The organism is Paraburkholderia sp. GAS348, from assembly GCF_050434205.1.
Classification (GTDB): domain Bacteria; phylum Pseudomonadota; class Gammaproteobacteria; order Burkholderiales; family Burkholderiaceae; genus Paraburkholderia.
Genome location: NZ_JBNPVT010000001.1, coordinates 1 through 57671 on the forward strand (window position 1 = coordinate 1; position 57671 = coordinate 57671).

Consider the following 57671-nt stretch of genomic DNA (forward strand, 5'->3'; position numbering starts at 1 on the left):
GTCGCGAAGAAGCTCTCGAAGGAAGCGGGCAACCTGAAGCTGTTCAACATCGCCGAACGACTTGAAACAGTGATGGCAGATGTGAAAAAGATGTTTCCAAATCTCGACTGGTTTAGCGCGGTCTCGTATCACATGATGGGCGTGCCGACGGCGATGTTCACCCCGCTGTTCGTGATCGCCCGCACTGCAGGCTGGAGCGCGCACATCATCGAGCAGCGGATCGACAACAAGATCATCCGTCCGAGCGCAAATTACACCGGTCCCGAGAATTTGAGGTACGTGCCGCTAAATAGGAGAAAATAGCGGTCGCTGTGCGCTTTCATAGCGCGTGCAGTTCAACCCTCGCGGTCGCCAGGACCGGCAGCCCGCGTACTGTTCAACTGAAATTAGATAGAAAGGTTCTCCACCATGAAAAAGCTGATGATCGCCGCTGTGATTGGCGCCCTGTCCACGACGATGCTGACCGTCGCGACTGACGCCGCTGCGCAGACGGCGACCACCGCCACCACGACCACGAAGCCGGCTGCCAAGGCTGTGGCGAAGCGCCCGCAACCGAAGCGCCTGATCAAGCGCAAGTCGAATCCGGCCAAGGAAGCGAAGGTCGATCCGGTGCCGGAAGGCTCGGAAAAGTGGTCATGCGACGAAGGTCTCGCATTCGACCTGAAGGGCGACATGAAGCGTGACCAGATCGTCACGGTTCACTGGGCGAACAAAAACTACAATCTGCCGCGCGAAACGACCACCACGGGCGCAGACCGTTTCCACGACGCCGCATCGGGCATGGACCTGGTCGTGATCCCGACGAAGGCGATGTTGTTCTCGGATAAGGACAGCTCGCGTCTGGCCGACGAGTGCAAGACGGCAGCCATGGGGCAAGGCGCACCGGCTCCGACGCAATCGAACGCGGTCAACAAGACCAACTAATCCGTTACATCAGGAAGGCACCCCGATGTCCGCTCCGATTTCCAACGTGCGACCCGACCCGGACCCAGTCCTGGTCGATATCGTCGACTACGCGCTGGACTATCAGATCGACAGCACGCTCGCGCTGGACACCGCGCGTAACTGCCTGATCGATACGCTCGGTTGCGGACTCGAGGCGCTCACCTACCCGGCCTGCACCAAGCTGTTGGGACCGATCGTGCCCGGCACGATCGTCCCCAACGGCGCGAAGGTACCGGGCACGTCGTTCCAGCTGGATCCGGTTCAGGCCGCCTTCAACATCGGCGCGATGATCCGCTGGCTGGACTTCAACGACACATGGCTGGCTGCCGAATGGGGCCACCCGTCGGATAACCTCGGCGGAATTCTGGCGACGGCCGACTGGCTCTCGCGCAGTGCCATCGCGGCGGGCAAACAGCCGCTGACGATGAAAGACGTGTTGATCGGCATGATCAAGGCGCACGAAATTCAAGGCTGTATCGCGCTCGAGAACTCGTTCAACAAGGTCGGGCTCGATCATGTGCTGCTGGTAAAGCTGGCGTCGACCGCGGTGGTCGGCCAGTTGATCGGCTTGACGCGCGACGAACTGATTAACGCGGTATCGCAGGCGTTTGTCGATGGGCACGCGTTGCGCACGTACCGCCACGCGCCGAATACCGGCTCGCGCAAGTCATGGGCCGCTGGCGATGCAACGTCGCGCGCCGTGCGGCTCGCGCTGATTTCGAAGACCGGCGAGATGGGCTATCCGTCGGTGCTGACCGCGAAGACGTGGGGCTTCTACGACGTGCTATTCAACGGCAACGCGTTCTGGTTCCAGCGTCCATACGGCTCGTACGTGATGGAAAACGTGCTGTTCAAGATCTCGTTCCCGGCTGAATTCCATGCGCAGACGGCGGTGGAAGCGGCGATGACTTTGCACGCGCAACTCGCCGCAGCAGGCAAACGCGTGGAAGACATCAAGAAGATCACGATCCGCACGCACGAAGCCGCGATCCGCATCATCGACAAGAAAGGCCCCCTGAACAACCCGGCCGACCGCGATCATTGCATTCAGTACATGATCGCCGTGCCGTTGATCCATGGCCGTCTGACGGCCATGGATTATGAAGATTCGATCGCGCAGGACGCGCGTATCGATGTGCTGCGCGCCAGGATGGAATGTGTCGAAGACGCGCAGTTCACGAAGGATTACCACGATCCTGAGAAGCGTTCGATCGCCAATGCACTGACGATCGAATTCAACGACGGGTCGACGTTCGACGAAGTTGTAGTCGAATACCCGATCGGTCATAAGCGTCGTCGCGAAGACGGGATTCCGTTGCTGGTCGAGAAGTTCAAGACCAACCTCGCGCGCCGCTTTCCGGTCAAGCAACAACTGGCGATTCTCGACGTGTCGCTGGATCAGGCACGGCTCGAAGCCATGCCGGTCAATGAATACGTCGATCTGTACGTCATCTAGTTCAAGTTAAGTACTGTAGTTCCGCGATCAAACCAAGGAAAACACCATGGCCCACAACCTCCACAAAACGCTCAAGGAATTCGACAGCGGTTCCGGCAAAGGCAAGTTCTACTCCCTGCCGCAACTCGGCAAGGCACTGAACATCAAGATCGACCGCCTGCCGGTTTCGATCCGTATCGTGCTGGAATCGGTGCTGCGTAACTACGACGGCAAGAAGATCGCCGAAGAACACATCGAGCAGCTCGCGAACTGGAAGCCGACCGCTGCGCGCGTCGACGAAATCCCGTTCGTCGTGTCGCGCGTCGTGCTGCAAGACTTTACCGGCGTGCCGCTGCTCGCCGACATCGCGGCAATGCGCGGTGTCGCGAAACACATGGGCAAGGATCCGAAGTCAATCGAACCGCTGGTCCCGGTCGATCTGGTGGTCGACCACTCGGTGCAGATCGATCACTTCCGCGAAAAGAACGCGCTCGACCTGAACATGAAACTGGAATTCCAGCGCAACAACGAGCGCTACCAGTTCATGAAGTGGGGCATGCAGGCATTCGACACGTTCAAGGTCGTGCCGCCGGGCGTCGGTATCGTTCACCAGGTGAACCTGGAATACCTCGCACGCGGTGTGCACAAGAAGGCCGAAGGCACGGACACCGTGTACTACCCGGATTCACTGGTCGGCACCGACAGCCACACCACCATGATCAACGGTATCGGCGTGGTGGGCTGGGGCGTGGGCGGTATCGAAGCTGAAGCCGGCATGCTCGGCCAGCCGGTGTACTTCCTGACGCCGGACGTGGTGGGCGTCGAACTGAAGGGCAAACTGCGCGAAGGCCTGACGGCGACCGACCTGGTCCTGACCGTGACCGAACTGCTGCGTAAGGAAAAGGTTGTCGGCAAGTTCGTCGAGTTCTTCGGCGAAGGCACGAAGTCGCTGTCGCTGCCGGATCGCGCGACGATCGGCAACATGGCGCCGGAATACGGCGCAACCATGGGCTTCTTCCCGGTCGACGAAAAAACCATCGACTACTTCAAGGGCACGGGCCGCACCGACGCAGAAATCTCCGCTTTCGAAAACTACTTCAAGGCGCAGGGTCTGTTCGGTATTCCGAAGGCTGGCCAGATCGACTACACCAAGGTCGTCACGCTGGATCTCGGCACGGTGACGCCGTCGCTGGCAGGTCCGAAGCGCCCGCAAGACCGTATCGAAATCGGTCAGGTGAAGTCGACCTTCAGCGACCTGTTCTCGAAGCCGGTGGCAGAAAACGGCTTTGCGAAGAAGGAAGCCGATCTGGACGCGCAATACACGACGAGCAACGGCGTCGACGTGAAGAACGGCGACATCCTGATCGCCGCGATTACGTCGTGCACGAACACGTCGAACCCGAGCGTGCTGCTGGCTGCTGGTTTGCTGGCGAAGAAGGCTGTCGAAGCGGGCCTGACGGTCGCTCCGCACATCAAGACCTCGCTCGCGCCGGGATCGCGCATCGTCACGGAATACCTGACGAAGACCGACTTGATGAAGTACCTCGACAAGCTCGGTTTCACGCTGGCCGCTTACGGTTGCACGACTTGTATCGGTAACGCGGGCGATCTGACGCCGGAACTGAACGAAGCGATCACGAAGAACGACATCGTTGCGGCAGCTGTGCTGTCGGGCAACCGTAACTTCGAAGCGCGTATTCACCCGAACATCCGCGCGAACTTCCTGGCCTCGCCGCCGCTGGTTGTGGCTTACGCGATCGCCGGCAACATCACGCGCGACCTGATGACCGAACCGGTCGGCAAGGGCAAGGGCGGCAAGGACATCTACCTGGGCGACATTTGGCCGACCAGCGAAGAAGTCAACGACCTGCTCAAGTTTGCGCTGGACGCAGATGCGTTCCGCAAGAACTACGCGTCGCTGACCAAGAAGGGCGACCTGTGGAGCAAGATCGAAGGCGAAGAAGGTCAAGTCTACGACTGGCCGAAGTCGACCTACATCGCTGAGCCGCCGTTCTTCGGCAAGGACTTCTCGATGACGCCGGCCGACAGCATCGCTGCGGTCAAGAACGCACGCGCACTGGGCATTTTCGGTGACTCGGTCACGACCGACCACATCAGCCCGGCTGGCTCGATCAAGGAAGACTCGCCGGCAGGCAAGTGGCTGAAGGCAAACGGCGTGCAAAAGGCCGACTTCAACAGCTACGGCTCGCGCCGCGGCAACCACGACGTGATGATGCGCGGCACGTTCGCGAACGTCCGGATCAAGAACCTGATGATCCCGGCGAAGGCAGACGGCACGCGTGTGGAAGGCGGCCTGACGATTCACCAGCCGAGCGGCGAACAAGAGTCGATCTATGACGCAGCGATGAAGTACATCGACGCGGGCACGCCGACGGTTGTGTTCGCGGGTGAAGAGTACGGCACGGGCTCGTCGCGTGACTGGGCTGCGAAGGGCACGCAACTGCTGGGCGTGAAGGCTGTGGTTGCTCGCAGCTTCGAGCGGATTCACCGTTCGAACCTGGTGGGTATGGGCGTGCTGCCGCTGCAGTTCAAGGGCTCGGATAGCGTGCAATCGCTCGGTATCACCGGCGAGGAAACGTACGACATCGAAGGCCTGGGTTCGGACTTCAAGCCGCAACAGGAAGTGACGCTGGTGATTCGCGGCAAGGACGGCAAGGAGAAGCGCGTGCAGGTTCTGCTGCGTATCGATACGCCGATCGAAGTGGACTACTACAAACACGGCGGGATTCTGCCGTTCGTGTTGCGTTCGCTGCTGGCTGCTTAAGGTATCTGGTAACGTATGCGGTAACTGCAAGCTGTTTTGCAGGTGCTGCGTCCTTGTGGAAGGACGCAGCCGATTTGAGAGCCCGGCTTTTTGGCCGGGCTTTTTTTATTTGCTGCCGCGGTCGGTGTGGGCTTGGTTAATCACGACTCGCCCTTGCTGGATTAGGCATGGGGGTGTGAAGGTGGCGGATAAGCGGCCTAGCCTCAACTACGCTGCTGATTGACGCTCACTCGTTAGCGCCTCGCGCGACTTTCCAGCGGTCGCTCAGTGACCCACTTTGTTACGATCCACTTCTCTCCGGCCAGTACTGGCGCCCCCGCATGCAAGGTCAACGCATCCAGTTGCCGCAGCCCGTTCATATAGCGGAAATATAACGCTCCGCCTCGCTTTGCGGCAACCGATAGTCCCAGTAGAGGAAATTGAGTGGCGCCTCCTTGGGGCACATCGTTTAGGTAGACGATCAGCGTCGCAACGCGTTGGCCGCCATCTTTACCGCGAGCTATCGCACCCGGTTGTTGTGGCGAGTAGTAGTCGTGATGCTGCTTATATTCGCCCGTGACCTTGTAGCGCTGGACTTGCAAGGGCTCACCATTCTCCACGGGCCAATTCATCAGGCTGGCGAAACGCTGCTCCAGGCGCTGGATGAATGCATCTTCGCCGGGGCGGAACACAGCGGTGTCGCTAGTGCGAATGCTGTTGTAGACACCAGCGCCAGTGACCGAACGTTTGAGGCGAGGTCGCGAGCGCTCAATCACCTCGTCGCACTCCTCTGCGGAAAGAACGTTGTCAAATGCGATGATTTGTGGACGTTCGCAGCGCATCGACACGGTGACGTCACGGTCGAAGGCGCGAATGACGTTGTCCGTTGAGACTGGGCATGCGTCGTATTGATATTCGCCTGGCCGAGTGGCTTCCACACCCATCGGAAGCGGATCTTTTGACCGGATGCCTTGGAAAGTTGCGCTAATAGCGCCACCCGCCATGTCCGGTTCAAAGCCTTCCTTGAGCATGGCATCAAACATGGACTGGGGATTACAACCGCGGCGTGCATGGTCGGTGAGCCATTCCTCGACGGCAGCGTTGATGTCCAGCATAGATATTTCTTCCAAGATTGAATTGTGTCGTTCTGCGCGGAGCCCTACAAGCAGACCGCTGCAAGGGATTAGATAGTAGGTCTCGCTTTTGTCGTCGACTATGAGACGATTCCCAAAGGCACCGAGCGCTTTGCACACGCACGGGGCGATTGCAAGAAGCTCACAGGCCAAGCAAACTGGCGCGGCGGGCCAGCGCGAGGCGATGTCCTGCGCCACACCGCGCCTTACAACGATCCCGGAACCTTCCGTAACATTTCATGCAATCGCCCTCTGTTAGGGTTCCTTTCGGACACGCTGTTTCGAAGCCGGCTTGCCGGCAGACGCAGTTTCGCTGCGTGCCGCAAGCATCGCGCTATCGGCAAACCATTGCACAGCGCGCCGGACGTTTTCTTCGATCGCTGCGGCGATCTCCGCAGGCTGCGTCAATACCTCTCCATCGCGCTTGAAATGCAGCTCGCCGTTTGCCACGCCACGGCCGATGATCTCCGCCAGCGCGTCAAGATTGCGGCTACCGTCCAGCAGAGGGGCAAGAGCTTTTGCTCGACCGGCCCAAGTGTCACCACACATTCGTGCCACGCAGTAAACAGCGTCAGTGACGCCTCGCCGCCGGCGCGCAGCTCAGCAAGCCGACGCAACACTGACGGCGCCTCCGGGTGCGCGATCGGACGAGGCGGCGCGATTACAGGCTCTAGCCGAAACTGCACGGCGTTACGGATAACCAGGCTCCGAACGAAATCCGGCACCCTGGATTCGATCTCCTCACCCGCTTGCCCGGAAACGCTTGTCACCCACCGCACCAGTTCCTCGACAGCGACCGTTGCAGGCCATGCCTCGTTGAGCGCATCGATCACCTGCTGAGTGTCCGGCCCGGTAGCGATAGTCCGACCGCTACGAACGTCCTGCCAACGACCGTCGCCATCCGGCTGGCGCGCGTAGCGGCCGGCGAGGTGGAGGCCGACGAGCCGCTTTAGGTCGAATCCATAGCGTATCTGTTCAGCGCGTTTATCATGAACCAGCAAAGTCTGGCGGAAGGTCCGGTTATTGAGGAAATCCATCAATTGCTCAAGTACCACCTGTTCGCCGGCACACTCCTTCAGCAACAATTCCGCAGTATGCCGTCCGTGGTTGCCGGCAAACACCCTCCCGATCTCCGCCTCGGCCAGGTAGCTCAGACCACGGCGTTCCGCCCTCGCAAGAAACTCGCGGAAGTAGCAGGGACTGTTGCATACCTCAAGATACTCATGATTGAGGTAGCTGGCATCGCCATGACGGACCATCTGGATGTTGTCATCCATGATCTTTTTCAGCAGGCTGCCGGGCTGCGCCGTGTCATGCAGGAAATCAATCATGCCGCGCGCGTAAGCCAGTCCCTCTTCGGGCGAAGCACGACCGCCGCCGCGCAGCATCATGGCGTCACGCACCACTTCCTTCGCCTTCCAGCCGGGATAGGTGTTGTAGCTGATGTAGGCAATGCCTTCCGGGCTCAAACATTCGTTCGCAACACGCAGAATGGCTTCGCGGACGTCGTCTGGGACCCAACTGTAAACTCCGTGGCAAATGATGTAGTCGAATTGCCCAAGGCTTGCGTCGAGATCCGCAATGCTCCCCTGCCTCAGCGCGATGTTGCTCAGCCCAAGCGTCTCGATCGCACGCCGGCCAGCCTCGATCTGCACAACGGAGAGATCCACCCCGACCACCGTGGCCCGCGGATAGCGAGTCGCAAAGGGAATGATGTTGCCGCCGGCGGCGCAGCCGAGCTCCAGCACACGCGCCTTTTGCAACGGTGGAACGTCGAGCCCGAACAGATAGGCAACGGCCCGGAGGTGCTCGGGGGCGCTCTCTGGGTAGCACCCCGATATATAGGGTAAATCGTCGTACGTTTTGGCAATGCGTTCAGTCTGGGCATTCATGCGAAGGTAAATCCATGGTTGTTGTTCCGTACACGAGACTACTTTCCGCTTCCACCGGTGTGGAAGGCCGCTGGATCGTCGGTGATCCGGCGCTGGGTCATACGGTCATTCCAGTTGTTGTCAGCAGGCACGGTCGCGCGCATCGCCGGGGGGGTGCGGTGCTGCTGCGAGGCCCAACCCAGCCACGGCGCCTGATCGACCGAGCCGTCATCATGCGACGGACGGGCGCTCCATTCGGGCTGCGTCGATACGGTGGGCTGTGCCGCCGGACGGACCGTGCGGCTCAGCGCCAGACGCCCACTCACGTGAGCCTCCGTCAGGCGTGCCATCCTGGTTCTGCTCGCACCCTTGACCGGTGCCTTTGAGTTGTCGTCACGGGCGGCAATTTGCGTGCTTTGCTTCAGCGTAACTTGAGGCAACGACGCGGCCTGCTTTTGAATAACCGGAGATGGCGCAGCAGTCGGCCTTGGCTCAGCCTGAGACAAGGACACGGACTGCTTCGGAGCATCCGGCAAAGATCCGGCCTGCGCGATTGGGTTCGTTGGCACCGCTACTGGCTCGACATAGCGCGCCGGAGTAGCTGGAGCGGCGCTCCCAATGGACGCGATGGTCTGCAGCGGCGCGGGTGTGCTTGCCAGCGCCGCCGCCCGCGTCGCATCAACGGCCGGTTCAACAGGCTGTTGCGAATGATCGAGTGGCGAATCGGTGGCCTTGGCGGACGACTGAACCGCAGACGCGACAGCCGGCGGCTTTGCCTTCTCCGCTTCCTTCATGGAGCACGTTACGAGCAACCATGTCAGCGCGATGGTGCAACCAGCGAAAATCGACGCCGCGAGCAGGTGATCCGAGCGCGAAGAGCGCGGGCGGGTACTGCTCATTTCCAGATAGCGCCTCGCCTCCGCCATTGATGCGTCCCACCGCGTGGTATCCACGCGTTGTGGCGACGCCCTGTAGGACAGAATGTGCGTCACGCCCGGCGGAAACCGCGGAGCTCGTGCCGGCCTGGCAACTTGCTCCACGGCCTTTTGTACGGCCTCGCGCAGCATGCGCCGGTGCGCGCCAAACGGCGGCGGCAGACCGTCGAACGGCCGTGGCAGCGGTATCGTCAGATCGCCCTCGATCAAGGCTAGCGGTCGAGTCATGACAGCTTGCTCCGATGCGGGTCGATCGCCTGGTCGTCAAGTTGCATCATCAACGCCTCGGCGCGCTTCAAAAGCGCGTCAATCGCGTCTGTTTCCGGTTCCGTCCTGGCGGCGCTGACTTGCCGCAATGCATCCATCAAACTCGATGCGCCGACCAGTCCCACCGCACCGCTGAGCCGGTGCAGCGTGGCGCGCAAACCAGCGAGGTCAAGCCGGTCACGCCCGTCGCGCAAGCTACGCAATCTATCCAGGTCGTCGAGCATCGAACGCCGCCAGCCCGCTATAAACGTATGCAAATCGATGCCCTCGTCTGATAGCGCGCCAAGATAGCTTCGGTCGAATGATTCGGCTTGACCGCCCGGCGCCGCCCCCGCCAACCGCGCGGTGATCGCCAGGGCATTGCCGTTGGCAGGTTCGACGAACGGCCGCAGGGACTCGATAGGGAACGGCGCAGCGAACGTCGCGCATGTACCGAGACCCGGCTGAACCTCAACTGTGAGTTCGCCGCCCATGCGCTGCGTAAGCAGCCGGCATAGTGCGAACCCGGCATCACCGTCGCTGTGAGACTCGTCGCCCATCGGTTCGCCGGTGACAAATAACCCGGGAAGCTGCGGCTGCGCCGAAGGTGCAGCCTTCGCACCGACATCCCTCACGCTGATGAAAATGCGCTGCGAACCGGCGTTCAGCGGTTGTGCTCGCACGGCGATAGTGATCTGTCCGTGCTCGGTCGCCCGCACAGCCTTGCTCAGCAAATGGAAGACTATCTGACCCAGCCGCGCGCTGTCGGTGAGGACGCGCGCGGCCACCGACTGGTCGATGCTCACGCTCAGAAGCAGACCCCGTTGCGCTGCGGCGGGTGAAAACAATGCGACGACGCCATCAATCAATTCGCGGAAATCCGTCGAATCTTCGTCGAGCACGATCGCATGCGGTTCAATTGGGGAGGGCGACAGCATGTCCTCCAGCGCGCGAACGCATGTCCGCACTGCTGATTGGATCTTGCCTGCCAAGGCTCTCTGAACGGGCGTCAGCGAAGCTGTGTCGAGTCCGTCCAACAGACCGGCTAGCGCGGACAATGGCCCGCCAACAAAATGACGCATGGTTCTCAGGATACGGTCACGCTCCTGCTTCGCAGCGGCGGTCGCCTGCATGCCTGCAGCGATGCGCGCGGCCTGCTCCCGTGCTTCGGCCGCGGTATGCCGGCGTTGCCAGTCACTTTCGATAACCTGTAGTTTCCTGGAGGTGAGCTTTAGCCCAGCGCGCGCCCGGCACCAACCGCCCAACGCGACAATCACCAGACCCGTGAGGGCAACTAGCACCGCAAACAGCGCAGGCCATGCCGGAGCGGAGCTGTGTTCGGCAACAGCGAACCCGTCCTGCGAGGAACTGTTTTCACTGGCCGGCGCGGCACCAACGGCATGGACATCGACGACTTGCCCACGAACATAAGCGCCGCCACCCGCTTGGGCGTCACCCACCGGGCCGCGCGCTGCCAGCGCGGCAACCGGGCGCGGATTGCCGGCGAGCGAGCTTGCTTCCGCTAACGGCGCCGCATTGGCGCGCACCGACACGATGCACAATAGCGTGAATGCGAAGAGACTACCCAACACGGTCGCGTAGCGGATCGATGCCGTACGTGCTGAGGGAGAGAAGCGGCGAGCGCGACCCTGCGCGCCCACCGGAGAACCAAACAGGCTCATCATGTTCATAGCCTGCGAAACTCAGTCGATCAGTCTTTGCAACGCCGCAAATTCAATCAGCGCCGCCAACGAAGATAGCCCCAGCTTTTCCTGGATGCGGCTCTTGTATGTACTCACCGTTTTGTCGCTAATGAAGAGCGAGTCGCCAATAGTCTTGTTCGACATACCCTTGGCCAGCATTTGCAGGATGACGAGTTCCTTATCGGACAACAACTTGAGCTTCTCTTCTTCGCTGGCTACGGACGCCCCCACGCCGGCGCCACCTGCCGACATAGGAAAAACGGTGTACCCCGCCAGCACGGCCTCGACGCCGCGCAAGATCTCCTTCATGTCCTGCGACTTGCCGACGAAACCCTGCGCGCCCGTACGCATCGCGCGCGGCGCGAAGGTCGACGGATCGTGACCTGACAGAACGAGCACGCGAATCGAAGGATGCACCAGCTTTAAACGAGGAATCACATCGAGCCCGTTGATACGCGGAATATCGAGGTCGAGAATAGCGAGATCCGGCGTGTGCTGCCGGGCCAACTCGACTGCGGTCTGTCCATTATCGGTTTCGATAATTTCAGTGATGCCGAGCAGTTGTGAAAGATGAGTCTTGATCACCAGCCGCAACGCGGGATGATCGTCCACGATCAAGATAGTAGTCATTATTTTGTCTTCCTAATGAGTTTACAAATACCTGTCAATCACAGTACGCGGACAGGTTGATTTGATGAGAGTACGCTTGGGATTGAAAACGATAATGGCGCGTCAATCGCCGGATTAGCCCTGATCGCGCACGAAATCGATCTCGACACGCCGGTTCGGCGCCAGGCATTGCACCAGTTCATCGCGCTTCGTCTGCGAGCATTCCGCCAGCGGATTTGCCTTACCGTGCCCCTGCGCCGTTATTGGCAACGTCACGCCGCGGTTGCGCAGATATTCCCGCACAGTTTGCGCACGCTGCAACGAGAGCTTCTGGTTGTACGCGTCGCTGCCAAGGCGGTCGGTGTAACCGTTGATGTGTAACTGGCGAATGCCCTTCACCTGCTGCAAACCCGCGACCACTTCGTCGAGTTGCGCCTTGCCGCCCGGCAGCATGCCGGTTTCGTCGCCGCTGTCGAAGCGGAATGCCGAATCGGCTCTGAGCGTGATCGTTTGCACAGCCGCCGGCTCGGCCTTCTGCGGCTTGGCGCATTGCAACGCCGCTTCCGCCGATTTCTGCAATTCGCTTTGGATGCCGGGCAGCGCTTTCTCAGCGGCAGGGAAATTGCGTCTCCATGCGTAATGTCCTGCATGGATCAGTTCTACCTCAGCACAGGCGAGCGGCTGTTGTGCCTCCGGGCAACGGGCCGTGGCTGGATCGCTCTTGATCACATTGACGATCTTCCACAAGTCGGGACGCACCGTCGACACCGTGCGCAATTCCGGATTAGCAGCGGACAACGCCGTGCCGTTTTGCAGGCCGATCGTGATCATCGCCGCCTGACCGATGGCTTCCTGGACGAAACCCCATTGGTCACGGGCGCGCCACTCCTCCTGTCCGGCATTAATCCAGCACTGAGCCTTTGCGTGAAAATAACTGTTCTTGTCACCGGGCAATTTGTCCAACTGCTGTTGCAGGCCGGCAAGCGCCTCGCCACCGCTTGTGATTGGCGCATAGGTGCTAAACCATTGAGGCGTCGGCGCGCCAGCGGCCGCGTCTTGTGCCACGCCGATGCCAGTCTTCAGAACGGTCGGGTCTTCGATACCGAGTCGGTCTCGTGCGGCCTGCCCCGCGCAACCCGACAAAGCCAGCGCACATGCCAGCAGCGTTAACTGAAATTTCATGAAATCCTTGCGAAGAACGCATTCACTTTTAAGAAGTTTTGAGTATGAACAGACGCAAAGCGGCATGGAATGGGAAGATTCCTAGAGTTCTGTCAGACGGACAGGCCGTCGATAATGCGGACCGCATACGGCAACGCCCTTCTTGAATTTAACTAACTCATCAATTAATCTGAATTGATGAACTCGAGGCGCTCACCCGCGAAGCCACTCGGCCGCCGCCCGGCCGTCGGGGACTTCGATGCGCGCGAACATCTGCTCGATACCGCGACGCGGCTTTTTTCCGAACGCGGCATCGCGGCCACGACGGTCGCGCAGATCGCGAGCGAAGCGGGCGTCACGTCGGCACTGGTCCATTACTACTTCACGAATCGCGAAAAGCTGCTCGACGCAGTGGCTGACGAGCGGCTCGCCCCTGCGGCGAAATTCGTCTGGCGCCCGGCCGTTGAAGACGCCGTGAGCGATCCCTTCGCACTTGTGCACGAATTCGTCGCGCGCCTGTTTGACGTGACGGACCGCATGCCGTGGTTGCCGCCACTCTGGCTGCGGGAGATCGTCAACGAAGGTGGCCTGCTGCGTGAACGAATGATCCAGCGCATCCCGTTCGACAACATCAAGCGCTTCAGCAGCCGCGTTTCACACGCTCAGCAGGACGGCACAGTCAATGGCGACCTGGAAGCGATGTTGCTATTCAACTCAATTCTGGCGCTCGTGATGCTGCCGCTCGCCACGGCGAAGATCTGGCAAAGCGCGCGTGGCCTGCCCGTCATAGAGCGTGATGCGTTGCGTCGGCATGTGACCACACTGCTGATCGGCGGCATGCAGCCAGCGCCACATATGGCATCGGTGCGAGTGCATACACAAACACAAGCACAATCGCGAGCGCAGGCACAACAGCCGAAGCCGAAGCCTTCACCAGTACGCCGCAACCGCAAAGACACCGGGAGCCAGTCATGAGTCGTCCTTGCAGCGCCTGCGTTTATCTGCTGTTCACGGCGACGGCCCTCGCAGCCTGTTCGCATCGCGACAACAACGTCTATCAGGGCTATATCGAGGGCGAGTTCGTGTATCTCGGCTCGTCGCAATCCGGCAAGCTCACGCAGTTGACGGTCGCACGAGGACAGACCGTCGACGCAAGCGCACCGGTATTCACGCTCGAATCTGTCGACGAAACCGCCGCTTTGCAGCAGGCCCAACGGCAACTCGCCGCGGCACGCGCACAGCTAGCCGATATCCAAACCGGCAAGCGCCGTCCAGAAGTGAACGTCACCAAAGCGCAACTCGCGCAAGCGGTCGCCAATGCGCGCAAGGCAGCGCTGCAACTCACGCGCGATGAAGCGCAGTACCGCGCGGGTGGCATCCCGAAAGCACAACTCGACGATTCGCGCGCCAACGCAGACGCCACCGCCGCGCAAGTGCGGGAACTGAGCAACCAGGTCGACGTCGCGCAGCTCCCCGGCCGTTCGCAGCAAATCACTGCGCAGAGCGCGCAAGTCGAAGCCGCCCAGGCCGCCGTCGCCCAGGCGCAATGGAAGCTCGACCAGAAGCGCGTCAACGCACCGGCGGCAGGACTCGTCTACGACACGCTGTATCGCGTCGGCGAGTGGGTACAGGCGGGAAATCCGGTCGTACAGATGCTGCCACCGCAGAACGTGAAAGTGCGCTTCTTCGTACCGGAGACCGTGGTCGGCAAGCTCGCGCCAGGCCGGGCGCTTTCCATTCATTGCGACGGTTGCAGCGCCGACGTCCCAGCGAAAATCACGTACATATCGAGCGAGGCCGAATACACACCGCCGGTGATCTACAGCAATGAGAACCGCGCGAAGCTGGTGTTCATGGTCGAAGCCCGCTCTTCCGCCGCCGACGCAGTCAAGCTGCACCCCGGCCAACCCGTTGCCGTGAACCTGCAATGAAACCGCCCGCGCCGCAATATGCGCAATACGCGATCGACGTGCACAAGCTCAACAAGCACTTCGGCGATAAACATGTCGTGAACGACGTGACATTGCAGGTCGCGCACGGCGAGATTTTCGGCTTTCTCGGGCCGAACGGCAGCGGCAAGACCACCTCGATCCGATTGATGTGCGGACTGCTCACACCGGATTCGGGCAGCGGCACCTGTCTCGGTTACGACATCGTGCGCGAGAGCGCACAGATCAAACGCAACGTCGGCTATATGACGCAACGCTTCTCGTATTGGGACGACCTGACGATTCGCGAGAACCTCGACTTCGTCGCCCGTATCTATCAGATGGCGAACCGGCGCGAGGCGGTTGACCGCTCGCTCGAATCGCTGGGTCTGCAAAGTCGTGCTGATCAGCTGACCGGTGCGTTGTCCGGCGGCTGGAAGCAGCGGCTCGCGCTTGCAGCCTGCATGCTGCACGAGCCTCAGCTCCTGTTACTCGACGAACCGACTGCAGGCGTCGATCCGAACGCACGCCGTGAATTCTGGGAGGAATTGCATCGCCTCGCCGCGCGCGGCATTTCGGTACTGGTCAGCACGCATTACATGGATGAAGCCGAGCGCTGCCATAAGCTCGCGTACATCGCGTACGGGAAGCTGCTTGCGCAAGGCACTTCGAAGGACGTGATCGAATCGCAGAATCTCGCGACCTGGACCATCTACGGCGAGCACCTGAGCAAACTGTCGGAACAATTGCGCAAGACACCTGGCGTCGATCAGACCGTCGTATTCGGCTCGGCGCTGCACGTCAGCGGCATCGACCATGCCGCGCTCGAAGCTGCGGTCAGGCGCGCGACCGAGGGCACTGCGCTGCGCGCCGAGCGCATCGAAACCCGGCTTGAAGACGTGTTCATCTACCTGATGGGCCACTCCACCGACAACTACGGGGCGCAACCGTGAGCACGCGCGTCCTGTTTTCGCTGTCGCGCTGGTGGAGCATCGTGCTCAAAGAATTTCTGCAGTTAAAGCGCGACCGCATCACGTTCGCGATGATCGTCGGCCTGCCGGTCATTCAGCTCACGCTGTTCGGCTTCGCGATCAATACCGACCCGAAGCATCTGCCGACGGCTGTCATCATCGGCGACGACAACACGTTTTCGCGCAGCTTCATCGCCGCGATGAAAAACTCCGCTTATTTCGACATCGTCGAATCCTTGCCCAACGAGGAGGCTGGCCGCCGCGCTCTTGCCCAAGGCCGGGTGCAGTTCGTGTTGTCGGTGCCGGTGGATTTTTCGAAGCGTCTGCTGCGCGGTGAACGTCCTTCGCTGCTGGTCGAAGCCGATGCCACCGACCCCACCGCGACGAACACCGCGCTCGCCGCGCTGCCAGGCCTTGTGCAACCAGTCGCGGACAAGGACATCACCGGGCCGCTCGCCCATCTGAACGGCTCCCCGGCCGCTTTCGACGTCCAGGTGCACCGCCTCTACAACCCCGAAGGCATCACGCAATACAACGTCGTGCCGGGTCTGATGGGCGTGATCCTGACGATGACGATGGTGATGATGACCGGCCTCGCCATCACCCGCGAGCGCGAGCGCGGCACGATGGAAAACCTGCTCGCCACGCCCGTGCTACCGATCGAAGTAATGACCGGCAAAATCGTGCCTTACGTGATGATCGGGCTGGTGCAGGCATCGATCATTCTGACCGCGGCGCGCTTCGTGTTTGGGGTGCCATTTGCCGGCAGCCTGTTGGCAATCTATCTGGCTGCGTTGCTGTTTATCGCGGCGAATCTGACGGTCGGCATCACGCTTTCGTCGATTGCGCAGAATCAGTTGCAGGCGATGCAACTGACCGTGTTCTATTTTCTGCCGAGTCTGTTGCTATCCGGTTTCATGTTCCCGTTCGCGGGCATGCCACGCTGGGCGCAATTCATCGGCAATCTGCTGCCGCTCACCTATTTCAACAGGCTGGTTCGCGGCATCCTGCTCAAAGGAAACGACTGGGCCGACCTGTGGCCGTCGGTGTGGCCCGTGGCGCTGTTCATGGTCGTCGTGATGGGCGTCGCGCTGCGTTTCTACCGGCGCACGCTCGACTAGGAGGATCGATCGATGAAGCCGCTCGCTTACTTGTCCGTCGTCGCGCTGTGCGGTTGCGCGGTGGGGCCGGATTTTCAGCCGCCGGCGGCGCCTGACACGCAAACCTATACACATGAAGCGCAACCCGCCAGGACCGTCACGGCCAGCGGTGTGGCTGGCGCATCGCAGACATTTGTCGCGGCTGAGCATGCGACACCGATGTGGTGGAAGCAGTTTCAGTCCGATGCGCTCAATCGTCTCGTCGAGCAGGCCCTGCAACAAAGCCCCACGCTCACGCAAGCCCGCGCGAAGCTGATCGAGGCACGCGAAAACTACAACGCGCAATTCGGCGCGACCGCATTCCCCGCTGTCGACGCGACCGTATCCGGCGTGCGGCAGCGGGTCGATATCGCGGCGTTCGGCATTCCGAATGTGCCCAACCAGGGGCCGTTTACGCTTTACAACGCGTCGGTGAGCGTGTCCTACGCGCTCGATATTTTCGGCGGCAATCGCCGGGCGTTGGAAGCGCTCATGGCGCAAGTCGACTATCAGTCGTTCGAGTTCGAAGCGGCGCGGCTCTCGCTCGCCGGCAATGTGGTTTCGACTGTGGTTCGGCGCGCGTCTTTAAAGCAGCAGATCGCCTTGACGCAGCGCCTCGCGGACACCCAGGCGCAGCAACTCAAGATCACCGAGGGGCGGTTCGCAGCAGGCGGCGTCTCGCAACTCGATGTGCGCAGCCAGCGCACGCTGCTCGCGCAGACCCGTGCGTCGTTGCCGCCACTCGCGACACAACTTGCGCAGACCGACCACCAACTCGCTATCCTGCGTGGCATGCCGCCCTCGAAGGCGGACTTCGCAGACCTGACGCTCGATTCGCTGCATCTGCCGGATACGTTGCCGCTCACATTGCCATCGACGCTCGCGCGCGAACGGCCTGATATCCGCGCATCGGAGGCGTTGTTACATCAAGCGAGCGCGAATGTCGGCGTGGCAACGGCGAACCTGTTTCCGCAATTTTCCATTTCGGCTGGGATCGGTTCGGAACGCACGAACATTCAGGACGTGGTCAGCGGGCTGAATATCTGGAATTTCGGCCTGAATCTCACCCAACCGATTTTCCGCGGCGGCGAACTGCGCGCAAAGAAGCGCTCCGCGCAAGCGGCTTATGATGCGGCTCTAGCTGATTATCAGCAGACGGTGCTGCAGGCGCTGCAGCAGGTTGCTGACACGCTGACAGCGCTACAGGACGATGCGCACGAACTGCAGGCTCGCGACGAGGCCGCGCAGCAGGCGCAAGCGAGTCTGCTTATCGCACAAGCGCAGTATTCGGCGGGCGGCGTCAGTCAGTTCAGCCTGCTCGATACGCAGCGCCAGGTGTTGCAAACCGCGCTCGACCGGACCCGCGCACAGGCCGACCGGTTTGCCGATACTGCTGCGTTGTTTCAGTCGCTGGGTGGGGGATGGCAGGTATCGGCCGCGCCGTAGGGCTCCGATATCCGCACGGTCATGGCAGTCAGATCCGTCGCATTTCGGGGTGCGCACCGCTGCTCAAGTTCGATACAAACACAAAAGCAGGACTGAAGATACGCCGCCTCAAGGCTCGCGCCAACGATCCATATCGTGCCAGCCTGCTGGGCCTATGAGCTTCATGCAATCGCCCTGAGCGTAGCCATAATACGTCGCGTATCTCGGAAAGGTCCTAAAGACTATCCGTTCAGCTGCCTACAAAATTGAAGCTTGCTTACCCTCCCGCGTGATGGCGTGTCAGCGCAAACGAGGGGAGCGCCTACCTCTCATTCAAGTTCGAAGCGCCGAACCGACGTTCCCAATCATGAAAACTCTCGCTCACGCGTCGTCCGACGACGTTGCGACCTTATACAACGAGGCCTTGCAAGCCCACAATGCCGGACACTTCGACACTGCGGCGACAATCCTCAATCTGATCCTGAGCCAACACCCAAGTCACGCCGACTCCCTGCATTTAGGCGGCCTCGTCACGCTGGCATCAGGCCATACCGAGGCTGCGTCAGAGTGGGTTGAGCGTGCGATCGAGGCCCGACCCGATCCCGTCTTCTACAACACCCTGGCTGTGATTCAGTGCAGATTGCGCGCGTTTGCCCGTTCAGCTCAAAGTGCCTCGCGAGGTTTGGCGCTACAGCCAGACTTGCCGGTACTCCACTACAACCAGGCGTTGGCGCTGCAGTACCAGGATCGCATTGAGGAGTCGGCCATCAGCTATCGCCGGGCGCTCGAACTCGACCCAGGCAACTCGGCAGCACACAACAACCTGGGCCTCATCTCAAAGGCATTGGGCGCACTTGACGAGGCGGAGCGGCGCTTCCGTTGCGCTATCGCACTCGCTCCTGACAACCTCAGCGCCCGCAGCAATCTTGGCCATATCCTGCTTGCGGCAGAGCGCTATGAAGAGGCGTGGCCGTTCTTCGAAGATCGCTGGGCCAGTTTCGAGGACTCCAATGGGATCCCGCAAGCCGCACGGCCACAGTTACCGTTGCCGCAATGGAAGGGCGAGAGCCCGGAAATAACAGATGTTGAGCACAGAAAATCCGCACGGAACACGCGCCTGCTCATCATTCACGAACAAGGGTACGGTGACAGCCTCCAGTTTGTGCGTTATCTCCCACTGGCGCTCGAACGATTTTCGCAAGTAGCCTATGTTTGCCCTTCCTCCTTGCAGCGTCTCTACGAACGATCATTTTCTTCCCGCTGGCCGGGTCTCGTGCTGATCGATGCATTACCTGAGGATCTGAGCGACTGGGACTGGTACTGCCCTCTGATGTCATTGCCAATGGCGTTCGGCACTCGATTCCACAATGTTCCAGCCACCATCCCCTATCTGTTCGCCGACGCTGACCGCGCCGGCGAGTGGCGCGCGCGACTCACCGCCCTGCCGAATCCCGGATTGCCGCGCGTCGGCATAGTTTGGGCGGGCGGTCATTCAGGCATAGATGTTGACCGGCTACGCAGTCTGAGTCCCGCGCAAATCGCGCCGCTGCTAGCGTTGCCGCACGTACGCTGGGTCAGCCTGCAAAAGACTGATGACCCGACGAAGCGCCTCGGTGAGGCAAGCCGCGGGCATCTAATTGACTGGACGGATGAGCTCACCGACTTTGCCGACACCGCAGCCCTGTTAGAAAACCTCGATTTAGTCATCTCCGCCGACACCTCAGTAGCGCATCTCGCTGCGGCGATGGGAAAACGCGTCTGGTTGCTCAACCGCTTCGCAGGTTGCTGGCGCTGGGGGTGCGGTCGGGATGACAGCCCCTGGTATCCCAGCTTGCGCATCTTCACCCAGTCGCAGCGAGGCAACTGGGACGACGTGCTGGCAAGGGTTGCCGTGGCTCTGCAGCAGAGCTTCTTGCTACATGACGCGCATCGTGGCGAAGAACGCGGTCTCCCCCACGCAGAACATCAGACGCCTTAATCTTGCCGCTCAACTCGTGACGCTTACGCTGCCACCGCCCGTGCCGCATTCCTTCCCCGCAGCCATTCCAACGCAAGCAACAGACACGTCGAAAACACGATCAAAATCGTCGCCAACGCCGCGATAGTCGGGCTGATGTTCTCGCGAATACCGGTGAACATCTGACGCGGCAGGGTGGTTTGATCCGCTCCAGCCAGGAACAGCGTCACGACCACTTCGTCAAACGAGGTAGCAAACGCGAACAGCGCGCCCGAAATCACGCCCGGCGCAATCACTGGCAACGTGATGCGGAAGAACGTCTTCACAGGATTCGCACCCAGCGACAAACTCGCACGCACCAGGTTGTAATTGAAGCCTTGCAACGTCGCCGCCACCGTCGTCACCACAAACGGCACGCCGAGCGACGCATGCGCAAGAATCAACCCGATATACGTATTCGCCAGCCCAAGCGGCGCAAAAAACAGATACATGCCGACGCCGACCACCACCACCGGCACGATCATCGGCGAAATCAGAACCGCCATCAGTAGGGCCTTGCCGCGGAAATTCGCTTTGGTCAGGCCGATCGCAGCCAACGTGCCGAGCACCGTCGCCACGACAGTCGCCGAAGGCGCAACGATAAAGCTGTTTTTGGCCGCCATGCGCCATTCATCGGAGCCAATCAGGTTCTCATACCAGCGCAGCGACCAGCCCGGAATCGGATACACCAGAAACGTGCTGGAAGAAAACGACAACGGCACAATCGCCAGCACCGGCAGGATCAAATACAGCAGCGTCAGCACGGCAAGCGCGCGCAACGCGAAATACCACACGCGTTCAATCAAGGACGTATGCGGCGCAAACAAGGGCTTGGCAAGTTTCATCGCGAGTAAGCTCCGTTCAGGCGATCAGCCGAGGCTCAGGGACGAACGCGTAAAGCGCCCGTAGATGACATACAGCACGAGCGTCGCGGCGAGCAGCAAGCCGCCGAGCGCACACGCCATACCCCAGTTGATCGTCACGTTGGTGAAGTACGCGACGTAGTAGCTGACCATCTGATCGTTCGGTCCACCGAGCAAGGCCGGCGTGATGTAGTAGCCGATCGCCAGAATGAACACCAGCAACGCACCCGCGCCGATGCCCGGATAAGTCTGCGGCACATACACGCGCCAGAACGCGGCGAACGGATGACTGCCAAGCGAGATCGCGGCGCGCTGATAGGTCGGCGGGATCGACTTCATCACGCTATACAGCGGCAGGATCATGAACGGCAGCAGAATGTGCGTCATCGAGATGTACACGCCCGTGCGGTTGAACAGCAGCGACAACGGATCGTGCAGAAGCCCGCTGGCGATCAGCGCCTTGTTCACCAGCCCTTCGCTTTGCAGAATCACGATCCATGCAGCCACACGTACGAGGATCGAGGTCCAGAACGGAATCAGCACGAGGATCATCACCAGATTCGCGCGGCGATCGGAGAGCGTCGAAATCCAGTAAGCGAGCGGGTAACCGAGCAGCAGCGCGAAAATGGTCACGACCGCGCCGATCACAAAGGTGCGGCTGAATACGTGAAGATAAATCTGTTGGTCCGGATCCGTCTCGATGATGTGACCAAATCCATCCTGCTTGTGGTCCAAAGAGGCCAGCAGATAAAACGGCGAATATGCACCGGAATTCTTCGCGATCGCCTGCCAGTACGCGATGTTGTTCCAGCGTTCGTCGAGTTCGACGAACTTCGCGTGCATCTGGGCCGGCGTGAGCGTCAATGGCTTGCTGTTGTCGTCGACGAACGGCATGGCGTGAGCCGATTTTGCGACCAGCGAGCGATAGCCTGGAATTTCCACGTTCAGCCGTCGCGCCAGCGCGCCCATGCCATCGCTATCGGCAATCGCCGCCAAGTCCACGGCCAGCGCGGAGTACGCGGCATCGGGTGGCAGCGCCTTGCGATCCCAACCGCTCAACGCATTGAGCGTATGCGGCAGGGCGTTCACCACCTCCGGATTCTGCGCCGCCCGCGTCAATAGCGCGCCGATCGGCACGACAAAAATCAGCAGCAGAAAAATGGCGAGCGGCGCAATCAGCAGCAGCGCCATTGCGCGCTTCTTCGCCTCCGCTGCCTTTAGTTCCCGCTTAAGTCGAACATTCGACTCAGGCGTCGAATCGGCGGCGATCGTCATCGTAGTCACACCTCGTCTCCTCGATCCTGAGTTAGCGCTTCAGCTGTCGGCAGGAGTTAGCGTGTCGGGTAGAGTTAGCGTGTCGGCTAGAAGTTAGCACTTTAGCGCCTAGCCCAATAGCGCTTACTCTAGCCCCATAGCGCTTACTCCTGCCCCCTGCAAAAGCCCTTACTCCGGTCTCATGCATCCGGCCGCTCGCGCACATCGCGAAGACATGCGTTTGCGTTTGTTTCCTTGCATTGATACGGCGCGGCTTCACCATAAAAGCCGCGCCTTCTCACACCCGGCTAATTACTTCGAAGCCCACGACGAAAAACGTTGCTCCAGCTCATCGCCATGGTCGGTCCAGAACGAGAGGTTCTGCAGCACGGCGTTCTTGCCGTTAGCCGGCGAGTTCGGCAGATTGGACAGCGTCTTCGGATCGAGCGCCTTGATGGCCGCCACGTTCACCGGACCGTACGCGATGTTGTGCGCGTAATCCTGCTGCGGCTTCGACGAAATCGAATACGCGATGTACTTCTCGGCCAGCGCCTTGTTCGGCGTGCCCTTCGGAATCGCCCAGTAGTCGAGGTCGTAAATGCTGCCGTTCCATACCACCTTGAGGTTCTTGCCTTCCTTCTGCGCGGCGTCGATACGGCCGTTGTACGCAGTCGACATCACCACGTCACCCGCAACCAGGAACTGCGGCGGCTGCGCGCCCGCTTCCCACCACTGAATGTTCGGCTTCAGCTCGTCGAGCTTCTTGAACGCACGGTCCTGACCTTCCTTGGTGGCGAGCACCTTGTAGACGTCCTTCGGCGGCACGCCGTCGGCCATCAGTGCGAATTCGAGGTTGTAACGCGCGCCCTTGCGCATCGCGCGCTTACCCGGGAATTTCTTCACGTCCCAGAAGTCGGCCCAGCCGGTCGGCGCGGTTTTCAGCTTGTCGGCGTTATACGCGAGTGCCGTCGACCATACGAAGAAACCGACGCCACAAGTTTGCGGCGCTTCCGGAATCAGATCCGACTTCTTGCCGATCTTCGACCAGTCGAGCTTCTCGTACAGACCTTCATCGCAACCGCGACCGATGTCACCCGACTCAACTTCCACCACGTCCCAATTCACGTGCTTCGCTTCGACCATCGCCTTCACTTTGGCCTGCTCACCGTTGTATTCGACGGCGGTCACTTTATTGCTGGTTTGCGTTTCGAACGGCTGGTTGAATGCGACCTTTTGCGCGTCGCCATTCGCACCGCCGAAATTGACGACCGTCAGTTCGGCTGCATTGACTTGCGCGGCGCCCAGCGCGAGCGCCACAGCACCGACAGCGATGGCGCAGCGCGATTTCCCGATCTTGCTCATGGTGTGTTGCTCTCCTTTGGTGGTGTACTTCAAGCTAAGTACAGTGCGACTTGTTATGTGCTGCTTAGGTGAACTGCCTCTTTGGCGTGCGTCGAACGACCTACGCTCCACGCCTCCAACAACTTCACGCGCCTGCAAACACCCGCAGATGCTCGGGCGCAAACTCAAGCGCGATGGGCGCGCCAGGTGCGAAGGTTTCGAGTGCATCGGTGCCGAGCGGCACCTTCACGAAGCACTCGTCCTGTTCCGGCAGACCACAGCGCATACGCACGTGGTCGCCGAAATAAATCAGCCCGCGCGCCTCGCCGCTCAGCGCGTTGGCGCCGGGCCGAGACACGCCGTTAGCGAGCTTCATGCGCTCGGGCCGGATACACGCGACCGCCGGCGTGCCCGCCTGCGCGCCGCCGATATTACGTCCCGTAAGTCGCGTGCCGTCAATCAGATGAAACTCGCAGTACTCGCCGTCGACGTTCGCGATCGTGCCGCGCAGCTTGTTGCTGTCGCCGATGAAGTTCGCGACGAACTCATTGCACGGCGATTCGTAAAGACGGTCCACGGTATCGAGTTGCTGCACGATACCTTTATCGAACACGGCGACGCGGTCGGACATGGTCAGCGCTTCGCCCTGGTCGTGCGTGACATACACGAACGTGACGCCGAGTTTCTCGTGCAATGATTTAAGTTCGTACTGCATGTGTTCGCGCAACTGCTTGTCGAGTGCGCCGAGCGGCTCGTCCATCAGCACAAGCTTCGGCTCGAACACGAGCGCCCGCGCCAACGCGATACGTTGCTGCTGACCGCCGGAAAGCTGCGCCGGGTAACGCTTGGCGAAACTCTCCATACGCACCATCTTCAGCGCGTTATTCGTGCGATGCGCGCGCTCTTGCGCCGAGAGCTTGCGCACCGTAAGCGGATACGCGACGTTCTGCTCAACCGTCAGATGAGGAAACAGCGCGTAGTTCTGAAACACCATGCCGATGTTGCGCTTGTGCGGCGGCACGGTATTGAGCAGGGTGCCGTCGAGCCAGATCTCGCCGCCGGTGGGGAATTCGAAGCCCGCCAGCATCATCAGACACGTGGTTTTCCCTGATCCCGACGGTCCGAGCAGCGTCAGGAATTCGCCCTGATAGATATCCAGATCGAGTTGTTTGACGACCAGCGTTTCGCCGTCGTAAGTCTTGCGCACACCTCGAAAGCTGACGATCACGTCATCGGTTTTCATGCCCTCGTCTCCTCTGCGGTCCGGCTGACTCCCTCGTCGAAACGGAGGGATAGCAACATTTGCGTAGCTCACTATAGTCCCATACGGTTCTACAATATGGAACCATTTCATTATTCTGGATAGAACCACTTGGACACCGTGATCTTGTCGGATTGGCTCGCCGCGCGGCTCGACCGCACGGCCGCCGAACCGGTCTACAGGCAGACGTTGCGGCTGATGCAGCAGGCGATCCTGACCGGCCAGCTGCCGCCCGGCACCAAGCTGCCCAGTTCGCGCACGCTCGCCGAGGACCTCGGTATCGCGCGCAATACGGTGCTGCACGTCTACGATCAGTTGACCGCCGAAGGCTACGTGATCTCGACCACCGGCAGCGGCACCTATGTCGCCGACACGCGGCCGGACACGGCAGCAGTGAATACGCGCAAGAAGCCGGCGGTGACGAGCGTCGATGCGGACGGTGCCGATCAAGCCGCCGAGGGCTCGAAACCGCCCAAACGCGATCTACGCGATCTCTCCACGCGCGGACGCAGGCTCATCGATCAGGCCGGCGTCTCCGCCAAACAGTGGGGCGCGTTCATGCCTGGCGTGCCCGACGTCGCCGAATTTCCGGCGCGTACCTGGAGCCGTTTGCAGGCAAGGCTGTGGAAGGAAGCCAATCCCGATCTGCTGACCTATGCGCCGGGCGGCGGCTATCGGCCTTTAAGGCGCGCGCTGTCCGATTACCTGCGCGTCGCGCGCTCGGTGAATTGCACGCCCGATCAGATCATCATCACGACGGGCATTCATCAGTCGATCGATCTCGCCGTGCGTCTATTGACCGACGTCGGCGATCGCGCGTGGGTGGAGGAGCCGTGCTATTGGGGCGCGCGCAGCGTGCTGCAATCGTCAGGGATTACGCTGGTGCCGGTGCCGGTGGATGACGAGGGCCTCAATCCGCGCGAGCAGGATCTGCAACAGCCGCCGCGGTTGGCGCTCGTCACGCCGTCGCATCAATATCCGCTCGGCATGGTGATGAGTCTCGCGCGCCGCCGCACGTTGCTCGAATACGCACGCCAGCACAACGTCTGGATCATCGAGGACGACTACGACAGCGAGTTCCGCTACGGCAGCCGTCCGCTCGCGTCGCTGCAAGGGCTCGACGACGCCGGCCAGGTAATCTATGTGGGGAGTTTGGGGAAGATGCTGTTTCCGGGTTTGCGGATCGGCTACATGATCGCACCGGAGCATCTGGTGGATACGTTCCGCACGGGCGTGGCCGAGCTATATCGCGAGGGGCAGTTGATGCAGCAGGCGGTGATGACCGACTTCATCATGGACGGCCATCTCACCTCACATGTTCGCCGTATGCGCGCACTTTACGGAGAACGCAGGCAGATTCTGATCGATGCGATCACCGCGCGTTTCGGCGACGAACTGCCGGTGATGGGCGACGAGGCCGGCCTGCATCTGGTGCTCGGCCTGCCCGATCATGCGAACGATCGCGCGGTAACGGCAGCCGCTTACGATGCCGGCGTGATCGTGCGGCCGCTCGCCGCCTACTACAGCAGCGAGACGCCCGCGCGACGTGGGCTATTGCTGGGATACGCCTGCGTGACGAACGAGAAGATCGGCCCGGCGTTCGACACGCTCGCGCGCGTGATCGAGCAGACGGTGTTGAAGAAAAAGCCTACGCGCGCCGCCTGAACGCATCACTTCAGTCCGAAGTCCACCCGCGTCGTCGCACCCTTGTCCTTGATGCCATCTGCGTTCAACTTGGGCGCGACTATAAACACACGGCTGCTATCGATCTTGCCTTCGAAATACTGCTGCACCGCTTGCGCCCGTTGCTGCGCAAGCTGACGCAAGCTGGCGTCGTCGATCGGAGCATTGGCGGCCATCGCCGCCTTCATCTCGTCGTCGGGCAGGCTCTTGGTCAAGCCGACAAAATTGCGTGGTTTCTTGAAGTCGGCTGCCTTGTAGGCCTTGGTCAAGTACTTGTCGTATTCCTTCGGATCCACGGTAACGGTTGACAGATCGACGCTCTCGCCATTGCCCACCACGTCCTTGATCTTCTGTTGCTTGACCTCACGTTCGACGTATTGGGCACGCAGGCCCGGCCCGTCGACCGCCGGATCGACGCGGCCAATCAGATCGATACGGATCGACGTCTTGTCGGCCAGCGCTGTCTCGATGGAGTCGAGCTTCTTGTCCGCAGCGTCCGAAAGCGTCGCCGAACCCGGATCGAATTCGACATAGCCCATTTCTTCGCCACTGCCGCCGAATGCATTGGCGATCAGCGAGAACGGCGCGGTCACAGCCTTCTCCAGGAGGTTGAGCACGGCATGCCAGATGAGCCCGCCAATGCTGAACTCCGGATTCGACAACGAACCCGACACCGGAAGGTTCACGTCGATTTCACCACGCGAATTTTTCAGCAGCGAGATCGCGAGACGCACCGGCAGCTTGGTCGCCGTATCGTTCTCGACGTGATCGCCGAACGTGAGCTGATCGATGAAAATATGATTGTTCGCGTTCAACTGATCGTTATCGAGCTGGTAGTGCAGATCAACGTTCAGCTTGCCCTTGGTGATCGGATACCCGGCGTATTTCGCCGAATACGGCGTGAGATTGGTGAGTTCGATATCGTGTGCGCTCGCAGTCAGATCGAGCGCCGGTTTCGCGATCAGCGGATTGACCGTGCCGCGAATCGACAGCGGTCCATTGGCGGCCAGCTTTGCGGCGATGTCCACGGGCGCGGAGGTGGTCGATTGTGTGCCGAACGCGCCGACCGTGCCTTGAATGCCGACCAGGTTCGCCGTGAAGTTCGGCTTGATGAAGTTGTCGGTGTACGTCACGCGGCCCTGTTGCAGCACCAGTTGGCCGAAGTGCAGTTTGACGGGGCTTTGCGGCGGCGTGGCGGCAGTGACCGTGGCGGGCGTAGCAGACGACGCCGTTACCGGCGCGGAAGCCAGTTCGGGCGCCGATGCGGCCTGCGGCGTCAAGGGCACCGGCTCGTGGCCACCGCTCTTGTCGCGTGTCAGCGATTGCGCGGCGCCGCTTTCATGCGCGACCACGTCCTTGAGATTCAGCTTGCCTTGCGCGTCGAGCAGTACACGCCCATAGAACTTCGTGAACGTGACGCGGCCCGCGTCGACCACGGTGCCGTGTTCGTCGTAGTCGGCCTTCAGGTTGGTCAGCGCGAGCGAACCCCATCCTGCGAACGGGTCCGAGGTCGCCTTGTCAATCATTCGCACGTCAACGAGCGCTACGTCGCCGCGGTACGTCGCTTTGAGCGCCTTCGCCTGACTCAGCGCGAGATCGCCGTTCGCGTTGAGCAACGCGCTCGCGATCAGCGCATTCAACTTGCTGCCGAAGTACGGTTCGAAGGCCGCCGCATCCAGGCGGCTCGCATTCACCTTGACGGCCACCCTGAGCGGCGTCGCCGTGACATCGCCTTTTACGCCGAGCGTGCCCTTCTTGTTGAGCGTCGCCTGCAGATCGATCGGCAGCGGCTTACTCAAATCGTCGCTGATCTGCTGCACCTTCAACTGCAACGGCGTCACGCTCAGCTTCACTGGATTCGGCGTGGTGTTGTCGGTGAAATTGGCGGTCGCGTCTTTCAGGTTGAGTTCGCCGATCTTGTAGTGCCACGCGGGCCCTTCCGCCTCCGCCTTCTTCACCGCATGGATCGCCGTGCGCTGCTGCTCGGCCTGATGCGGACCGGCGAGCGCGGCGAGGTCGATGCTGCCGTCTTTCAGACGTTGCGCATTGACCACCAGGCCGGTCGTGTCAACACCGGTGATATCGGCCGTGCGTCCCGCCACGTCCACCTGCTTAACCGTCACCTGGCCTTGCGCGAGCGAGACGACCGGCTCCTTGCTGCCGCGCGCCGCGAGTTTGAGCGATTGCAGATCCAGCTGCGTATCGGTGACCATCACTGCCGCTGGCGACTTCGACCAGTTCGCCCCGATGTTCGCGTTGGCGGACAGCGCGCCATCGACCACTTGCGCCGCCGTCGCCGTGTCGAGGTACGGCTGCAGCAGCGGCAAGGGCAGTGACTTCAGATCGAGCTTTGCGTTAGCGGTCTTCGCGACAAGGCCGAACGCACCAGCCACGCCGAGCGAGCCGGCGGCGTCCTTGAAGCCGGTATTGAGCGTGTAGTGCGCGGGGGTAGTCGCGAGCGTCGAGAAATCGGTCAGCGTGACGGCCAGTTTTTGCAGGCCAAGATCGACCGGACGCGAGGTGGCTTCGTCGTGAACGTTGACGGTGCCGTCGTTGAGCGCGAAACGCTTGATCGACAGATCCAGAGGCTGCGCGGCCTTTTCCGTGGCGCTTGCACCGGATGCCGCGACAGGTGCACTCGCTGCGTTTTGAGCCGTCATGGACGACGACGCGCCCTTCGCGGATGCCGGTGCAGAAGCAGACGCCGGTGCCGAAGCGCCCGCAGCAGGCGCAGCAGGCGCAGCCGCGAATATCCGCTCGACACTTAACACGCCTTCCTTATCACGCGCAAGATTGGCGCTGGGCGCGTCGATGCGGATATCGTCGAAGTGATACAGGCTCTTCAATGGCTCAAGCGTCGCGGCAGCCACGTGCACCGCGCGCACGGCGAAAAATGGCGCGTTGCCCCGATCGCGCATATCCACATCGTTCAAATCGACCGTGCCCGCCACGCGCAACGAAGGCGCATCGTTGGCCATCACGAAGTTAAGCTTGAGATCGGTGGACAGCTTGCCGCTCTGCACAATCACCGGCAGCCTGGTCGGCGCGTAGGAGATCAGTTGCGGCACATCGAGCCCGTCGAAGCGCAGCGACACTTCCGATTCGCGCGACGCTGCAAACGGCTTGGTCTTGCCGTCGATAGCGAGCGGACTGCCGTCAATGCGTGCACGGAGCAACGGCTCGACGAAGATGTCGGTTTTCGAAGGCAGTGTGGCGATGAACGGAATGCCGAGCTTCCATTGATCGATCACGTGCGTGACGCCGAGTAGCTTGTCGTCGAACGTGATCTGGCCGTTTTCGAGGCGAATGTTCGACACCGAAAAGAGCGTTGGCTTGTTATCGGGCTTGGCGGGCTGCTTCGAGAACTTTTCGATCAGGTCGGTGAAATTGAAGCGCTGCGCATCATAGCGAACGATATGAAAACGCGGCGAGTCGAGTTGCACTTCGTCGACGATCGGCGCCGCGCGAAACAGCGAGCTCCATGACGGCTGCACGATGAGCCGCGAAATATCGACGAAGTCGCCCGCACCGCCCCGCTCGCCGATATGCACGCGATCGGCTTCGAGTTTGAGCGTGTACGGATTGAGCGCAATGCGGCCGATCGTGGCGGGCCGGTCAAGTTGCTTGCTGAGTTGCTGCTCGGCAATGTGGCGAATCAACGGCGGCGCCGCAAAAAAGCCCAGCAGACCGAACAATACGAGGAAGATCAGCAGACCCGCGATGACACGCCGGGTGCGGCGTGACTGCGCGACGTCGCGCATGGTCTGCATGGAAGAGGCGAGTGACGCTTTATTGAGGCTTGCCATGCTCGGTCTTGGGTAATGCGGCGGCAAGCCCGCCGCGAAACGAAAATCCCGCAAGCGGCAGTATAAGTGGTGAATCTTACGCGGGATAGCAATGTGAGCCGTGGCTTACACATTGTTGCACGCTACAGCAGCGCATATCCGCCGGCAGGAAGCGGCGGATATGCGCTAATTTATGCGTCACTCATGTATTGCTGTCACAGTCGTGACGCATATCAGTAATGCATTTCCATGTCGCACTTCATTGAGGCACTTCATTGAGGCACTTCATTGAGGCACTTCACCGACGCACTTCATTGGCGAACTTCATTGGCGAACTTCATTGCCGCAATTCATTGACGCACAACCGCCGGCGGTTGCCAGCTGCCGTCGGTAGCTTGCGGCTTCGGCGCGTACAGACGCAGCACCAGTTGCAGATCGGTGCGCGGCGCCGGCAGCCAGTTGCCGCCCTTGCCGCGCGCCGACGACACTGTCACGTCGAGCGAACCATCGCGATTGCGGCGCGCGCCATTGCGATCGCCGACCGCCAGACGGCCCGGCGCACTTTCTCCTAACGCACCGTCTTTCGTGTAAGCGGTGATCGACCAGAAGCCACGCACCGGCGGCAACTGGTTCGGTGCGAAATGGATCACGTAGCGGTTTGCGCCGTTGAGTGCATGACCTTCGCTGTCCTGCGTGACGACCGCGCGCACTTCATCGTCCTTCGTGCCGATGCCCGGTTGGGTCGCCGCAGCATAAGCGCGCATCGCGTAATCGAGGCCGTAGTTGCCCACGCCGTCGCCAAACCAGCTCCAGCCATTGCCGGTCAGCAGATTGGACGGCGGTGTGACGACGCGCTCGTGGCCGTCAGCAAGACCCGCGGCGATCGCCTCGGGCGCGCTCGGCAGATTCACCGGATCGCCGGGCGTCACGCCGAAGTCGGAAAGGATTTTCAGTGCATGCGGATCGGCCGGCGTCGGCGGGTTGTCCGGCAACGCCTGCGCGAGCTGGCTGAAGAAGCCGTTCGCGTCGAGCGCGGCAACTTGCGCGGCGGGTGTGCCGGAAGCCGCCGCGGCGGCGGCTGCATCGGCCGCATTGCTGCGCGGTGGCGTAATCGACGCCGAGCGCGTCTCGCCGGTGTAGACACTCAGCGGCGCGACACGGACGGCGCGCTGCAGCTTCTTCACCGCCGTCAGGTCGCGGGTGCCGTTCGACTGGATGCGCACGCTCATCCATGCGTTGCGGGTCGGCACGTCGACGCGCAACGCGCCCTTGGGCAGATCGCCCTGCCAGCCCGGGCCAACGAAGGCAATCGTTTGCGTCTTGATGCCAGCTGTGCGGGTCGTGAACTGTGAACTGGTCGACCACAGCACGTTGGTCCACATGTCGAGCACGCGGGCGTCGACGTAGCGGCCATGCGAGTCGGGCAGCGACACGATCACCGGCTCGCTGCCGACGTCGAGCCAGCCGATCGAATCGAGCGTATCGAGACTCGCCAGCAGCGGATTGGCTGCGCCGATCGGCGGCAAAGCCTGCGCGTGGCGCAGCGTATTGACCGGCGCCTGGCCCGGACCGGTGCCAACCGCCGCATCGCGCGCAACGCCCATCAGCACCAGCGGATAGCCGAATACATACGAATCGGCGACTTCGTCTTTGATCCAGCCAGTGGTTTTTTGCGTCGCGGAGGGAGTCGACGCACAACCAGCCAGAAATGCGAGGCCTGCGAGCGATGCGCAGGTCCAGTGAAGCGAAAACAGTTCTTGGCGATTTTTTATCATTCGTTCAGGTGGCGGAACGTGCGGTCCTAAGGGAAACGTCGGTGCGCGGCGGAACCTGTATGCGTGGCCTCCCGGCGCCGAGCGCAGTCTGTCCGCCGCTCGCGTGCCGACAACATCGGGTTGTATCGTATCCTTGCTCACCAGGCAAGCACAAAGGTAGGAATAGCGCTTTGCAATGCGCGCGCGGACACCATTTGCAGTAAGGTTCACGATTTCTGTTAGTCCCGCGCCGGTTCTTGCCTTGTTGGCCGTCCTTCCCGATCACTCGCCGCCCTTTTGTATCCGGAGCGCTTTATGTATATGCCCGCCCATTTTGAAGAGAACCGTCCAGAGGTTCTCCACCGCCTGATCGCCGAGCAGCCGTTCGGTGCGCTGATTACCCATGGGCCGAATGGGCTCGATGCGAATCACTTGCCATTTGAATTCGACGCGAAGCTAGTCGCCGGAGGGGGTGACGCGAAGCACGCTTCCACAGGAAGCGACGCGGCCGCCCAAACCCACGGCATCCTCCGCGCCCATGTCGCCCGGGCCAACCCTGTCTGGCAGGAGGTTGCCGCCAACCCGGAGGCCCTCGTCATTTTCCAGGGCCCCACCGCTTATATCTCGCCGACCTGGTATCCGAGCAAGCACGAGACGCATCGCCAGGTGCCGACTTATAACTATATGGTGGTGCACGCGCACGGCCGGATAGTCGTGCGCGACGACGAGGCATTCGTGCGCGGCCTGGTCGCGCGGCTCACCCGCAAGATGGAAGCAGGCGAACCCGTGCCCTGGAAGATGGGCGACGCGCCCGCCGACTACATCGCCCAGATGCTGGGGGCGATCGTCGGTCTCGAGATCGAAGTCACGCGACTGGTCGGCAAATGGAAACTCAGCCAGAACAAGGAAGCCGCCGACCGGCGCGGCGCGGCTGAAGCCCTCTTGGCGCGCACCAGCGACGAACAGAAGGCCGTCGGCCAGGCGATGCTGGACGCGCCGCCGGCATTCTGAGCTTCTTTGCGCGTCAACCGTTGCGCGACGCAAGCGCCAGTGCCCTGGTTCCGCAGCTTGTGACACGAGCCCGATCGACTGGCGGACATTCCGGGTGCTGTCGGTAACGCATTTGGGTGGCCCGTTGGATGGCCGGTTTGACGGCCGGTTGGATGACCGGTTGGATGACCGGTTGGATGACCGGTTGGATGACCGGTTGGATGACCGGTTGGACGGCCCGTTTGACGGCGCTTCAGCGCGCCACCAAAAACATCCTTGACCTTCCCATGATGGGAAGGTCAATACTTGGCTCATGATGCGGCCCAATGCCGCGACGAGCCTTGCCTGCCATGACTGCACTTGCCACGCCGCTGCGTCCCGCGGACGCTACGCCCTCCGGAACCACCGAACTCGACATCGGCGGGATGACCTGCGCCTCATGCGCGATGCGCGTGGAGAAGGCGCTGGCGAAAGTGCCGGGCGTCACGCGCGTGTCGGTGAATCTGGCGACTGAAACGGCGACCGTCAATCTAAGCGACGTGGCCTCAGGCGCGGGTTCTGACACCGACGCGCTAATCGCAGCGGTCAAGAAGGCCGGCTACGACGCGACACTGACGGCGCCGCCAGCCGCACCGGCGTCCGCCGCCGACACTGCCGCCCTCGCCTCCGCCGCAAACAGCAAACGCAACCAGACCCGCCGCGAACTGGCGGCTGTGCTCGCCTCCGCCGCGCTGACGCTGCCGCTCGTCCTGCCGATGATCGGCGAATGGTTCGGCTTGCACGCAATGCTTTCCCCCTGGCTGCAATTCGGCCTCGCCTCGATCGTGCAGTTCGTGTTCGGCGCGCGCTTCTATCGCGCGGCCTACCGTGCGGTGCGAGCCGGCGCCGGGAACATGGACTTGCTGGTGGCGCTCGGCACGTCGGCGGCTTATGGAATCAGCGTCTACGAACTGGCGACCCATCCGGGCGACATGACGCGTCTGTATTTCGAAGCGTCGGCGGTAGTGATTACGCTGGTGCGTTTCGGCAAATGGCTCGAAGCGCGCGCCAAGCGCCAGACCACGGATGCGATCCGCGCGCTCAACGCGCTGCGACCTGACCGCGCGCGCATCCGCGTCGGCGCGGACGAACACGAAGTACCGCTCGCGCAAGTGCGGGTCGGCACGGTGGTGATCGTGCGTCCCGGCGAACGCGTGCCGGTTGACGGCGCAGTGCTCAAAGGCCGCACCCATATCGACGAATCGCTGATTACCGGCGAGAGCCTCCCCGTGCCGAAGCGGGCAGCCGATCCGGTTACCGCCGGATCGATCAACGGCGAAGGCGCGATTGCGGTGACGACCACCGCAATCGGCGCGGAAATGACCCTCGCGCGAATCATCCGCCTCGTGGAAAGCGCGCAGGCCGAGAAGGCGCCGATCCAACGTCTGGTCGACCGCGTCAGCGAGATCTTTGTGCCGGCGATCCTGGCGATTGCGGCGCTCACGCTCGTGGGCTGGCTGATGACGGGCGTGGGTTGGGAAACCGCGATTCTGAATGCGGTTGCCGTGCTGGTGATTGCGTGCCCGTGCGCGCTCGGACTGGCGACGCCCGCGGCCATCATGGCCGGCACCGGCGTCGCTGCGCGGCGGGGCGTACTGATCAAGGACGCCGAGGCGCTGGAAACCGCGCATCGGGTGAATATCGTTGCGTTTGATAAAACCGGTACGCTGACCGTCGGGCAACCATCGGTGACGACTTTCGAGGCAATCGGCGGCATCGGGCGCGACGAGGCGTTGGCGCTCGCCGCAGCCGTGCAGCGGCATAGCGATCACCCGTTGGCGCGGGCCGTGGTGAAGGCGTATGAAGCGGCACAGGCGGGCAATCTGCGAAACGGCATCGTGGTTGAGGACTCGCCAGCGAATGGTGGCGCTGCGGCACTGGTAGATAGCGCGCTGGGTGAGCGCACGCTGGACACTCCAGATTCTGTTGCGCTCACGAAAGTTGCGACACTCACAGCCAGCGCCGCACGCGCGGTGCCCGGCCGCGGCGTGGAGGCCGACATAAATGGCCATACCCTGGCGCTTGGCAGCACGCGCTGGCTCGACGAACTCGGCATCCCATTGCCGCCGCAACTCGCCGAGCGCGCAAAGCAGCTCGAAGCCGCCGGCAACACCGTCTCCTGGCTGATGCAGCGCGCACCGCTTGCGCCCGCCGCGCTGGCGCTCATCGCCTTCGGCGACACCGTCAAACCGACCGCCCGCGCGGCTGTCGAACGGCTCGCCCAAATGGGCGTCAAAAGCGTGCTCGTCACCGGCGACAACCACGGCAGCGCGGCGAGCGTCGCCCAAGCGCTAGGCATCGCCGAATTCCACGCCGAAGTCCTGCCCGACGATAAGGCACGCGTGATTCACGATCTGAAGATCCGCAGCGCCGGCATCGTCGCGATGGTGGGCGACGGCATCAACGACGCCCCTGCGCTTGCCGCCGCCGACATCGGCATCGCGATGGCGACCGGCACCGACGTCGCTATGCAAGCGGCCAGCATCACGCTGATGCGCGGCGAGCCGGCGCTGGTGGCCGACGCCATCGACATTTCGCGCAGGACCTGGCGCAAGATCCAGCAGAACCTGTTCTGGGCCTTCGTCTACAACCTGATCGGCATTCCGCTGGCCGCCTGCGGCTTGCTGAACCCAATGCTGGCCGGCGCGGCGATGGCGTTTTCGAGCGTAAGCGTCGTCACCAACGCGCTACTGCTGCGCACGTGGCGTGGTGGTGCGTCGGCGCGTTGACAGCAATATGCGTCGCCATATTACTCAAGGCTTTCGAAAGGCGGCACCGCGCCGTCATCAAAACTCCACATCCAGTTCGTCGATCTCTTCCACTTCCTGCTGCGCGTCCGCGATCCACTGCTGCATTTCAGGCAGCGCCATGATGCGCTGCCCGTAGTCGACGATCTCCGGATCCAGCTTGACGTCGTAGGTCACGAAACGCGTCACCACCGGCGCGTACATCGCATCCGCCGCGCTACGCTCGCCGAACAGAAACGGCCCGCCGTACTGCTTCAGGCACTCGCTCCAGATCGTCACGATGCGGTCGATATCCGATTGCGCCCGGGCCCACACCTTGAAGCCCGGAAAATGCGCTTTCAGATTCATCGGCAATGCCGAGCGCAGCGAACCAAAACCCGAATGCATCTCACCGCAAATCGAACGGCAATGTGCTCGCGCGCGGACGTCCTGCGGCAACAGCGCCGCTTCCGGTTTCAACTCGTTCAGATACTCGGCAATCGCCATGGTGTCCCAGACCTTGATGCCGTCGTGAAAGAGACACGGCACCAGAATTGATGGCGACAGCAGCAGCAATTCGGCACGCGCGGCGGGGTCGTCGATCGGCATCACGATCTCTTCGAAAGGCAGGCCGCTGAATTTGGTCAGCAGCCAGCCGCGCAGCGACCACGACGAATAGTTCTTGCTGCTAATGGTGAGCGTGGTATTCGCCATACGATTCTCCTCCAGATGAAGCGTTCGTCCGGCGCCTGACGATGCGCGTGCACGTTGCCGTGCGCGGGCGCACCAAAGCGCGGCAATTCCGGCCCGTTCCCATGACTCGCGCAAATGCCATGCCAACCTGCAACGACGGCCGCGCCGGTGCGACTGCATGATTGGCACATGACTTGCGTCTATTCGGGCTCCTTCTTTTCCTGCACTCGTGCGAAGGTTATGAACCTGCTCGCATATCCCGCATACCAGGCTTTCGCCGACATGATGCTGCCGATGCGCCACGGCGCAGCGCTGGTGAATCATTCGCTCGAGGCGTGGCCCGCGCTCGGCGACACGTCGCATGGACGCTCGATACGCGCGGCCTGCGGATTATTGACGCTCGCCGGCCTTACGCCGGTCAGGCCGCCGTTCGACATCGATAGCGTGGTGACGGAAGGCAAACCCGTGCAGATCGTCGAGGAAGTGGCAACGCACACGCCGTTCTGTTCGCTGTTGCATTTCCGTAAGGACACCACGCTTTCGCATCCGCAGCCACGCGTGCTGGTGATCGCGCCCATGTCCGGCCACTTCGCGACGCTGCTGCGCGGCACCGTGCGCACAATGCTGGCCGAGCACGACGTCTACGTCACCGATTGGCACAACCCGCGCGATGTGCCGCTGAGCCAAGGCCGTTTCGGCTTCGACGAATTCGTGCAGCATGTGATGGGCTTTACCGAGACGATTGGGCCGGGTGCGCATCTGCTGGCGGTGTGTCAGCCGACAGTCGCCGCGTTGGCCGCAGTCGCGCTGATGGCCGCCGATGACAACCCCGCGCAGCCCGCCAGCATGACGCTGATGGCGGGCCCGCTCGACACGCGCATCAACCCGACGCGTGTCAACGAACTGGCGAAGAGCAAGCCGATCGAGTGGTTCGAGGAGAACCTGATCGGCGCGGTGCCGTTTGGTTTTGCGGGGGCGCACCGTCGCGTGTATCCCGGCTTCGTGCAGCTGAGCGCGTTTATGTCGATGAACCTCAGCCGCCATCTCGACTCGTTCGAGACCATGTACTGCGAACGCGCCAAGGGCGATCCGGCGAAGGCCGACACGATCCACACTTTCTACGAAGAATACTTCGCGACGATGGATCTGACTGCCGATTTCTATCTGGAGACCGTCGATACTGTTTTTCAGCGGCATGCGCTGCCGTTGCATGAGCTCGAGGTGGAGGGGCGGCTTGTGGAGCCTTCGAAGATTCGCCGTACTGCGCTGCTGACCGTGGAAGGCGAGAAGGACGATATCTGCGCGGTCGGGCAGACGCTCGCTGCGCAGGATATGTGCGACAAGTTGCGGCCGTATCTGAAGACGCATCATGTGCAAACCGGTGTCGGGCACTATGGCGTGTTCAATGGACATCGGTGGGAGCGGCAAATTTATCCGCGCGTGCGGGCGGTGATTTACGACAACGAACCGCGTGCGGTGGTGGTGAGTTCGCGGGCGCGCACGATCCAGCCGGTGTCGGTGGCGGTGGCTTCCGAGGTGATTGCGGCAGCGCCGGCCGCGGCGGCGGTGGTCGAGGTTGTAGTGGATAACAATGTGACCGCTGCCGAGTCGAATGGAGCCGGCTCCGCCGCCAAGCCGCAGCAGGCGTCACAGGCACCGCGCCGGCGGCCACCCGCGACGCAATAATCTGTTCGTTCACGTAGCCGCGTTGTGCAAACAACGCGGCGGCTCGTTCAAGCCGCGACGCTCTTCCACGGCTGCACCGCCGGTACTTCGCACGGACCTTCGACTTCAATCGACTTGAAATCGGCCGGCGACACGATTTCGATGTACTCCATATCTTCTGAGTAATCGAACAGATAGTGGACGATGCCCGGCGCCTGATGCACACAATCGCCGGCGGCGACGCGTGTCTCCTTGTCGCCGTACATGAAGCGCGCCCAGCCCTTCAGCATGATCACAATGTGGAAATCGGCCTCATGGCGGTGCCAACCCGTGCCTTGCTCTGGTGCGTGATTCGCCTTGACGAGTTGCGCGAGCACCTTGCCGCCGGTTGCCTGCGCGATGCCTAAATCGCGGTATAGAAAAAAGTCGCGTAGGCCCTGATCCACGTAGGGCGTGTCTTGCGGGCGGACATGGCTGAACTGCGTGGCGAATTCGGTGGACATGATCGCGCTCCTGGGGAGTGAGCCGGCGGTTGAAAACGACGCGTTGGAGCGTCGGTTGCAAGCATCAAGCGGGCCAGTTTGCGCGGGGCTTTGCGTCGCGGGAAGGAACGTTGTGCGGTCGTGCGGAAGCAGCTTGCATTCGAGCGCGGCCGGTTATTCAGCTGGCGAACGCGCCGAAGAAGCTGTAGGGCGCGAGGTTCAGGGTGCCATCGGTGGCGCGCGAAGAAATCCAGCCGATCAGGCGCGGAGCGACGATGGCCTTGAACGGATCATGTGGAGACCGTGACCGGCAGCAGGGTCGTAAAAGTAGTGGGACATGGTTTGTCGTGGGGTTTGGGGGTGAGGCGGGCGCTATTTATACCGCAGACTCGCTGGGACTGCTGGGAGCGGAATTGAAGCGGACTGCGGCTATTCGCCCTTCCGTGGATTCCGGTTCATCGATTGACTTCGCGGCCGTCTTAACAGGCTTAAAGCTGTAAATTTAATTTACAGCCTATAACCTGTTAATCTGATTTACAGCTTATTTCCTGTATTTGCGTGATACAGTCCAGAGACTGTACGAGCCTGAAGAAAATCCAATGGATTACGCCATCAAGACGCTAAGTCAGCTCCGCCCCATTCTGCTGGGCTTCCGCAAGTCCGCAGGGCTCACACAAGCTGCAGTGGCCGAACTGCTAGGCATCACCCAGCAAAGCTACGCGCAACTGGAGGCCAATCCGGCATCGGCGAGTGTCGAGCGGCTTTTTAAAGTCATGCGTTTGCTGAACGTGGAATTGCGTATGAGCCAAGCGTCGTCCGCGCCAGGCAGTGGACCGGCGCAGACCGATACGTCGAAGCTTCAACGGCAGATCCCCGCCGCCAGGAAAGTGAAACCTCCGTCGGCCCCCAACCGCGCAGACCGAGCTCCGAAGGCGTCGAGCTCGAAACAACCTCTTGGGGCAATCACAACCAAAAAGAAACGGGAAAACTGGTAATCATGGCGCGCCGCTCTCAGACGCAACGACTCGACATCTGGATGAACGGCCTGCCCGTCGGCTACTGGGAAAAGGCACGGGAAGGGGACCGCCTGAGTTATCTCGACGAGTGGATCGAAGATGAACAGGGCCGCCCTCTTTCCCTATCGATGCCGTTCACGCCCGGGAATCAACCGTACCGTGGAGACGTGGTCAGCGCATTTTTCGACAATTTGCTTCCCGATAGCGATGCGATCCGCCGGCGATTAGCCCAACGGCATCGCGCGGGCAGCACGAATGCTTTTGACCTGCTGGTAGCGCTTGGCCGCGACTGCGTCGGCGCGATCCAACTACTCCCACCTGATGAGCAACCCACCGATCTATACGGCATCTCCGGAACACCGTTATCCGAGTTGCAGATTGCGCAGCTGCTGCGCAATGCCACTTCAGCGGCGCCGCTCGGCCAATACGATAGTGGTGCGGATCTGAGGTTATCGATTGCTGGCGCACAGGAGAAAACGGCGCTGCTGCGCCACGATGAACAGTGGATCTACCCGACCGGCAGCACGCCGACCACGCATATCTTCAAGCTCCCGCTCGGCCTGGTTGGCAATATGCAGGCGGACATGCGGACCTCGATCGAAAACGAATGGCTGTGCTCAAAAATCGTATCGGCGTATGGACTCCCCGCGGCGAACTGCGAGATTGCAACGTTCGAGGATCAGAAAGCGCTCGTGGTCGAGCGCTTCGACCGCAGGCTGTCGAGGGACGCGAGCTGGATTGTGCGCCTTCCGCAGGAAGACATGTGCCAGGCCACCGGAAAGCCCTCACATCTGAAGTATCAAGCCGACGGTGGACCAGGCATCGCTGAGATCATGGATGTATTGCTAGGCTCGGAAACCGCGGATCAGGATCGGCGACAGTTCTTCAAGGCTCAACTCGTGTTCTGGCTACTCGCAGCAACGGATGGGCATGCGAAGAACTTCAGCATTTTTCATCTGCCCGGGGGGTTGTACCGGTCGACGCCACTTTACGACGTGCTATCCGCACATCCGATCATTGGTCCTGGGCGCAATCAGATTGCGCGTCAGAAGGCGAAGATGGCAATGGCTATTCGTGGCAGTACCAATCACTATCTGATCGACAAGGTCCAGCGGCGGCACTGGATCGAACAGGCCCGGCAGGTTGGGTTGGGTAGCGAGACCTCGCAGGACATTATTGCTGAAGTGGTTAACGCGACTGATCATGTGATCAGCGCGGTGGATGCGGTGGTGCCCTCGGGATTTCCGGACGGGCTGGCCGAATCGATTCTGGGTGGGGTTGGGAAGCAGCGGGACAAGTTGGTCGCGGCGTCGAGACTCCGGGAAAATGCCCGGTCGACGCGCAACTGATAGTTTTAACCGCGGCTAATCACCCGCTTGCGGCCTTCCCTGACTCGCGCCAGATGCGCCTCGTCCCATTCATAGAAACCAGCGCCGCTGCGTACGCCGACACGCCCCGCATCGACCTGCTCACGCAGCAGATCGAGCACGTCTTCGTCTTTCGCGAGTTCCGGCATCAGATGCGTGGAGATGTCGAGGAAAGTGTCGAGGCCGCCCATGTCCGCGCCTTCGAGCGGCCCGACGATGCCCCACCGGCGTCCGAGCGACGCCTTCATGACGCGATCGACCACATCCGGCGTCGCCGCCCCCGAGCGCACGATGTTCAACGCCTCGCGCAGCACCGCGAACTGCAACCGGTTGCCGACAAAACCCGGAATCGCTTTCGCCAGCACCACCGGCTCCATGCCGATCGCGCTCATCAACGCAGCGGTGCGTTCGGTGACTTCCGGCGCGGTCGCGGTACCCGGCACGACTTCGACGAGCGGGATCATGTGCGGCGGATTCCAGAAATGTGCGATCAGAAAACGCTCCTTCGCGCGCAACGGAGCAACCAGTTGATCCGGCGGAAAACCGCTGGTATTGCTCGCGAGAATCGCGTCGTCTGCCATCAACTCAGCCAGCGACGCATACAGGCGATGCTTCAGTTCGAGCACCTCGGGAATCGCCTCAATCACGAATTGCGCCGACGCCATGACGTCGAGTTGCGCATGCGTCTCGATGCGCGCGAGCGCTGCCTGTTTGGCAACGCGGTCGATGCGTCCGGCGTCGATCAGTTCGTCGAGCACCGCTTCCGCTTTCGGCGCAACGCTCGCGAGACGCGCCGGGTCGACGTCGTGAACGATCGTCCGATGCCCGTGCAATGCGCTTTGCGTCGCAATGCCGACGCCCATCAATCCCGTGCCCACTACGCCTATGACTGCCTTGTCCACGCCGCTCTCCTGCTGCCGTCGATGAAAGCTTTGAAGCATAGCGCAGCGCGCCGTTTTCCAAGACCGAGCGTGACAAAGCCGGTCTTCCGTGAGGAAGGACCGGCTTTGCGGACTTCACGCCGCGACATGCGGCGCCGTCATGCGCGCATTAATAGCGTGGGGGCGGCGGGCGATGGTCGTCGTGATCGCCGTGGTGATGCGGATCGTAGTCGTGCGGATGATGACGCATCCAGTCGTCGTGCGCCCAGTAGCGATGGCCGTCCCAGTAACGGTCGCCATGCCAGCCGAGGTTGATCGACACATCCACCGGCATCATGTGCGGCTGACCGTAAACCGCCGGTCCTGGACCATTCTCGACGATCACCCGTTCCTGGGCGAAAGCACTGCCGGCTGCGAGCAACGCGCCGCCCGCCAGCAAGGTTGCAACAATCGAACGCGACGTCTTGTTAAAAGTTTTCATCGTGACCTCCCATACAAAGTTTTGTGTCAAGCCAGCGCCCGTGTTCGGCCAACATCGAACCTCGATTTTGGGTTCGAGCAGACGCCGTACGCTTGAGACCAACTTTAGCGGTGCAAACCGCATGAAGACGTGAGCACTTGTAAGCGCACATTTCATGGAAAGGGACTGATGAATGGCAGCTTTTCGGCGTTCGCCGCCCGTCTATAGCGCATGCACGGTGGATGGGCGAAATGGCACGACGGCACCCTGTGAGGCGTCGTTACATTCATTTCGGCCAGGAAATATTCGGAAAGACTGGGAATTAGGTAGCAACCACCCAAAAACAAAAGCCACGGCACGCGTTTCGCGGGCGGTGGCTTCAATGATGCAAGGCGCACTCGACGTGCGCGTCCATTGCGCGGTGGTCCGCGCTCAGGCCATGCAACCTTGCTTTTCAGTCGCTCAGCTTGATGCCGAACAACGTAGATTGCGCTTTGCGCACGCGCTCTGCTTCGCGGCTACGCGCTGCATACGAGTAGTCCGAATCCAGCGGCAGATGGGGCGACGCAAAGAGGTCGCTGACCTTTTGGAACAATGCAAAAATGAAGCTCATGGCGACTCCCGGTTGGTTACTGCATTTACTAGGGTTTTCCCTTAAGAAGAATTATAGGGTTTTCCCTAATCAAAAGCTAGTGCGATGCAGCAATTTCTCGGGTGTGGTTTGTTGCCGCAGAGTTTTATCCATGGTGCGTTGCACCATGACAACACCCCTGTTTTTTGCTATTTCGGGGTCAAAACTTCCGCCTATTGAAGCGTATAGCGCGAAGTTCGGCGTGCGATGGGCCGGCGGCGAAACAAACCACTGCAACCGGCTTTCGCCGGCGCGGCGGCGCCGAAGATCACTGCGAGTTGGCGGCTTTCGGCGTGCGCGCGTGCTGCGCGCGTACGCCGCGTTTGCCATGAGCAGGCGTGGCCGCGGCTGGCTGGGGCGCTGCGGATGCGGCTGCGTCAGAAGCGGCAGTGGCCGCCGCCGCGTTGGCCATCGCGATGTGGGTGTCGAGCAAGTTGGCCATGGCGGCCTGCTGGTTCTGCATCATCTGTTCGATGCGATGCTGCTGGGCGGTGGTTTCACGCGTCAGACGCATCAGAAGCACCGTCTGCGTAATGCCGATCGCGACCGTCATCAGCAACGCGCCCACCACGATCGACAGCATCCATTTCATACGGCGCGAGTGGTCGGAGGCGGCGCGGCGCTGATCGGAGATCACACCATATAGGGCATCGACCGTATCGGCGAAGGCCGTCGCACGCGCGCGGTCGAGTTCAGGCGCAATACGCAGCGCTGCCGCGGCGGCTTCGGCACGCTGGGCTTCCCGGAAGGAGGGCGCAGCGAAAGCACCGCTTGTGTGCGCGGATGCAGATGTGGATGCAGATGCGGACACCTCGCCCGACTGCCTGGCGGCCGGCTTCGAAACAGTCGGCTCCACGCCGGCCTCGGATTCCGCCGAAGACGACGCGCGCTCCGCTCCCGCATTCGCGGCTTCGGCGCCGGCTGCTTCTCGCGAAGCCGTCGTCACCTTGGCAAAGGTCGCCGCGACGCGCTGCGGCGGCAAAGGCGGCCTCGCACCGCCCGAGGTCGATGCAGCCGCTGTATCGGTGCTCGTGGCAGCCGCACTCCTCTCAGCCGCCTGGCGCAGCGCGGTCACGCTGCGCGCCACGGTCGCCGCCGCCATCGCGGGCGTGAGCGGCACAGCCGCGTCACGTGTCGACGCCGCCGGCTTCTCTTCCGCCGACGCCTCCGCGTCTGCCTTCACATCTCCAAAAGCCAGCTCGCCAGCAGGCGATGCAGCCTCCACGGCCTCCGTCTCCAGCCCGCTCAATTGCGCATTCACCGGCGCGGGTTCATCGGACTTCGTCGCACGAGGCGCGCGGCGCGCGGCCCTTGCCTCCAGCGCCACGCCGTCGGCATCGATCGCGCCAACCGCTGCCAGCACGACATCGGGTAATTCAAAGCCATGCAGCGTGCCTTGCCGGATGTCGATGTTCATCGCTTCCAGCGTGGCGCGGGTGGGATCGTCAGGGAACAGGTCGAGCGTGCTGTCGTCGCGTGAGGCATCGCTCAATTGCGCGAGACGTTGTGCCGAGCGCGCGGCGCGCGCCAGCTTGTTTTCAGTTTCGGTCGAGACGGTGGCCTGACGCCGCTTCTTCGAAGCGGCGCGCTGCGGCCGGGACTGCGTAGATGCTGCGGAATCTGCCATAGAGAAAAAAGCGGCCGTCGCCGGAAAGCGGGCGCCGAGCACCGCTCGTCAATGCCATTGGAATTTTTCGAGACCGCATTGTCGCATGGCCGCCCGCCCCTGCCGAAGCCATTCGCCGACGTTTTTCCGTTTTTTAGACGACGCCTCGTCGTGCCGGAACTGCCTGCGTATTCCGCACCTGTGGCAGAGTGCCAGCGGCAGCCGTTTGCTTTATGCTTGGCCGCACGCCGGCGCACCCAAAGCGACAAGCCGAGTCCGCAGGCGTTTCGAATGAGCGCGTTTAACCAACCGAACTATGCAGAGCATGACCCCTACCGCTTCGACCATCACTCTCGCCACCACACTGCGTAATCACTTCACTCGTGTGGTGCTGCCGCTGTGGCGTGGGCCCGGTTTCAATACCGTGTTGAAGCTGCCGTACGAAGCGGTCAGCGCCGAGGGTCCGGCACCGTTGCCCGCAGAACGCTACCGGGCGATGGCGTGCGCGCGACAATTGTTCGTGTTCTCGCAAGCGGGCGATGCGGCCCATGCCCAGGTGCTATTCGACTCGCTGATGCACACCTTTCAGGACACGCGCCACGGCGGATGGTTCTATAGCGTGGATGCGCAGGGCGCGCCGCTCGACACCACCAAAGACTTGTACACGCACGCATTCGTCGTGTTCGCCTGTGCGGAATATGGCGGCCGTTCCGGCAACCGCGACGCGCTGGAAGTCGTGTATCGCACGTCGGCGCTGATTCACTCGCACTTCGCAGCCGATGGCGATCTGTTCAACGCCGCGCTCACCGCGGACTTCGCCCTCGTGACCGGCACGCCGATCCAGAATCCCCTGATGCACCTGACCGAAGCCTGGCTGGCCGCCCGCGACGCCACGCGCGACAGCACCTTCGACACCGCGTTGCGCCGTCTTGCCGGCGCCGTCGCGCGTCGCTTCGTGCATGCGCCGACCGGCTGCATCGCCGAATTGCCGATTGGCACCGATGACAACCGTCTGGAACCGGGGCATCAGTTCGAATGGCTCTGGCTGGTCAAGCAGGCGGGCACATTGTTAGAGGCCTCGGGTCTCGAAGAATCGCTGACGCGCGCGTTCAGCTTCGCGCAGCAATATGGCGTGGACCCGCAAACAGGCGGCGTATGCGCCTCGCTCGACGAAACCGGGCGAATCAAGGACGCCACCCAGCGGATCTGGGCCCAGACGGAATATCTGCGCGCACTGGCGAGCCATGGCGACCCCGCTGTGCTCGCCGCGCTGCCGCGGCAAATCGAGCTTTTCCGGCAACGTTTCTTGCGCCCGCAAGGCTGGTTCGAATGCAAAACGGCCGCTGGTGACGTGGCGCGTGCCGACATGCCGTCGACCACCCCCTATCACCTCGCGACCGCCTATGACGCGTTGCCGGGCTAAACGCCGGCCGCCGTCTTCCGGGCATCGGTGTTAAAAGCCGACTGGCCGGTCAATCAATATTCTTCGCGTTGCCAAGGTCCCCAATCGGCGTCGGCAGTTTTAAATCGCGTGTAGGTCGCGCTTTGTCCGGTGGGGGTATCCGATGTTTCGCCGTGCGGCTTTTTGTCGGTGGTATGAAGGGCAAAAGCCTGATGGTCTTCGGTATTGACCGTGATGCGGCCGACCGGGTCCGGGGCGCCTTCTTGAGGTGATTCCGACTCCAATATCGCGAGATAAGGGGTCAAACGACTCCAGAATGAGGTGAGTTCATCTTGCAAATAATGTGTCAATGTTTTTCCTGGAAGAGTAATACAAGCAGTTTACCCTACCGGCTGGAACACCCTGCAAAATGCTTTCCGGGCCTCAAAAGGGCCCAATCAGGGGAATACCCGAATACTGGTTGATTGGCGTCCATCATAAAGACGTGATACAACTCTCACTTCGCGCTCGATCTCACGTTGAGAAATAGCGGTCGCGAATGCAACACACAACATTTATTGGATCAAAAATGGCAACAGGTACTGTGAAGTGGTTTAACGATGCAAAGGGCTTTGGCTTCATCACGCCGGACGACGGCGGTGAAGATCTCTTCGCGCACTTTTCGGAAGTTCAAGGCAGCGGCTTCAAGTCCCTGCAGGAAAACCAGAAGGTGACGTTCGAAGTTAAGCAAGGCCCGAAGGGCAAGCAGGCTGCGAACATCCAGCCGGCCTAAGTACCTTCCGGTACTTGAAGCACCCTTAGGCGCTCGCGCCTAATGCAAAATGGCCCGCTTTCGCGGGCCATTTTCTTTTGCAGATGCCTTCTTTTAGAGCGCTCGCGTGGCTCAAATCGCCCGCATCCCCGACAGCGCAAACGCCGCCGTCTGGCCGCCCGCTTCCCCAAATTGTTGCGTCCGCAACACAGTTTCAGAAATTTCGAACACGGAAACGGCCTGCTTCAATTGCTGCGTCTGCTGATGCAGCGAGGCTGCCGCCGCGGCTGCTTCCTCGACGAGCGCCGCGTTCTGCTGCGTCATCTCGTCCATCTGCACCACCGCCTGGTTGACCTGCTCGATGCCCGTGCTCTGTTCGAGCGACGACGCGCTGATCTCGGCCATCATCTGCGTGACGCGCGAGATCGACGCCGAAACGTTGCGCATCGCTTCGCCCGCATGTTCGACCAGCGCCGAACCGCCCTGAATCTCGGCGACCGACTCGCTGATCAACGTCTTGATTTCCTTGGCCGACTGCGCGCTGCGCTGGGCCAAGCCACGCACCTCGCCCGCCACCACGGCAAAGCCACGACCCTGCTCGCCGGCGCGGGCCGCTTCGACGGCCGCGTTCAGCGCGAGGATATTGGTCTGGAACGCGATGCCGTCGATCACCGAAATGATCTCGGCGATCTTGTCCGAGCTTTGCGCGATGCCGCGCATCTTGTCGACCACCTCGTTGACCACTTCGCTGCCGCGCGAGGTCGCGTCAAGCGCGGTTTCGGCGAGCGCATTGGCTTCGCGGGCATGATCGGCGTTCTGGCGCACCGTGGCGGTCAATTCCTCCATGCTCGACGCGGTTTCTTCGAGCGACGCCGCCTGGTTTTCCGTGCGTGCCGACAGATCGGCGTTACCGGTGGCGATTTCGTCCGCGCCGAGGTGAATCGAGTCGGCGGATTCGCGCACGGTTTGCACGGTGCGCGCCACACTGGCCTGCATTTTCGCGAGGCTCGAGAACAGGCGGCCGATCTCATTGGTGCCGCGCGAGGCGATCGGCTGGTCGAGACGCCCTTGCGCGATGCGGTCGAAGTGACGGCCGGCTTCTTCCAGTGGCGCCACTACGCCCTTGCGGAGCGCCGCGTACACACCGAACGTGCCCGTCACCAGTAGTACCAGGATCGCGATGCTGACGGCGCGGAACGTCGCCATGCGGGTGTCGATCGAATCGATCGATGCATGGCTCGCAGCGGTGCCGAACTGCACGAAATTATGCGACTCGGCGAGATAGGCGTCCTGCAAGCCTTGGGTCGGCTGGTCCAGAAACGCTTGAATATTGTTCGAGTCGAGAAACTGCACCAGTTCCGAAAGCGCGTCGTGCAGCTTTTTGTAGCGCTCGGCCAGCGCGGTGGCGCGCGCGGTGTTTTCGTCGCTGGTCTTTTGCGCGCTCATGAACGCGGTGAAGGACTGATCGGCGGCCGTCAATTGTTCGCGGGCGTGCTGCACGATGTCGGCCGGCTCGGCGCCGCCGCGCACCATGCGCGTGCCGGCGCGCGACAGGTTGATGCGCGCATCCATCAGACGCTGGGTCGTTTCATTGACCGCGTCCACCTGCTTCAAGGCGATGTTCGACAGATCGCCCACGTCGTCGTGCGTGCGCGTGAGCGACCAGAACCCCAAACCCACCGTGACCAGCTGGAAAACGCAGAACGCGGCCAGGACACACAACAGGCCGGATGCGACCTTGATCTTGCTGAACATCGTGAACACCTAAAGCAAAGAATGACAGGAGCTACGTCAGGGTTAACGGCAAGGCCGAACTTTGCTTGAGATCAATGTCATCAAAAATCGTCTTATGTCCCCTTTTCATCGGTCAACTCCGCAATTCCAATCATTTTTCACAACAATGTCGCGCAGATATTTTGGATTCACCTTGACGCGATGCATCGGCGCTTCCTAGAGTGGGTAGGGACTGCACAACGCACGCCGGTGCAGATGCCACTGCGGGCGACGCCCGAAGGAATCACGATGACCGACATCCTCGACCGGGCGCGCGGCGCACTGCATGCCCAGCCGTTCAGCATGCTGCTAGGCGCGGAGCTGATGCACACGGGTACCAACGAACTGACGCTCTGCCTGCCGATCCGCGACGAGTTGCGGCAACAGCACGGCTTCGTGCATGGCGGCGTTATCAGCTATCTCGCCGACAATGCGCTGACGTTCGCCGGCGCGCTGTCGCTGGGTCCGAAAGTCGTGACCGGCGAGTACAAGATCAACTATCTGCGGCCGGTGGTGAACGGCACGCTGATCGCGCGGGCGAAGGTCGTCTACGCGGGCCAGCTTCAGGCAACCTGCCAGTGCAACGTGTATGTGATGGACGGTGGCCGCGAGAAGCTCGTCGCTGTTGCACAAGGCACGATTAATCGCATCAGCGAGAACGGCGAGCACGAACCGGCGGGCTGAACGACAAAAGGCCGTTCCAGCGTCGCTGAACTGCACCCCAAATCGTTGGACAGGTGTCCAACTTTGCGGGGTCAGTTCACACGCGGGAACGGCCTCTTCACTTTTCGCATGGGCAACGCTTTTCAACAGGCGGGCGAATCACTCCGCCGCGTAAGTCTTCTGCGTCTGCTCGCCGAGACCTTCGACACCGAGACGTATCGTCTGGCCGGGCTTCAGGTACACCGGATTCGGCTTCACGCCCATGCCGACACCCGGCGGCGTGCCGGTCGAAATCACGTCGCCCGGTTGCAGGCTCATGCACTGCGACACATACGACACCAGCTTCGCCACGCCGAACACCATCGTCTTCGTATTGCCGTTCTGATAGCGGTGGCCGTCCACTTCGAGCCACAGATTCAGATTCTGCGGATCGGCCACTTCATCGCGCGTGACGACCCACGGACCGATCGGCCCGAACGTATCGAAGCCCTTGCCCTTGTCCCATGTGCCGCCGCGTTCGGCCTGCCATTCGCGTTCCGACACGTCGTTGATCACGCAGTAACCAGCGACATAGTCGAGCGCGTTCGCTTCGTCGATATATTTCGCCGGCTTGCCAATCACCACGCCGAGTTCGACCTCCCAGTCGCACTTTTTCGAGCCGCGCGGAATTTCGACGCCGTCGTTCGGGCCGCAGATCGCGCTCGTCCATTTGTTGAAAATCACCGGCTCCGAGGGCACCGGCAGATTCGATTCGGCCGCGTGGTCCGCGTAGTTCAGCCCGATGCAGACGAACTTGCCGATCTTGCCGACGCACGGCCCGATGCGCGGATTGCCTTCCACGACCGGCAGCGAAGCCGGATCGAGCGCGCGCAGTTTGGCGAGGCCTTCGTCAGTCAGCGCGGCGCCGTCGATATCGCCAACCACCTTCGACAGATCGCGAATCTTGCCCTGCGCGTCGAGCAGGCCTGGCTTTTCCTGGCCTTTCGGCCCATAACGAAGCAGTTTCATCGTTGCACTTCCCTTTATGTTCAGTGATGTTCGGTTCGTGTGTACCGGTTTGCAGTGAGCAGCCGTGTGCGTCAGTTCGACCAGCCGCCGTCGATCACGTGCGCATGACCGGTGGTGAACGACGATTCGTCAGACGCGAGATACAGCGCCAACGCGGCGATCTCTTCCGGCTTGCCGATGCGGCCCATTGGCTGACGCGCGACAAAGGCCGCCTGCACGGCCTCGAGCGTCGCGCCTTGCGCTTTGGCCTGCTCGACGATCCGTTGTTCGAGCGACGGTGAAGCCACCGTGCCCGGGCAGATCGCGTTACAGCGTACACCACGCGTGATGAAGTCTGCAGCGACGGACTTGGTCAGCCCGATCACCGCGGCTTTCGACGCGCTGTACGCAAAGCGGTTGGGCACGCCCTTCACGCTCGATGCCGCCGACGACATATTGATGATCGACCCGCCGCCCTTCTCAAGCATGGCGGGTAAAAACGCGCGGATCATGCGATACATCGCCTTCGCATTCAGGTCGAAGGCAAAGTCCCAATCTGCTTCGCTGCATTCGAGGATCGAACCGGCGTGCACGAAGCCCGCGCAGTTGAACAGCACGTCGATCGCGCCAAGTTCGGCCGCCAGCGCCTTGATCGCCGCGTCGTCGCGCACGTCGAGATTGCGCGCTTCGACCGGCTTGCCGGCGAGTCCGTCGATGCGGATATCGGTGGCGATCACGCGCGCGCCTTCGCGCGCGAACAGCTCCGCGGTGGCGAGGCCGATGCCTTGTCCTGCCGCGGTGATCAGGGCCGTCTTGCCGGCCAGTCTTTGTGTCATCTACGACTCCAGTTGAATGGGCTTTCGCTTGTTTTCGTAACTTGTTTTCGTAACGCGCGTATCACCTCAAAGGCGATAAAACGCGGCGGCGTTGCCGCCAAAAACTACCTCGCGCTCGTCGTCGCTCAAGGACGCAAGCAAAGTATTCGCCACCGAGTGCCAGAGCAAATAGTCGCCGTTCAGATCGAGCACCGGCCAGTCGCTGCCCCACATCAAACGCGTGGGACCGAATGACTTCAGTAGATGCTCGACATAGGGGTGAAGCGTTTCTTCGGTCCAGCCCGGCGACGCTTCGGTGACGAGACCGGAGAGCTTGCAATGCACTTGCGGCAGTTGCGCAAGCCGCGTAATCGCGTCCGCCCATGTTTGCCAACCCGCACGGCCGTAGCGGATCGGCGGCTTCGCGCCGTGATCGATAACGATGCGCAACGCCGGAAAACGTGCAGCGAACGTTTCGAAAGGCTCGGCGTGCCGCGCGTAAATCAACGCGTCGAACGCGAGGTTGTGTGCAATCAGCGCTTCGATCGCGGGCGCAAGATCCGGGTTTGCAATCCATGTATCGTCCGGTAAGTCCTGCAGCATCGGTCGCACGCCTTTGAATTTCGGCTCCTGCGCCAGCGCTTCGATCACCGCCGGCGCTGTCGGCAGCAGCAACGGCACCCAGCCGACCACACCGGCGATCGACGGCTCATGCCGCGCGATGTCCAGCAAGTAACGTGTTTCGTCGAGAGTCGGCGCAGCCTGCACCACCACTGTCCGCTCGATGCCCGCTCTTTCGCGCAGCGGTTTGAGATCGGCGGGACCGAATGTCCGGTACAGGATTTTCAGCTCCGGCGTGAGCCACTCGTAGTCGCCGCGAGCGGGGTCCCAATAGTGCTGGTGCGCATCGATATGCATCGTCAAATCAATCCTCTGGCGCGGGCGCGCGGCTGTCGAGCAAGCCCTTGTCACGCAACGCGGACCACAAGTCCGCGGGAATCGGCTGCTCGAACGAAGCGGCGTTCTCACGCAATTCGTCGGCACTGCGCGCGCCGGTCAACACGGTCGCGACCGCCGGATGCGCATACGGAAACTGCAAGGCCGCCGCAGCAAGCGGCACGCCATGCACCCGGCACACCGCTTCCAGCCGCGCGACGCGCTCGACGACTTCGCTCGGCGCGTCGCCGTAATTGAATTTCAGATCGCCTTCGACGCCGCGCGCCAGAATGCCCGAATTGAACGCGCCGCCTAACAGGATGCTGACGCCGCGTTGTTCACATGCTGGGAGCAGATCGTCGAGCGTGCCCTGTTCGAGCAGCGTATAACGGCCCGCGAGCAACGCGCAATCGATATCGAATTCAGCCATTGCATCGAGTATTACCGCGCCTTCATTGACGCCGAGCCCAAGCGCCTTGACCGCGCCCGAGGAGCGCAGATTATCGAGTGCGCGAAAGCCGCCGCCTTCGGTGAGTTGCCGCCAGTAATGGGGGTTCTTGTCGCCATGCGTGAAGCGGCCGATATCGTGTATCAGAAGAATGTCGATATCGACGATGCCGAGGCGCTGCTGGCTGTCTTCGAAGGAACGCAGAATGCCGTCGTGTGTGTAGTCGTAGATCGCCTGGAACGGCAGCGGGTCTTGCCAGCCTTCGCTGCCATCGTAGGGCGTGGTGCGCGGTACGAAACGGCGCCCGACTTTGGTGGACAGCACGTATTCACTGCGCGGATATCCGCGCAACGCATCGCCCAGACGGTGCTCAGCTTTCGTGTGACCGTAGTGCGGTGCGGTATCGAAGTAACGCACGCCGGCGTCCCACGCAGCGGCGATGGTCGCGTGCGCTTCTTCTTCGGACAGGTCGCGATAGAGGCCGCCCAAGGGCGCCGTACCGAGCCCCAATCCGGTTACCTGCAATGCACGGCGGCCGATGCTGCGCCGCTGTTTGATCTTCGAACCGACCTTTACCGTCATGGACCACGCCTCCTTTTTAACACGTGCTGACGATGTTGCCCGCCGCGCCGATGGCAACGCAATTGACGCCCTGATCGCTGCACCGATGGCCGCCGAATCGATCGCGGATTGACCGATGATAGACCGCTCAGTGCGGCTCGATCGCAACAACCCGATGCGGCGGTACAACGCCCGACGGCAAACAAGCCGGGCCCACCGGTTCGAAAGTCTTGTACGTCAGGATAAACTCCTGATGACCGAGCGATTCCGATTTCGACGCCGCACCGAGCGACACCGCCACAGTTTGCTCGAACACTTCGCGGCCGACTTCGTCGAGCGTGCCGCGGCCTTCGAGAATGCGGCCTGCATCGACGTCCATGTCGCCGGCGAGATTGCGATACGTCGCGGGATTCGCGCACACCTTGATGACCGGCGAAATTGCCGAGCCGACCACCGATCCGCGTCCGGTCGTGAACAGAATCACATGCGCCCCGCAGGCGATCAGTTCGCCGATTTCCGCGTTGTCGCTGATGTTCGGAAAGCCGAAGCGCGGTTCGCCGTCTGGTACGACGTCGAGGAGATAGAGGCCGCGTGTCGGCGGAACGTCGCCGGGTTTGACGATGCCGACAATCGGCGATGCACCGCTTTTTGCATACGCACCTAACGATTTTTCCTCTTGCGTGGTGAGGCCGCCATCCGCATTTCCAACCGCAAAGCTGCCGTGCCCAAGAATCGAGTAGTAACGTGCCGCCTTCGCCACGCACGCGACAATTTCATCCCCGAGTTCCGGCCTCGCGGCGCGCGTTTTCATATGAAACTCGCAGCCCACCAGCTCGCCAGTTTCTTCGAATATGCACGTCGCGCCCGCGTCGATCAGATGATCGAACGCGCGGCCCACCGCTGGATTCGCCGTAATGCCGCTGGTGCCGTCCGAACCGCCGCAAATCGTGCCGATCACCAGTTCGCTCAGGGCCATCGGCACTTTCTGCTGCGCGGCGAGTTGCTTGCGTGCGCCGCGAATCCAGTCGATGCCGTATTGAATCGTGCTGCGTGTGCCGCCTTTTTCCTGGATCGTCAGGACTTCGACGGGACGGCCACTCGCACGCACGACGTCCACGAGGTAGTGCTTGTTCATGCTCTCGCATCCGAGCGAGACGAACAGCACCGCGCCCACGTTGGGATGCGTGGTGAGCTGCTCGAGCATCTTTTCGGCGTACCCATTCGGATAACAACCTGGAAAGCCGATCAGATGCACCGGGGGTTCGCGCTCGGCTGAAGGATCGTCGAATGCATCGAGCGGTTCGCGAAACTGCGTGACGATCTCGCGCGCGACGTGATGCGCGCACTCGACCAGATACGCTACCGCGACCACATTGCGGATGCCTTTGCGGCCATCGCTGCGCAGATAACCTTGCAGCGTGGGCCGCTGCAAGGCGGCGGATGCTACGGCAGTGTCAGTCATGGTCATTCCAGCGCGGCACGAGGCCACTTCTTTGTGCTCAACTCAGTGAGGGACGAACTCGTGACCCGCGTCGTGCGTATAAGTGGGCAGGTAATCGCTTTCGAGGTTGTGTGTATGCAGATGCGCACCGCGCGCTACCACCTCAGTCACGTGCCCGATCACCGCGCCATAACGCAGCACCTTGTCGTCCTTCGCGAGTTCATGGCGCGCCACCTTGTGGCCGAGGTCGATCGTTTTAGAGAGCGTCACGCGCTCGCCTTCGATCTCGACTTGCGTGCCCGCATCGAGACGCGCTGCCGCGATCAGGCAGTTATCCATGGGACTGAGCAGGATCAGGCGCAGGTCGGTTTGCAATGTTTGCGACGGTTGCAACGGGCGGCTGGTCAAATGAGTTCTCCGCGATGCGTGCGCATCAGTTCTGGCCTTCGCCACTGGCGAGCCGTGCCACCATCAGCGAGCCGAGGATGATCGCGCCATAGATTGCCTGAACCCAGAACGACGGCACCTGGGCCAGCGTCAGCAGGTTCTGTACGACGCCGAGCAGCAACACGCCGGTGAGCGCGCCGAGCATCGTGCCCTTGCCGCCGTCGAGCGAAATGCCGCCAATCACCGCCGCCGCGAACACCGTGAAAATCATGCCGTTGCCCTGATTCGCGTTGATCGCGCCGACATATCCAGTGACGATCAAACCACCCACCGAGGCCAGCATGCTGCCGAGCACGAATACGCCCCACGTTATGCGCTCGACGCGAATCCCCGCCGCGCGCGCCGCTTCCGGATTGCCGCCGATCGCGTATAACGCGTGGCCCAGGCGGTGATAGCGCAGCACGAACGCAGCGATCGCGAATGCGACCGCCGCGAGCCACACGGACAACGGCAAGCCCAACACGATGGTGGTGGCGAGCGAGAAGAACGAAGGCGGCATATCGAACAGCGTGCCGCCTTTGGTCGCACCGACCAGCATGCCGCGCAACACGATCAGCATCGCCAGCGTGACGATGAAGGCGTTCAGCCGCAGACGCACCACCAGGAAACCATTGATGAAGCCAATCACCGCGCCGACCACGAGGATGCTCAGCAAGCCCGCAGCCGCCGGCCACTGCATTCCGAAGCCCGCGGACGCCGCCGGCATCACCAGCATCGCGCCGACAGCGGGCGCGATGCCCACGGTCGATTCGAGCGACAGATCGAACTTGCCGGTCAGCACGATCAGCGATTCGGCGAGCACCACCAACGCCAATGCCGCGGACGCACCCAGCACACTGATCAGATTCGCCTTCGTCAGAAAGCTTGGGCTGACAAACGCACCGATCGCGAGCAGCAAAGCGAGCGCGGGCAGCAACGCCAGTTCGCGCAGCCGGGCGAGTTCGCTGCGAGCACGTCGGCCGCGCGTCGCCTGAGCGACGGGCTGCTGCGCCGGACCTTGTGCGGTGCCGAACGCAGGGCTGGGCACACTATTCTTCATGGAGACTGACTCCTTCAACGGATGCGATCAGGTCGTGGTCCTGCCAACCCGCCGGAAATTCGCCTGCGACACGGCCACGGAACATGACAAGCACGCGGTCGCAAGTGCGCAGATCGTCGAGTTCGCCTGACACGACCAGCACGGCTTTACCGTCTTCGCGCACACGATCCACGACTGACAGCAACGCTTCTTTCGATTTCACATCGACGCCTGCTGTCGGGTCGATTAGTACGAGTACGTTGGGATCGGTGGCGAGCGCGCGCGCCATCACGACCTTTTGCTGATTGCCGCCCGATAGACCTGACACGACATGCGCGGGACCTTGCGCGACGATGCCGAGCGCATCGATCATCTTTTGACCGAAGGCGTTTTTCTTCGCCGGTGACGCAATGCCGAATTTGCCGAGAAGACGCGTAATCGTCATCGAGGCGTTTTCAGCAACCGACTGCGTGAGAACCAGGCCTTCGTGATGGCGATCCTTCGGCACGCAGCCGATGCCGTGCGCAAGCGCAGCAGGGACATCGCCTTGCGGCAGCGTTATGCCATCCACGCTGATCGCACCGCTCCGGGCCGCGCGCAGACCAGCAATCGCTTCAGCCACGCTCGTGCGGCCGCTGCTCGTTGCGCCGGTCAGCCCGACCACTTCGCCACGCTTCACCGTGAACGACACACCTTCGTAATCGGCACCGACCAGATCTTTGACCTCCAGCGCAACAGCCGTATCCGCAGGCAAGGCAGCGCGCGCCGCCGCATCGGCGACGGCAAGACCGCCACGCTCGCCGGTCATCGCTTCGATCAATTGCTCGCGCGGCAACGCGCAAACCGGTGCGCTGACGATATGCCGCGCGTCGCGCAGCACTGTCACGGCCTGGCAGATTTCATAGACCTCTTGCAGATGATGCGAGATGAACAGGAACGTCACGCCTTCGCGCTGCAACTCGCTGATGCGTCGGAACAGGCGCTTGATCTCGTCGCCGTCGAGCTGCGCGGTCGGTTCGTCGAGGATGATGAAGCGCGCGCCGTACGACAGCGCCCGGGCGATCTCCACCAGTTGACGCGCTTCTACACTCAGATCCCCGGCGCGCGCATCTTCGCCTACGTCGATCTTCCAGTGATCGAGCAACGCCCGCGCGTCGCGGCGCATCGCGTGCCAATCGATCACACCGCCGCGCAACGGCTGCCGATTGATGAACAGATTCTCCGCGACGCTCAAATCGCGGATGATCGTGGAATGTTGATAGACGCAGGCGACGCGCTCACGCCACGTATCGCGATCCGCAATCGAAGGGGCTGGCGCGCCGTTGAAACATACCTCGCCGGTATCGGGCTTGCGCAGGCCCGTGAGGATCGACACCAGTGTCGATTTGCCCGCACCGTTGCGCCCGACAAGTGCATGCGACTCGCCGGGCATCACCCGGATGCTGACGTCTTTCAGCGCGGCCGTGGAACCGAAGCGTTTGGTGACCTCAAACGCTTCGGCGACCGGAGGAAGCCCCTGCGCCCCGAAGGAAGTCCCCTTGGGGGACGCCCCGAAGGAAGCCCCATCGGAGGGTGGGACGACCGGCACGGAGGGCGTCGGCTCGCTCATTTAACGGTATTGCCCCACAACGTTTTGTCGTCGACATTCGCTTTCGTGACGAGCGGTGCGGG

The 57671-nt window shown here is 61.7% G+C and carries 49 protein-coding genes and 1 pseudogene (1 of these 50 running past the window's edge); 19 read left to right on the forward strand and 31 right to left on the reverse strand.

The window, feature by feature from the left end; genetic code table 11:
* From P3T22_RS00005 to acnA, 4 genes are all read left to right on the forward strand, one after another.
* A partial coding sequence (locus P3T22_RS00005; RefSeq protein WP_429323856.1) for a citrate/2-methylcitrate synthase occupies positions 1-303 on the forward strand: 303 nt, incomplete at its 5' end.
* Positions 304-408: 105 nt separating this feature from the next.
* Positions 409-924, forward strand: a complete 516-nt coding sequence (locus P3T22_RS00010; protein ID WP_063498402.1) for a hypothetical protein — start codon at positions 409-411, stop codon at positions 922-924.
* Positions 925-949: 25 nt separating this feature from the next.
* Positions 950-2401 carry a bifunctional 2-methylcitrate dehydratase/aconitate hydratase gene (locus P3T22_RS00015; protein WP_429323857.1) on the forward strand — a complete coding sequence of 484 codons (1452 nt, stop codon included), beginning with the start codon at positions 950-952 and terminating at the stop codon, positions 2399-2401.
* Between the two features lie 46 nt (positions 2402-2447).
* On the forward strand, positions 2448-5165 hold the full coding sequence (acnA, locus tag P3T22_RS00020) for an aconitate hydratase AcnA (protein WP_429323858.1): 2718 nt from the start codon (positions 2448-2450) through the stop codon (positions 5163-5165).
* A gap of 233 nt (positions 5166-5398) precedes the next feature.
* Here acnA and P3T22_RS00025 read toward each other — a convergent pair whose 3' ends face one another.
* The 7 genes from P3T22_RS00025 to P3T22_RS00055 all read right to left on the reverse strand — a co-directional run bounded on the left by P3T22_RS00025 (position 5399) and on the right by P3T22_RS00055 (position 12823).
* A complete protein-coding gene (locus tag P3T22_RS00025; protein ID WP_429323859.1) occupies positions 5399-6259 on the reverse strand; it encodes a prolyl hydroxylase family protein in 861 nt (286 codons plus the stop codon).
* Positions 6260-6532: 273 nt separating this feature from the next.
* Positions 6533-6781 (reverse strand): hypothetical protein, encoded by a 249-nt coding sequence (locus tag P3T22_RS00030; RefSeq protein ID WP_429324159.1) that lies wholly within the window; start codon positions 6779-6781, stop codon positions 6533-6535.
* Positions 6682-8169 carry a methyltransferase regulatory domain-containing protein gene (locus P3T22_RS00035; protein ID WP_429323860.1) on the reverse strand — a complete coding sequence of 496 codons (1488 nt, stop codon included), beginning with the start codon at positions 8167-8169 and terminating at the stop codon, positions 6682-6684. The genes P3T22_RS00030 and P3T22_RS00035 overlap by 100 nt, the downstream gene beginning before the upstream one ends.
* A gap of 38 nt (positions 8170-8207) precedes the next feature.
* On the reverse strand, positions 8208-9311 hold the full coding sequence (locus P3T22_RS00040) for a hypothetical protein (protein WP_429323861.1): 1104 nt from the start codon (positions 9309-9311) through the stop codon (positions 8208-8210).
* Entirely contained in the window at positions 9308-11014 is a 1707-nt protein-coding gene (locus P3T22_RS00045) for a sensor histidine kinase (protein ID WP_429323862.1), read from the reverse strand. The genes P3T22_RS00040 and P3T22_RS00045 overlap by 4 nt, the downstream gene beginning before the upstream one ends.
* A gap of 18 nt (positions 11015-11032) precedes the next feature.
* Positions 11033-11662, reverse strand: coding sequence for a response regulator (locus P3T22_RS00050; protein WP_429323863.1), 630 nt, complete (start codon positions 11660-11662; stop codon positions 11033-11035).
* 114 nt (positions 11663-11776) lie between these two features.
* Positions 11777-12823, reverse strand: coding sequence for an OmpA family protein (locus P3T22_RS00055; RefSeq protein WP_429323864.1), 1047 nt, complete (start codon positions 12821-12823; stop codon positions 11777-11779).
* A 177-nt stretch (positions 12824-13000) separates the two neighbouring features.
* Here P3T22_RS00055 and P3T22_RS00060 point away from each other — a divergent pair, with 177 nt between their 5' ends.
* The 6 genes from P3T22_RS00060 (at position 13001) to P3T22_RS00085 (ending at position 20243) form a co-directional block, all read left to right on the forward strand.
* Positions 13001-13777 carry a TetR/AcrR family transcriptional regulator gene (locus tag P3T22_RS00060; protein ID WP_429323865.1) on the forward strand — a complete coding sequence of 259 codons (777 nt, stop codon included), beginning with the start codon at positions 13001-13003 and terminating at the stop codon, positions 13775-13777.
* Entirely contained in the window at positions 13774-14733 is a 960-nt protein-coding gene (locus tag P3T22_RS00065; protein WP_429323866.1) for an HlyD family secretion protein, read from the forward strand. The genes P3T22_RS00060 and P3T22_RS00065 overlap by 4 nt, the downstream gene beginning before the upstream one ends.
* The gene (locus P3T22_RS00070) at positions 14730-15683 is read left to right on the forward strand and encodes an ABC transporter ATP-binding protein (RefSeq protein WP_429323867.1); all 954 of its coding nucleotides are present in this window, start codon (positions 14730-14732) and stop codon (positions 15681-15683) included. The genes P3T22_RS00065 and P3T22_RS00070 overlap by 4 nt, the downstream gene beginning before the upstream one ends.
* The gene (locus P3T22_RS00075) at positions 15680-16822 is read left to right on the forward strand and encodes an ABC transporter permease (RefSeq protein WP_429323868.1); all 1143 of its coding nucleotides are present in this window, start codon (positions 15680-15682) and stop codon (positions 16820-16822) included. Before P3T22_RS00070 ends, P3T22_RS00075 begins: the two co-directional genes overlap by 4 nt.
* A 12-nt stretch (positions 16823-16834) precedes the next feature.
* Positions 16835-18286, forward strand: a complete 1452-nt coding sequence (locus P3T22_RS00080) for an efflux transporter outer membrane subunit (protein ID WP_429323869.1) — start codon at positions 16835-16837, stop codon at positions 18284-18286.
* Between the two features lie 346 nt (positions 18287-18632).
* Complete coding sequence (locus P3T22_RS00085; RefSeq protein ID WP_429323870.1) at positions 18633-20243, forward strand: tetratricopeptide repeat protein; 1611 nt, start codon at positions 18633-18635, stop codon at positions 20241-20243.
* A 23-nt stretch (positions 20244-20266) separates the two neighbouring features.
* Here P3T22_RS00085 and P3T22_RS00090 read toward each other — a convergent pair whose 3' ends face one another.
* The 4 genes from P3T22_RS00090 to P3T22_RS00105 form a co-directional block, all read right to left on the reverse strand.
* Positions 20267-21106, reverse strand: a complete 840-nt coding sequence (locus P3T22_RS00090; RefSeq protein ID WP_063498389.1) for an ABC transporter permease — start codon at positions 21104-21106, stop codon at positions 20267-20269.
* A 24-nt stretch (positions 21107-21130) separates the two neighbouring features.
* Positions 21131-22399, reverse strand: a complete 1269-nt coding sequence (locus tag P3T22_RS00095; protein ID WP_429324160.1) for an ABC transporter permease — start codon at positions 22397-22399, stop codon at positions 21131-21133.
* Between the two features lie 291 nt (positions 22400-22690).
* Positions 22691-23740, reverse strand: coding sequence for an ABC transporter substrate-binding protein (locus P3T22_RS00100; protein ID WP_063498387.1), 1050 nt, complete (start codon positions 23738-23740; stop codon positions 22691-22693).
* 124 nt (positions 23741-23864) lie between these two features.
* The gene (locus tag P3T22_RS00105) at positions 23865-24962 is read right to left on the reverse strand and encodes an ABC transporter ATP-binding protein (protein WP_063498386.1); all 1098 of its coding nucleotides are present in this window, start codon (positions 24960-24962) and stop codon (positions 23865-23867) included.
* 129 nt (positions 24963-25091) lie between these two features.
* On the opposite strand from P3T22_RS00105, the gene P3T22_RS00110 reads away from it, so the two are divergent.
* Complete coding sequence (locus P3T22_RS00110; protein WP_063498385.1) at positions 25092-26645, forward strand: PLP-dependent aminotransferase family protein; 1554 nt, start codon at positions 25092-25094, stop codon at positions 26643-26645.
* A 5-nt stretch (positions 26646-26650) separates the two neighbouring features.
* Here the strand turns inward: P3T22_RS00110 and P3T22_RS00115 are convergent, their stop codons facing one another.
* Both P3T22_RS00115 and P3T22_RS00120 read right to left on the reverse strand, forming a co-directional pair.
* Complete coding sequence (locus P3T22_RS00115) at positions 26651-30469, reverse strand: DUF748 domain-containing protein (RefSeq protein WP_429323871.1); 3819 nt, start codon at positions 30467-30469, stop codon at positions 26651-26653.
* Positions 30470-30798: 329 nt separating this feature from the next.
* Entirely contained in the window at positions 30799-32223 is a 1425-nt protein-coding gene (locus tag P3T22_RS00120; protein ID WP_429323872.1) for a DUF1254 domain-containing protein, read from the reverse strand.
* A 294-nt stretch (positions 32224-32517) separates the two neighbouring features.
* Here P3T22_RS00120 and P3T22_RS00125 point away from each other — a divergent pair, with 294 nt between their 5' ends.
* Both P3T22_RS00125 and P3T22_RS00130 read left to right on the forward strand, forming a co-directional pair.
* Positions 32518-33213: an FMN-binding negative transcriptional regulator gene (locus P3T22_RS00125; RefSeq protein WP_063498382.1), complete on the forward strand. Its 696-nt coding sequence runs from the start codon at positions 32518-32520 to the stop codon at positions 33211-33213.
* A 329-nt stretch (positions 33214-33542) separates the two neighbouring features.
* Complete coding sequence (locus P3T22_RS00130; protein WP_429323873.1) at positions 33543-35960, forward strand: heavy metal translocating P-type ATPase; 2418 nt, start codon at positions 33543-33545, stop codon at positions 35958-35960.
* Between the two features lie 57 nt (positions 35961-36017).
* Here the strand turns inward: P3T22_RS00130 and P3T22_RS00135 are convergent, their stop codons facing one another.
* Positions 36018-36671, reverse strand: coding sequence for a glutathione S-transferase family protein (locus P3T22_RS00135; RefSeq protein ID WP_429323874.1), 654 nt, complete (start codon positions 36669-36671; stop codon positions 36018-36020).
* Positions 36672-36890: 219 nt separating this feature from the next.
* On the opposite strand from P3T22_RS00135, the gene P3T22_RS00140 reads away from it, so the two are divergent.
* Positions 36891-38336, forward strand: coding sequence for a polyhydroxyalkanoate depolymerase (locus tag P3T22_RS00140; RefSeq protein WP_429323875.1), 1446 nt, complete (start codon positions 36891-36893; stop codon positions 38334-38336).
* A 47-nt stretch (positions 38337-38383) separates the two neighbouring features.
* Here P3T22_RS00140 and P3T22_RS00145 read toward each other — a convergent pair whose 3' ends face one another.
* Together P3T22_RS00145 and P3T22_RS00150 are read right to left on the reverse strand one after the other, a co-directional pair.
* Positions 38384-38818, reverse strand: coding sequence for a cupin domain-containing protein (locus tag P3T22_RS00145; protein WP_063498378.1), 435 nt, complete (start codon positions 38816-38818; stop codon positions 38384-38386).
* Positions 38819-38978: 160 nt separating this feature from the next.
* Positions 38979-39136, reverse strand: a pseudogene (locus tag P3T22_RS00150) (flavin reductase family protein); the annotation flags it as partial.
* A gap of 260 nt (positions 39137-39396) precedes the next feature.
* Between P3T22_RS00150 and P3T22_RS00155 the strand changes: the two are divergent.
* On the forward strand, positions 39397-39792 hold the full coding sequence (locus tag P3T22_RS00155) for a helix-turn-helix transcriptional regulator (protein WP_063498377.1): 396 nt from the start codon (positions 39397-39399) through the stop codon (positions 39790-39792).
* Positions 39792-41162 (forward strand): type II toxin-antitoxin system HipA family toxin, encoded by a 1371-nt coding sequence (locus P3T22_RS00160; RefSeq protein WP_201788184.1) that lies wholly within the window; start codon positions 39792-39794, stop codon positions 41160-41162. The genes P3T22_RS00155 and P3T22_RS00160 overlap by 1 nt, the downstream gene beginning before the upstream one ends.
* A 5-nt stretch (positions 41163-41167) precedes the next feature.
* On the opposite strand, the gene P3T22_RS00165 is transcribed toward P3T22_RS00160, so the two are convergent.
* The 4 genes from P3T22_RS00165 to P3T22_RS00180 all read right to left on the reverse strand — a co-directional run bounded on the left by P3T22_RS00165 (position 41168) and on the right by P3T22_RS00180 (position 44779).
* Positions 41168-42121, reverse strand: coding sequence for a 3-hydroxyacyl-CoA dehydrogenase family protein (locus P3T22_RS00165; protein WP_181448453.1), 954 nt, complete (start codon positions 42119-42121; stop codon positions 41168-41170).
* Positions 42122-42230: 109 nt separating this feature from the next.
* Entirely contained in the window at positions 42231-42542 is a 312-nt protein-coding gene (locus P3T22_RS00170; protein ID WP_063498375.1) for a hypothetical protein, read from the reverse strand.
* A 433-nt stretch (positions 42543-42975) separates the two neighbouring features.
* Complete coding sequence (locus tag P3T22_RS00175; RefSeq protein WP_181448452.1) at positions 42976-43134, reverse strand: hypothetical protein; 159 nt, start codon at positions 43132-43134, stop codon at positions 42976-42978.
* Between the two features lie 286 nt (positions 43135-43420).
* On the reverse strand, positions 43421-44779 hold the full coding sequence (locus P3T22_RS00180) for a hypothetical protein (protein WP_429323876.1): 1359 nt from the start codon (positions 44777-44779) through the stop codon (positions 43421-43423).
* Positions 44780-45074: 295 nt separating this feature from the next.
* Here P3T22_RS00180 and P3T22_RS00185 point away from each other — a divergent pair, with 295 nt between their 5' ends.
* Complete coding sequence (locus tag P3T22_RS00185) at positions 45075-46181, forward strand: AGE family epimerase/isomerase (protein ID WP_429323877.1); 1107 nt, start codon at positions 45075-45077, stop codon at positions 46179-46181.
* 53 nt (positions 46182-46234) lie between these two features.
* On the opposite strand, the gene P3T22_RS00190 is transcribed toward P3T22_RS00185, so the two are convergent.
* Positions 46235-46510, reverse strand: coding sequence for a hypothetical protein (locus tag P3T22_RS00190; protein ID WP_063498373.1), 276 nt, complete (start codon positions 46508-46510; stop codon positions 46235-46237).
* Between the two features lie 218 nt (positions 46511-46728).
* Here P3T22_RS00190 and P3T22_RS00195 point away from each other — a divergent pair, with 218 nt between their 5' ends.
* Positions 46729-46932 (forward strand): cold-shock protein, encoded by a 204-nt coding sequence (locus tag P3T22_RS00195; RefSeq protein WP_007178724.1) that lies wholly within the window; start codon positions 46729-46731, stop codon positions 46930-46932.
* A gap of 111 nt (positions 46933-47043) precedes the next feature.
* Here P3T22_RS00195 and P3T22_RS00200 read toward each other — a convergent pair whose 3' ends face one another.
* Positions 47044-48666, reverse strand: a complete 1623-nt coding sequence (locus tag P3T22_RS00200) for a methyl-accepting chemotaxis protein (protein ID WP_063498372.1) — start codon at positions 48664-48666, stop codon at positions 47044-47046.
* Between the two features lie 267 nt (positions 48667-48933).
* On the opposite strand from P3T22_RS00200, the gene P3T22_RS00205 reads away from it, so the two are divergent.
* On the forward strand, positions 48934-49368 hold the full coding sequence (locus P3T22_RS00205; protein ID WP_063498371.1) for a PaaI family thioesterase: 435 nt from the start codon (positions 48934-48936) through the stop codon (positions 49366-49368).
* Between the two features lie 138 nt (positions 49369-49506).
* Here the strand turns inward: P3T22_RS00205 and P3T22_RS00210 are convergent, their stop codons facing one another.
* The 9 genes from P3T22_RS00210 to P3T22_RS00250 form a co-directional block, all read right to left on the reverse strand.
* On the reverse strand, positions 49507-50355 hold the full coding sequence (locus P3T22_RS00210) for an ureidoglycolate lyase (protein ID WP_063498370.1): 849 nt from the start codon (positions 50353-50355) through the stop codon (positions 49507-49509).
* Between the two features lie 71 nt (positions 50356-50426).
* Positions 50427-51170, reverse strand: coding sequence for an SDR family oxidoreductase (locus P3T22_RS00215; RefSeq protein WP_429323878.1), 744 nt, complete (start codon positions 51168-51170; stop codon positions 50427-50429).
* A 66-nt stretch (positions 51171-51236) separates the two neighbouring features.
* Positions 51237-52067: an amidohydrolase family protein gene (locus P3T22_RS00220; RefSeq protein ID WP_429323879.1), complete on the reverse strand. Its 831-nt coding sequence runs from the start codon at positions 52065-52067 to the stop codon at positions 51237-51239.
* 7 nt (positions 52068-52074) lie between these two features.
* Positions 52075-53115: an aldo/keto reductase gene (locus tag P3T22_RS00225; protein WP_429323880.1), complete on the reverse strand. Its 1041-nt coding sequence runs from the start codon at positions 53113-53115 to the stop codon at positions 52075-52077.
* A 127-nt stretch (positions 53116-53242) separates the two neighbouring features.
* A complete protein-coding gene (locus P3T22_RS00230; protein WP_429323881.1) occupies positions 53243-54556 on the reverse strand; it encodes a UxaA family hydrolase in 1314 nt (437 codons plus the stop codon).
* 42 nt (positions 54557-54598) lie between these two features.
* Positions 54599-54943, reverse strand: a complete 345-nt coding sequence (locus P3T22_RS00235; RefSeq protein ID WP_429323882.1) for a UxaA family hydrolase — start codon at positions 54941-54943, stop codon at positions 54599-54601.
* A 25-nt stretch (positions 54944-54968) separates the two neighbouring features.
* Positions 54969-56021: an ABC transporter permease gene (locus P3T22_RS00240; protein WP_429323883.1), complete on the reverse strand. Its 1053-nt coding sequence runs from the start codon at positions 56019-56021 to the stop codon at positions 54969-54971.
* A complete protein-coding gene (locus P3T22_RS00245) occupies positions 56011-57609 on the reverse strand; it encodes a sugar ABC transporter ATP-binding protein (RefSeq protein ID WP_236721056.1) in 1599 nt (532 codons plus the stop codon). Before P3T22_RS00245 ends, P3T22_RS00240 begins: the two co-directional genes overlap by 11 nt.
* A protein-coding gene (locus P3T22_RS00250) for a sugar ABC transporter substrate-binding protein (RefSeq protein ID WP_429323884.1) crosses the window boundary here: on the reverse strand, positions 57606-57671 show its final stretch. The gene runs 984 nt beyond the window's last position; only the last 66 of its 1050 coding nucleotides appear in the window; its start codon lies beyond the right edge, outside the window; it ends in the stop codon at positions 57606-57608. The genes P3T22_RS00245 and P3T22_RS00250 overlap by 4 nt, the downstream gene beginning before the upstream one ends.

Coding starts and splice junctions, on each gene's coding strand:
- P3T22_RS00105 (WP_063498386.1), bottom strand. CDS start 24,962: ATGAAAACCGATGACGTGATCGTCAGCTTTCGAGGTGTGCGCAAGACT.
- acnA (WP_429323858.1), top strand. CDS start 2,448: ATGGCCCACAACCTCCACAAAACGCTCAAGGAATTCGACAGCGGTTCC.
- P3T22_RS00100 (WP_063498387.1), bottom strand. CDS start 23,740: ATGAGCAAGATCGGGAAATCGCGCTGCGCCATCGCTGTCGGTGCTGTG.
- P3T22_RS00035 (WP_429323860.1), bottom strand. CDS start 8,169: ATGAATGCCCAGACTGAACGCATTGCCAAAACGTACGACGATTTACCC.
- P3T22_RS00195 (WP_007178724.1), top strand. CDS start 46,729: ATGGCAACAGGTACTGTGAAGTGGTTTAACGATGCAAAGGGCTTTGGC.
- P3T22_RS00180 (WP_429323876.1), bottom strand. CDS start 44,779: ATGGCAGATTCCGCAGCATCTACGCAGTCCCGGCCGCAGCGCGCCGCT.
- P3T22_RS00130 (WP_429323873.1), top strand. CDS start 33,543: ATGACTGCACTTGCCACGCCGCTGCGTCCCGCGGACGCTACGCCCTCC.
- P3T22_RS00010 (WP_063498402.1), top strand. CDS start 409: ATGAAAAAGCTGATGATCGCCGCTGTGATTGGCGCCCTGTCCACGACG.
- P3T22_RS00120 (WP_429323872.1), bottom strand. CDS start 32,223: ATGATAAAAAATCGCCAAGAACTGTTTTCGCTTCACTGGACCTGCGCA.
- P3T22_RS00115 (WP_429323871.1), bottom strand. CDS start 30,469: ATGGCAAGCCTCAATAAAGCGTCACTCGCCTCTTCCATGCAGACCATG.
- P3T22_RS00155 (WP_063498377.1), top strand. CDS start 39,397: ATGGATTACGCCATCAAGACGCTAAGTCAGCTCCGCCCCATTCTGCTG.
- P3T22_RS00070 (WP_429323867.1), top strand. CDS start 14,730: ATGAAACCGCCCGCGCCGCAATATGCGCAATACGCGATCGACGTGCAC.
- P3T22_RS00220 (WP_429323879.1), bottom strand. CDS start 52,067: ATGCATATCGATGCGCACCAGCACTATTGGGACCCCGCTCGCGGCGAC.
- P3T22_RS00245 (WP_236721056.1), bottom strand. CDS start 57,609: ATGAGCGAGCCGACGCCCTCCGTGCCGGTCGTCCCACCCTCCGATGGG.
- P3T22_RS00060 (WP_429323865.1), top strand. CDS start 13,001: ATGAACTCGAGGCGCTCACCCGCGAAGCCACTCGGCCGCCGCCCGGCC.
- P3T22_RS00025 (WP_429323859.1), bottom strand. CDS start 6,259: ATGCTGGACATCAACGCTGCCGTCGAGGAATGGCTCACCGACCATGCA.
- P3T22_RS00200 (WP_063498372.1), bottom strand. CDS start 48,666: ATGTTCAGCAAGATCAAGGTCGCATCCGGCCTGTTGTGTGTCCTGGCC.
- P3T22_RS00085 (WP_429323870.1), top strand. CDS start 18,633: ATGAAAACTCTCGCTCACGCGTCGTCCGACGACGTTGCGACCTTATAC.
- P3T22_RS00215 (WP_429323878.1), bottom strand. CDS start 51,170: ATGACACAAAGACTGGCCGGCAAGACGGCCCTGATCACCGCGGCAGGA.
- P3T22_RS00090 (WP_063498389.1), bottom strand. CDS start 21,106: ATGAAACTTGCCAAGCCCTTGTTTGCGCCGCATACGTCCTTGATTGAA.
- P3T22_RS00045 (WP_429323862.1), bottom strand. CDS start 11,014: ATGATGAGCCTGTTTGGTTCTCCGGTGGGCGCGCAGGGTCGCGCTCGC.
- P3T22_RS00210 (WP_063498370.1), bottom strand. CDS start 50,355: ATGAAACTGCTTCGTTATGGGCCGAAAGGCCAGGAAAAGCCAGGCCTG.
- P3T22_RS00080 (WP_429323869.1), top strand. CDS start 16,835: ATGAAGCCGCTCGCTTACTTGTCCGTCGTCGCGCTGTGCGGTTGCGCG.
- P3T22_RS00040 (WP_429323861.1), bottom strand. CDS start 9,311: ATGACTCGACCGCTAGCCTTGATCGAGGGCGATCTGACGATACCGCTG.
- P3T22_RS00095 (WP_429324160.1), bottom strand. CDS start 22,399: ATGACGATCGCCGCCGATTCGACGCCTGAGTCGAATGTTCGACTTAAG.
- P3T22_RS00135 (WP_429323874.1), bottom strand. CDS start 36,671: ATGGCGAATACCACGCTCACCATTAGCAGCAAGAACTATTCGTCGTGG.
- P3T22_RS00230 (WP_429323881.1), bottom strand. CDS start 54,556: ATGACTGACACTGCCGTAGCATCCGCCGCCTTGCAGCGGCCCACGCTG.
- P3T22_RS00125 (WP_063498382.1), top strand. CDS start 32,518: ATGTATATGCCCGCCCATTTTGAAGAGAACCGTCCAGAGGTTCTCCAC.
- P3T22_RS00145 (WP_063498378.1), bottom strand. CDS start 38,818: ATGTCCACCGAATTCGCCACGCAGTTCAGCCATGTCCGCCCGCAAGAC.
- P3T22_RS00225 (WP_429323880.1), bottom strand. CDS start 53,115: ATGACGGTAAAGGTCGGTTCGAAGATCAAACAGCGGCGCAGCATCGGC.
- P3T22_RS00165 (WP_181448453.1), bottom strand. CDS start 42,121: ATGCTTCAAAGCTTTCATCGACGGCAGCAGGAGAGCGGCGTGGACAAG.
- P3T22_RS00205 (WP_063498371.1), top strand. CDS start 48,934: ATGACCGACATCCTCGACCGGGCGCGCGGCGCACTGCATGCCCAGCCG.
- P3T22_RS00065 (WP_429323866.1), top strand. CDS start 13,774: ATGAGTCGTCCTTGCAGCGCCTGCGTTTATCTGCTGTTCACGGCGACG.
- P3T22_RS00170 (WP_063498375.1), bottom strand. CDS start 42,542: ATGAAAACTTTTAACAAGACGTCGCGTTCGATTGTTGCAACCTTGCTG.
- P3T22_RS00055 (WP_429323864.1), bottom strand. CDS start 12,823: ATGAAATTTCAGTTAACGCTGCTGGCATGTGCGCTGGCTTTGTCGGGT.
- P3T22_RS00185 (WP_429323877.1), top strand. CDS start 45,075: ATGCAGAGCATGACCCCTACCGCTTCGACCATCACTCTCGCCACCACA.
- P3T22_RS00050 (WP_429323863.1), bottom strand. CDS start 11,662: ATGACTACTATCTTGATCGTGGACGATCATCCCGCGTTGCGGCTGGTG.
- P3T22_RS00175 (WP_181448452.1), bottom strand. CDS start 43,134: ATGAGCTTCATTTTTGCATTGTTCCAAAAGGTCAGCGACCTCTTTGCG.
- P3T22_RS00015 (WP_429323857.1), top strand. CDS start 950: ATGTCCGCTCCGATTTCCAACGTGCGACCCGACCCGGACCCAGTCCTG.
- P3T22_RS00240 (WP_429323883.1), bottom strand. CDS start 56,021: ATGAAGAATAGTGTGCCCAGCCCTGCGTTCGGCACCGCACAAGGTCCG.
- P3T22_RS00140 (WP_429323875.1), top strand. CDS start 36,891: ATGAACCTGCTCGCATATCCCGCATACCAGGCTTTCGCCGACATGATG.